The sequence below is a fragment of the Limnohabitans sp. genome (genome assembly GCF_046052825.1).
Taxonomy (GTDB): domain Bacteria; phylum Pseudomonadota; class Gammaproteobacteria; order Burkholderiales; family Burkholderiaceae_C; genus Limnohabitans.
Map to the genome: position 1 here is coordinate 56,079 of NZ_JAVLFP010000049.1, position 54,082 is coordinate 110,160.

Sequence of the window (54,082 nt, forward strand, 5' to 3'; positions counted from 1 at the left end):
GAGCCACGAGCCCCACCGTTGGGAGCCGTTGCTCAAGCACGCAGGCGCTATTTTCTTGGGCGCTTACACCAGCGAAAGCCTGGGCGACTACTGTGCCGGCCCGAACCACGTGTTGCCCACCAGTGGCACCGCGCGTTTCAGCTCGCCATTGGGTGTTTACGACTTTCAAAAGCGCAGCAGCCTGATTGAGGTGAGCGAGCAGGGTGCGCAGACGCTGGGCAAGATTGCCGCCGTGTTGGCCTATGGCGAAGGCTTGCAAGCCCACGCCATGGCCGCCGAGTTCCGTTTGAAGAAAGATTGCGCATGAGTACCCCCTTGCGTTTCATCCGCCCCGACGTCCAAGCCATGCATGCCTATGCCGTGCAGCATTCGGCGGGCATGGTCAAGCTCGACGCGATGGAAAACCCTTTCACCCTCTCGTCTGAATTGCAAGCGCAATTGGGTGCGCGTTTGGGTGCGGTTGAGGTCAACCGCTACCCCGGTTCGCGGATCGACGATTTGAAGAATGCGCTGGCCCGTTATGTCGAATTGCCGGCAGGGTCGACGCTGATGTTGGGCAATGGCTCCGACGAGTTGATTTCCTTGTTGTCGATGGCCTGCGCTGTCCCAGGCGCCAAAGTACTTGCGCCAGAACCCGGTTTTGTGATGTACGCCATGAGCGCGCAGTTGCAAGGATTGCCCTACATCGGCGTGCCTTTGACGGCCGACTTTGAGTTGGACGAGCCGGCCATGTCCGCTGCAATTGCACAGCACGAGCCGGCCATCGTGTACCTGGCCTACCCCAACAACCCCACGGCCAATTTGTGGGACGGGTCGGTGATTCGCCGCCTCATCGCCCAAGTCAGCGCGTACGGTGGCTTGGTGGTCATGGACGAGGCCTACCAACCCTTTTCGAGCCGCAGTTGGTTGGATGAAATTCGCCAGCACCCAGCAGCCAATGCGCATGTGTTGTTGATGCGCACCTTGTCCAAGTTTGGTTTGGCTGGGATTCGCTTGGGCTACATGGTGGGCCCCACGGCGCTGGTGCATGAAGTTGACAAACTGCGTCCGCCCTACAACGTGAGCGTGCTCAACGCCGAGTGCGCGTTGTTCGCCTTAGAGCACGCCGATGTGTTTGCCGTGCAGGCGGCCACCATCCGCGCTGAGCGCGAGGTGTTGTTCAAAGCGTTGCAGCAGTTGCCGGGTGTCACTCCCTATGCCAGCGATGCCAACATGATGCTGGTGCGCTTTGCAGCGCCACAGGGTGACACAGACAGCGCCGCCAGCCACGTGTTTGCCGCGCTCAAAGCGCGCCATGTGTTGGTGAAGAACGTTTCTAAAATGCATCCCTTGCTGGCCAACTGCCTGCGCTTGACGGTGGGAACACCGGATGAGAACGCACAATTGCTGGCGGCCTTGACCTCTGCTCTTTCTTGAAAGCCCCGCATGACCGCTCGTACCGCTGAAGTCAGCCGCAACACCGCCGAGACCCGCATCACCGTCAAGGTCAACCTCGATGGCACAGGTCAGTCCAAGCTGTCCACCGGCATTGGTTTTTTTGACCACATGCTGGACCAAATTGCGCGCCATGGCTTGATCGATTTGGACATCCATGCCGAAGGCGATTTGCACATCGATGGCCACCACACCGTCGAAGACGTGGGCATCACCTTGGGCCAAGCGTTTGCCAAAGCCGTGGGCGACAAAAAAGGCATTCGCCGCTATGGCCACGCCTACGTGCCCCTCGATGAAGCCCTGAGCCGCGTGGTGGTGGACTTTTCTGGCCGCCCTGGCTTGGTGATGCACGTGCCGTTCAAGAGCGGCATGATCGGCGAATTCGACAGCCAGTTGGCGTTTGAGTTTTTTCAGGGCTTTGTGAACCACGCGGGTGTGACACTGCACATCGACAACCTGCGCGGTGAGAACGCCCACCACCAGGCCGAAACCGTGTTCAAAGCGTTTGCTCGCGCCCTGCGTGCTGCGCTTGAGCTGGACCCACGCTCGGTGGGCATGATCCCCTCCACCAAGGGCAGTTTGTGATGCGCCTGCTCTCATGAACAACAAAGTCGCAGTTGTGGACTACGGCATGGGCAACCTGCGCTCGGTGGCGCAGGCCGTGATGCACGCCGCCTCGTTGGTGGACCATGCCGACGTGGTGGTCACATCTGACCCGCAGGTGGTGCGTGACGCACACCGCGTGGTCTTGCCTGGCCAAGGTGCCATGCCCGATTGCATGCGCGAGTTGCGCGAGTCGGGCTTGATGGACGCCGTGCTGGACGCCGCGCACAAAAAACCTTTGTTTGGCGTGTGCGTGGGCATGCAAATGCTGCTCGACCACAGCGCAGAGGGTGACACCCCGGGCTTGGGGTTGATTCCGGGTGAGGTGGTGAAGTTTGATTTGGCTGGGCGCACCCAGGCCGATGGCAGCCGCTTCAAAGTGCCCCAGATGGGCTGGAACCAAGTGCTGCAAACCCGAGCTCACGCCATGTGGCAAGACGTGCCTGACAACAGCTACTTTTATTTCGTGCACAGCTTTTATGCACGGCCCAAAGACTTGGCCCATTCTGCGGCGCAGACAGACTACGGTGGTTTGTTCACCTGCGCTGTGTCACGCGATAATATTTTTGCGACACAATTTCACCCAGAAAAAAGTGCAGCACATGGCCTAGCCCTGTACCGCAATTTTCTGCACTGGACACCCTGATCTTTCACCTCACCGGGCCTGCTTGAAGCCCTTTGCCACCATGCTACTTATTCCTGCGATTGACCTCAAAGACGGACATTGCGTGCGCCTCAAACAAGGCGACATGGACCAGGCCACCACGTTTGGCGAAGACCCCGCGCAAATGGCGTTGAACTGGGTCGCCAAAGGCGCGCGACGTTTGCACCTGGTGGACTTGAACGGCGCTTTCGCGGGCAAACCGCAAAACAACCTGGCCATCAAAGCCATTTTGAAAGCCGTGGGCCAGGACATTCCGGTGCAGCTCGGCGGTGGCATCCGTGACTTGGACACGATTGAGAAATACATCGACGCGGGTTTGCGCTACGTCATCATCGGCACGGCTGCGGTGAAAAACCCGGGCTTCTTGCGCGATGCCTGCAGTGCGTTTGGCGGCCACATCATCGTGGGGCTGGATGCCAAAGACGGCAAAGTGGCCACCGATGGCTGGAGCAAACTGACTGGCCACGAAGTGGCAGATCTGGGCAAGAAGTTTGAAGACTACGGTGTGGAGTCCATCATCTACACCGACATTGGGCGTGACGGCATGCTCAGCGGCATCAACATCGACGCCACCGTCAAACTGGCACAGGCCCTGACCATTCCGGTCATCGCCTCAGGCGGTTTGTCCAACATGGCCGACATCGACCAGTTGTGCGCCGTGGAAGACGAAGGCGTGGAAGGCGTGATTTGTGGCCGCGCCATTTACAGCGGCGATCTGGATTTTGAACAAGCCCAAGCCCGCGCCGATGAGCTCAATGGTTAATTCTTCACCCGCCGATCAGTCGGCCCGCGACTGAGGGTTGGAGCCATGCCCATGTTCACCACGGACGTTTTTCAAGGTCTGGCCTGCCATCGCCTGAGCTTGCCGTGCGGCGACACCGTGTTGGTGGCCCTGCAAGGTGCCCATGTGTTGTCATGGGCGAGCCAGGGCAGAGAACGTTTGTTTTTGAGCCCTGCCAATGTGTGGGATGGCCAGGCGGCCATCCGTGGCGGCGTGCCGGTGTGCTTTCCGCAATTCAACCAACGCGGCACCTTGCCCAAGCATGGCTTTGCCCGCAACGTGATGTGGTCTTTGGCTGATTCGTCAGCAGATGACGCGCAGGCCCACTTTGACTTCACACTGGCGTCGAATGCGCACACGCAAGCCATTTGGCCGCAGCAATTTGTGGCGCAACTGCGCGTGCAGTTGCAACCCGGCCAATTGACACTGAGCTTGTCTGTGCACAACACCGACACGCTGCCCTTGAGCTTCACCGGTGCCTTGCACACCTACCTGGCCGTGGATGACATTGATTTGACCGACGTGACCGGTTTGCAGGGGCAAGCCGAATGGGACGCCGTGGCCGATGTGCATGGTGTGGCCGACGACACCTTGTACTTTGATGGCGAGTTTGACCGTGTGTACGCTGCCGCGCCTGGTGCGCTGCGCGTACAAGATGGCAGCGGCGTGGTGTGTGTTGAGCAAAGCCCTTCTTGGGGCCAATCGGTGGTTTGGAACCCCGGCCCCGAGAAATGCGCCTCCTTGAAAGACATGCCCACCGATGGCTTTGCGCGCATGTTGTGCGTGGAGGCCGCTCAGGTGTACGAGCCGATCCATGTGCCAGCAGGTCAGCAATGGCTGGGCTGGCAACGTTTGACTGTCTCGTGAGAATTTATTTGCTGGAACTCTATGCTCGCTAAACGCATCATTCCTTGCCTTGACGTGACCGGTGGTCGCGTGGTCAAAGGCGTCAACTTTGTGGAACTGCGGGATGCGGGAGACCCGGTGGAAATTGCCGCTCGCTACAACGAGCAAGGCGCCGATGAGCTGACGTTTTTGGACATCACCGCCACCAGCGACGCGCGTGATGTGATCTTGCACATCATCGAAGCCGTGGCCAGCCAAGTGTTCATTCCGCTCACCGTGGGTGGGGGTGTGCGCACGGTGGACGATGTGCGCCGATTGCTCAACGCCGGTGCCGACAAAGTGAGCTTCAACTCGGCCGCCATTGCCAACCCCCAAGTGATTCGTGATGCCTCGGCCAAATACGGTGCCCAGTGCATCGTGGTGGCCATTGATGCCAAACGTCGTACCCCTGAAGAGGAACAACGCATGGGCGCCAACGGTCTGCCAACGGGCCCCGGTTGGGACGTGTTCAGCCATGGCGGGCGCAAAAACGTGGGCCTGGATGCGGTGGCTTGGGCCACCCAAATGGCCGAGCACGGGGCTGGCGAAATTTTGCTCACCAGCATGGACCGTGACGGCACCAAGTCAGGCTTTGACTTGGCTTTGACCCGTGCCGTGGCCGATGCTGTGTCGGTGCCTGTCATCGCCTCGGGGGGCGTGGGCAACCTGGACCACCTGGCCGACGGCGTGCAGCAAGGCGGCGCCGATGCGGTGCTGGCGGCCAGCATTTTTCACTACGGCGAATACACCGTGCAGCAAGCCAAGCAACGCATGCGTGAGCGCGGCGTACCTGTGCGCTTGTGAAGCGTTGACCACTTGCTCAAACGCTGAGCAAGGCATTCAAAGGGCTGGCCGTGTCGCTTGCCGACCCCATTTCCTTGGGCGGCCGCATGCTGGTTTTTTTGAATTCCAACGTGCAAAAAAACGTACCCTATATAGTTAATTAATTTGTTTTCTGAGGCTATAGTGATTGTAATGGATGCGTTCGCGCACCTGATCTAGCAAGCGCTGGGATGCCAAAGGGGGCGCGGCGACTTTCTCAGATTTGTTATGTCTTTACTTAAACACCACCAAAGGGTAAGCCAATGATGTCAAACGTTTTTTTGCAAACAGTCCGGCGTTGTTGTCCGACAAACTCTAGCCATGTTGGCTGATTTGTCTTCTACTTCAAAGTTAGTCGTCGCAAACACCCTATGTGCGCACTTCCCACTGATCAATCCGTCGTTGAGCTAGTCCGCTGGGGCTCAACCTTGGCGGTACAGGCGCTTGCAGGCCTCGTTGGTGTCATGATTGGCGCTTGGCTCACCTCGCGGCGTGAAGAACGGCAACGCCAACTCGCGTTCCTTGAGAAGCAACTTTCGCTCTTCTACTCACCCATGCTTGGCGTGCGCAACGAAATTCAGACGTACGGACAGTTACGCGTACGAGTGCAGAACGAGGCACAAGCGGCGTGGACCCAATTGTGCGCTGATACCGATGATCTTCCCGTTCATGAGCGTCGCAGGATCACAACGGAGAGATGGCCTGAGTTCAAGCGTCTCATTGAATTCGACAACGAGCGCCTTCACAAGGAACTCCTCCCCGTGTACCGGAAGATGGTCGCGCTCTTTCGTGAGAACTATTGGCTTTCCGAACCTGCGACCCGCGATTACTACGCTGACATGCTGGAGTTCGTCGATCTCTGGGAACGATGGATAGACAAGGCCTTGCCTGCGGAAGTACTCAAGAGACTCGAACACACGGAAGAGAATCTCAAGCCTTTCTACGAGCACCTCGCCAAAAAGCACGATGAAATTCGCGCCAAGCTCAAGTCTGGCACCGGCGACGCCTAACCCCTCGCTCAAACCGACCCGCTACAGCACCTGCCTCCGCGGACGTCTTAGCTTGAACGTTAGCGCATGCGTTTCGCAAGTCGGTCATTGAGTCTCCGCGCGTCCAAGCTTGTTTACGCCGCAGTTTTGCGGCGACATTTGCCGGTCTTGGCAAGCAACTGGCGTTTTCTGAACGTTGAACTCACCTCACCCGTGACCTTGAAAATAGAGAATCATTGTTGTTGCCACTCAACAGCGTCACGTTAAGTCAACCTCAACCTCGAAAGGAAAACGTATGAACAACCCCGTCGGCTGGTTTGAAATTTATGTGCAAGACATGTCACGCGCCAAAGCGTTTTACGAGGCGGTGTTTGACACCACGCTGTCTCAGCTCGACAACCCAGGTCTTGAGATGTGGGCTTTCCCCATGGACACGTCTACCTTCGGTGCCTCTGGCGCGCTGGTGTGCATGCCCGGTTTTCCATCGGGGGCCAACAGTGTGCTGGTGTATTTCAAGTGTGCAGATTGCGCCATAGAGGCAGACAAAGCCATCAAAGCGGGCGGCACAGTCCAAAAGCCCAAGATGTCCATTGGGCCTTACGGGCATATCGCGCTGGTCATGGATACCGAGGGCAACATGCTGGGACTTCACTCCATGCAGTGATTTTTTTGTGCTGCGCATGGCGTCAGTACATCCGCCATCGCAAAGGCCATCGCGGCCAATGTCCTAAGATCACACCTTATGAATTGGCTAGAAAAAATCAAATGGGACGACAAGGGCTTGGTGCCCGTCATCGCCCAAGAAAAAGACAGCGGCGATGTGCTGATGTTTGCCTGGATGAACCGCGAGGCCCTGCAAAAAACAGCAGAGCTCAAGCGTGCGGTGTACTTCAGCCGTTCGCGCAACAAGTTGTGGTTCAAAGGTGAAGAGTCGGGTCATGTGCAAACCGTGCACGACATTCGCCTGGACTGCGACAACGACGTGGTGTTGCTGCGTGTGACACAGCTGGGTCACACACCTGGCATAGCCTGCCATACTGGGCGACACAGTTGCTTTTTCCAACGCTTGGAAGGCGACGACTGGCAAGCCTGTGAGCCTGTGCTCAAAGACCCCGAATCGATTTACAAATGACCGCCATGAGTTCGACCGACGTCAACAATTTAGACACTTTGCAGCGCCTCGCGGCGGTGATTGAAAGCCGCAAGCCCGCGAACGGCGGTGACCCGGAGAAGAGCTACGTCTCGCGTTTGCTGCACAAAGGGCCAGATGCTTTTTTGAAAAAGATTGGCGAAGAAGCCACCGAAACCGTGATGGCCGCCAAAGATGTGGACCATGGCGGAGACCCCGCCAAACTGGTGTACGAAGTAGCTGATTTGTGGTTTCACAGCATGATTGCGCTGGCCCACTATGGCCTGACGCCTGCCGATGTGGTGAGTGAGTTGGCGCGCCGTGAAGGGCTGAGCGGTTTGGAAGAAAAAGCCCTGCGCAAGTCACAGGCCCGCGAACAGACGGGCGAATGACGCATCCTATGGCGCTGCCATCTCCTTCGACTGGACAACATGATGCCTTGCAAGCCGTCAGTTGGGTCAGCTATGTGCTGCACCTGATCGTGGCGGTGAGCGCCGTGATTCCGGGGGCACAAGTGGGCCCGGTTCTGTTGGTGGTGGCGCTGATTTTGGATTTGGTGAAACGAGAAGAAGCCCGTGGCACCTGGCAGGCTTCGCACTTTCGCTACCGCATCCGCACCGTGTTGTTGGCAGCCGTCTTGTATGTGGTGACTGCGCCTTTGTGGTTTTTGTTTCTGATTCCAGGCTGGATTGCCTGGATTTTGATTTCGATTTGGTTTCTGTACCGTATCGTGTTGGGCTTGGTTCGCATGAACAAGCAGCAACCCATGGACGACTTCGTTCTTCAAAGTGATCAGTATGACGAGTGACAACTGTATTTTTTGCAAAATCATTGCCGGGCAAATTCCTTCGCGCAAAGTCTACGAAGACGACGAGGTGTTTGCTTTTCATGACATCAACCCTTGGGCACCCATCCATTTTCTGATGATCCCCAAGTTGCATATTCCCTCGATGGCGCACGTCGGCCCTGAGCATGAAGGCTTATTGGGGCGCATGATGTTGCTCGCCCCTAAGTTGGCTTTGCAAGAAGGCGCACGACCTTACCCAGAGGGCGGCTTTCGCATTGTGACCAACACGGGTGCCGAGGGTGGACAAGAAGTCCACCATTTGCACTGGCATGTCATGGGTGGACCGCGCCCATGGTTGCGTGGCTGATTAGAATTCCCCGTATTCAAGGAGAAACACATGGGTTCGTTTTCAATTTGGCATTGGCTGATCGTTTTGTTGATCGTCATCATGGTGTTTGGCACCAAGAAGCTGAAAAACTTAGGCGGTGATTTGGGCGGGGCTGTGAAAGGCTTCAAAGATGGCATGAAAGAAGGTTCGACGCCTGAAGACAAGCCTGCTGCGCAAGTCAATGCGGCCACCGAAGCTGCCAAGACCACCATCGACGTTGAAGCCAAGCACAAGTCTTGATGCACATTGATCGTTTGCTGTGATTGATCTGGGTATTTCCAAAATTGCGCTGATTGGCGCCGTGGCGTTGATCGTCATTGGCCCCGAGAAGCTGCCACGTGTGGCCAGAACGGTGGGCGCATTGATTGGCAAGGCGCAACGCTATGTGTCTGACGTCAAAGCCGAGGTCAACCGGTCGATGGAGCTCGATGAGCTCAAAAAGATGAAAGACACGGTGGAAAGCGCGGCTCGCGATGTGGAGCATTCGGTGCAAACCGCCAGCAGTGATTTTGAAAAAGACTGGGCCGAGACCACCGCAGGCTTGACCGGTCACGAGTACACCCCACTCGAAACCCCACCCCTGAGCTACCAGCACCCCGGCAAGAAGTGGCGCCTCAAGCGCGGCAGCGTGCCCCAGTGGTACAAAGCCCGCCAAGGTGTGCGCACCAAGGCCTTGTCCAGCGCAGCCCGTGTGGCGCGTTTTCGTCCCGCTGTGAGGCCTGATGTCTGATACCCCATCCCATGACGAACTCTCTGGCACTGAGCAGCCGTTTGTTCAGCACCTGATTGAGTTGCGTGACCGTTTGGTCAAGGCCACCATTGCTGTGGCTGTGGCGGGCGCTGTGTTGGCGATCTTCCCCGGTCCTGCTGAGTTGTATGACTTGTTGGCCGCGCCCTTGGTGGCGCAGTTGCCCGCAGGTGCGACGTTGATTGCAACGTCGGTGATTTCACCGTTTTTGGTGCCACTCAAAATTTTGCTGATGGCCGCATTTTTGTTGGCCTTGCCGGTGGTGCTTTATCAGGTGTGGGCGTTTGTGGCGCCAGGCTTGTATTCGCATGAGAAAAAGCTGGTGTTGCCCCTGGTGGTGTCGAGCACTTTGCTGTTCATGATTGGGGTGGCTTTTTGCTACTTCTTTGTGTTTGGCCAGGTGTTCAAGTTCATCCAGAGCTTTGCGCCCAAAAGCATCACGGCCGCACCTGACATTGAGGCCTATTTGAGCTTTGTGATGACGATGTTCATTGCATTTGGCTTGGCGTTTGAGGTGCCCATTGTGGTGATCGTATTGGCCCGCATGAATGTGGTGAGCATTGAAAAACTCAAAGCTTTTCGCTCGTACTTTGTGGTGTTGGCCTTCATCGTGGCCGCCATCGTGACCCCGCCTGATGTGGTGTCGCAACTGGCTTTGGCCATTCCCATGTGCGTGTTGTACGAAATCGGCATTTGGGCTGCCCAGCTGTTCATCAAACATACCCAAGCGCCAGACGCTGAGTGAAACGGTTGAAAGCCCCATGAAACGTCATTGGTTGCTTTTTTCCCAACTGGTCACCGTGGCGGTGGCCCTGTGGTTTGTGGTGGCCACGCTCAAGCCGCAGTGGTTGAACCTGGCGCCCCGCATGTCTGGCCTGAGCTTGCAAGAGGCGCCGCCTATGGCCCCCGGGGCGGTGATGCCCGGCAGTTTGAGCCAGGCGGCCAAGCGGGCTGCTCCCGCAGTGGTCAGTATTGCCACCACGCAAGCGGCCAAGAAAACGCCTCAGTCGAACGATCCTTGGTTCCAGTTCTTTTACGGCGAGCGTGACAGCGATGCGCCTCAAGCGGGGTTGGGCAGTGGCGTGATCGTCAGCGCTGAGGGCTACATCCTGACCAACAACCACGTGATCGAGGGGGCCGACGAGATTGAGGTCACCTTGAGCGACAGCCGAAGGGCGCGTGCCACCGTGGTCGGTACCGACCCTGAGACAGACTTGGCCATTTTGCGCATTCAGCTGGATCGTTTGCCCGTGATCACGCTGGGAAATTCCGACACGGCGCAAGTGGGGGACAAAGTGCTGGCCATTGGTAACCCGTTTGGCGTGGGCCAAACCGTGACCAGTGGCATTGTGTCGGCCTTGGGGCGCAATCAATTGGGCATCAACACATTTGAGAATTTCATTCAAACCGATGCCGCCATCAACCCCGGCAATTCAGGCGGCGCCTTGGTGGATGTGAATGGCAGTTTGTTGGGCATCAACACGGCGATTTATTCCCGCTCAGGCGGCAACATGGGCATTGGCTTTGCCATTCCCGTCTCTACCGCGCGTCAAGTGCTGGAAGGCATCGTGCGGGATGGCCAAGTCACCCGGGGTTGGGTGGGCATTGAGCCCGATGAACTCACCCCTGAATTGGCGGAAACTTTTGGCTTGAAGGATGTCGAGGGCGTGCTCATCACCGGTGTGTTGCAAAACGCACCTGCTGCCAAAGCCGGTGTGCGCCCTGGCGATGTGTTGGTGCGGGTGGCTGGTGAGCCAGTGCGCCATGTGGGTGAGTTGCTGACGCGCATTGCGGCCCTGCCGCCAGGGGTGCCGGTCAAGTTGGATGTGGTGCGCCGCAACCAAGCCTTGAGCTTGGAGGTGACGCCTTCGCAGCGTGCCAAACACAAGGCGGCCCAGCGATGACTGAGCCACTGGGCGTGTCGCGCCATGTTCTGGTCGACACCTGCAACGCCTTGTTGCAGCCCGCGCGATTCAAAGACTATGGGCCCAATGGCTTGCAGGTGGAGGGCAAAGCGCATGTCCATCACATGGTGTCGGGTGTGACCGCCAGTCGGGCGCTGATTGAGGCCGCGATTGAAGCCAAAGCCGACGCGATCTTCGTGCACCACGGTCTGTTTTGGCGCGGGCAAGATGGCGCCGTGACGGGTTGGATGAAGCAACGACTGGCTTTGTTGTTGGCGCATGACATCAACTTGCTGGCGTATCACTTGCCATTGGACGCACACCCAGAGTTGGGTAACAACGCGCAGCTTGGGCTGCGTTTGGGTTTGACGGTGCAAGGCACGTTTGGCGATCAAAACTTGGGTTTGTGGGGAGAGCAATCCGAAGGCCAAGCCTTTCCAACCGTTGACATGTTGGCGCACACCTTGTCCCAGGTGTTGCAGCGCTCTCCCGTGGTCGTGCCAGGGGCAGGTCGGCCCATTCGGCGCATCGCTTGGTGCACGGGCGGAGCGCAAGGTTTTTTTGAAGCGGCCATTGCGGCGGGGGCGGATGCTTTCATTACCGGTGAAATTTCTGAACCTCAGGCGCATTTGGCGCGCGAGACCGGCGTGGCATTTTTAGCCTGTGGGCACCACGCCACTGAACGTTATGGGGCGCCTGCGGTGGCGGCGCATGTCGCTACTCAACTGGGGTTGACGCACCAGTTCATCGACATCGACAACCCGGCTTGACGATGGTGGCCGACTTCAAGCCCATTGCCCTGACTTTGGGAGATGCCGCGGGCATTGGCCCTGAAATAGTGGCAATGGCTTTTCGCGACTCTCCTGAATGTGTGCAGGGTTGCGTGGTGGTGGGGGATCTGGCTGTGATGCAACGTGCCGCAGATGTGTTGGCCGCAGCCCATCCAAGTGCTGCACGGCTGACGCTGTTGCCGCTGTCCCAGCTGTCTGAGCTTCCTCGTGATTTGCCCCGTATGGCCTTACCCGTTTTGCAAGTGGGCAAGCCTATGACCCGTGCGCAATTGCCCGTGTGGGGCCAAATCAGTGCAGCCGCCGGCGCATTGGCGGCTGATGCGGTGTTGTGGGCGGCACAAGCCGCCCTGCGAGGTGAGTTGTCATCGTTGGTGACGGCGCCTTTGCACAAAGAGGCCTTGTCTGCCGCCGGGGTGCCGTTTCCAGGGCACACCGAGATGCTGCAAGCCTGTGCAGCAGCCCACGTTGGGGTGCCAGTTGCACAGATGCCCGTGCGCATGATGCTGGCCAACCGTGAGCTGCGCACGGTGCTGGTGAGCATTCACGTGCCCTTGCGCCAAGCCATAGAGGCGGTGACGGTTGAGAATATTTTGCAAACCTTGCGCATCACGCATGCTGCCGAATTGGCGGCCACGGGGCGTGCGCCGCATATGGGCGTGGCGGGTTTGAATCCGCATGCGGGCGAGGGCGGGCTGTTAGGCCGCGAGGAGCTTGACATCATCGTGCCTGCGTTGCAGCAAGCGCGTGCAGAGGGGCTGCAGGTGAGCGGACCGTTTGCGCCTGACACCGTGTTCATGCGGGCACGTGCCAAAGACGGCAGCCCGGGTGAGTTCGATGTGGTGATCGCGATGTACCACGACCAAGGACTGATCCCCGTCAAGTATCTTGGCGTGGAGCAAGGGGTCAATGTGACCTTGGGTCTGCCCTTGGTTCGAACCAGTCCAGACCATGGAACGGCCTTTGATTTGGCGGGCACGGGCCGGGCCGATCCATCCAGCTTGCTGGAAGCGCTGGCCATGGCCCGACGCTTGTCTGGCGGGTGACCTTTTGCCTGCGGTGCACTCGAAGGCCGCATAGCTGTCAGCTACAATATGGGGTTAACCCAACCAGTGACAATTGTTTGAGGAATTCCATGAGTGACACCCCAGTAGACACCAGCAAACGCACGTGGCTGATTGCATCCACCTGCGCCGGTGCAGTTGGCGGCGCGGCAGTTGCTGTCCCCTTTGTGAGTACTTTCCAGCCTTCTGAAAAGGCCAAAGCCGCCGGAGCGGCAGTGGAAGTTGATATTTCAGCCCTCAAACCCGGTGAAAAAATGACCGTCGAATGGCGCGGCAAGCCCGTTTGGATTGTCAAGCGCACGCCTGAGCAATTGGAGACGCTCAACAAAACCGAGTCGCAGTTGGCTGATCCCAAGTCAGAGCGCAAGCCTGCCGAGTTCACGCCTGTGTATGCGCGTAACCAAGCGCGTTCCATCAAGCCTGAAATCTTCGTGGGTGTCGGCATTTGCACGCACTTGGGTTGCTCGCCCTCCGATAAATTCACCTTGGGTGCTCAGCCTTCTCTGCCAGACGATTGGCAAGGCGGCTTTCTGTGCCCTTGCCATGGATCTACCTTTGACATGGCTGGTCGTGTGTTCAAGAACAAACCTGCGCCAGACAATCTCGAAGTCCCGCCTCATATGTACCTCTCCGACACAAAGTTGTTGATCGGTGAAGACAAGAAAGCCTGATAGGACACACCATGGCTGAATTCAAAGAAATCTCTCCCAACGCCAGTGCTGGCGAAAAACTGCTCAACTGGGTGGACAACCGTTTCCCGGCGTCCAAGATGTACAAAGAGCACTTGTCTGAGTACTACGCCCCCAAGAACTTCAACTTCTTTTATTTCTTCGGCTCGCTCGCCCTCTTGGTGCTGGTGATCCAAATCGTGACCGGTATTTTCTTGGTCATGCACTACAAGCCCGATGCCGCTTTGGCTTTTGGTTCGGTCGAGTACATCATGCGTGATGTGCCCTGGGGTTGGTTGATTCGCTACATGCACTCCACCGGCGCTTCGGCGTTCTTCATCGTGGTCTACATGCACATGTACCGCGGCCTGATTTACGGTTCATACCGCAAGCCACGCGAGCTGGTGTGGGTGTTTGGTTGTGCTATCTTCTTGTGCTTGATGGCAGAAGCTTTCATGGGTTACTTGTTGCCGTGGGGCCAAATGTCCTACTGGGGCGCGCAAGTGATCGTGAACTTGTTTGCCGCTGTTCCTTTTGTGGGTCCCGACCTGGCCTTGTTGATTCGCGGCGACTATGTCGTCAGTGATGCGACCTTGAACCGTTTCTTCAGCTTCCACGTGATTGCTGTGCCTTTGGTTCTGTTGGGTTTGGTGGTGGCGCACATCATCGCCTTGCACGAGGTGGGTTCAAACAACCCTGATGGCGTTGAAATCAAGGGCCCGAATGCACCGAAAGATGCACAAGGTCATCCTTTGGACGGTATTCCATTCCACCCTTACTACACCGTGCACGACATCTTGGGTGTCAGCGGTTTCTTGTTGGTGTTCACGGCGATCATCTTCTTTGCGCCTGAATTCGGTGGCTACTTCCTCGAATACAACAACTTCATTCCAGCCGACCCGCTCAAGACGCCCCTGCACATTGCACCGGTTTGGTATTTCACGCCTTTCTACTCGATGCTGCGTGCCATCACGAGCGAGATGATGTATGCCTTGATCGCTTGTGTCTTGGCGGGCGCCATTTTGGGTGTGACCCGTACCAAGCTGTCAGGCTTGTTCAAAGGCGTGGTGATCGGTGGTGCAGTGGCATTGGTGTTGATGATGCTGTCGATTGATGCCAAGTTCTGGGGCGTGGTGGTGATGGGTGGCGCTGTGGTCATCCTGTTCTTCTTGCCTTGGTTGGACAACTGCGCTGTCAAGTCCATCCGTTACCGCCCCGATTGGCACAAGTACCTCTACGGTATCTTCGTCATCAACTTTGTGGTGCTGGCTTACTTGGGCGTCCAACCTCCTTCCGCGATTGGCGAACGCGTGTCCCAAGTGGGCACTCTGTTCTACTTCGGTTTCTTCTTCTTGATGCCTTGGTGGAGTCGCCTCGGCCAGACCAAGCCGGTTCCTGACCGTGTGACGTTTGCCCCTCACTGAGATTCACGGAGCTATTCACCATGAAAAAATTTATTCTCAGCTTGGCTCTGATTCTCGGTGCGGTTACTGGTGCTCAGGCGTCGGGTGGCGACACCATTGCTTGGGATAAAGCACCCAACAAAACCAATGATTTGGCGGCTTTGCAACACGGTGCCAAACTGTTTGTGAACCATTGCCTCAACTGTCACTCGGCAGCCTTCATGCGCTACAACCGCTTGACTGACATTGGTTTGACAGAGCAACAGATCAAAGACAACTTCTTGTTCACCACTGAAAAAGTGGGCGAGACCATGAAGGCCAACATTGATCCTAAGCAAGCCAAAGAGTGGTTCGGTGGTAACCCGCCCGACCTGACTGTGATTGCGCGTTCGCGCGCAGGCCATGGTGGCACGGGTGCCGATTACCTCTACACCTACATGCGCACGTTCTACCGCGACGAAACCAAAGCCACCGGTTGGAACAACCTGGTGTTCCCCAATGTGGGCATGCCCCATGTGTTGTGGGAAATGCAAGGGGTGCGTCGCCCCATCTACGAAGAGCACGAAGAACACGGACATACAGTTCATGCCTTCAAAGGTTGGGAGCAAGTCGCACCCGGCACCATGACGCCATTGCAATATGACGAAGCCATGGGTGACTTGGTGGGCTACTTGCAATGGATGGGGGAGCCTGCTCAAAACACACGCGTTCGCGTGGGTGTTTGGGTCTTGTTGTTCTTGCTCGGATTCATGGTCATCGCTTGGCGACTGAATGCTTCGTTCTGGAAAGACATCAAGTAAGCACAATACCTCGGTGATGGGTTGACGCCTGTCATCACCTCACGGAGTGACAGGCCGGCCTGTCACTCTTTTTGATTTTTAGGAGCCGCCCATCATGATGGTGCTTTACTCGGGAACCACGTGTCCCTTTTCCCACCGCTGCCGTTTTGTCCTGTTTGAAAAAGGCATGGACTTTGAGATTCGTGATGTGGATCTCTACAACAAGCCCGAAGACATCAACGTGATGAACCCCTATGGGCAAGTTCCCATTTTGGTGGAGCGTGATTTGATCTTGTACGAATCGAACATCATCAACGAATACATCGATGAGCGTTTCCCTCATCCCCAATTGATGCCCGGTGACCCTGTGGATCGCGCGCGTGTTCGTTTGTTCTTGTTGAACTTCGAAAAAGAACTGTTTGCCAATGTCTTGACCCTGGAGTCACGCGTGGCCAAAGCGAATGACAAAGCCTTGGAAAAAGCGCGCGCCCACATCCGTGACCGCCTGACCCAATTGGCTCCCGTGTTCTTGAAAAACAAGTTCATGTTGGGTGACAACTTCTCGATGCTCGACGTGGCCATTGCGCCTTTGTTGTGGCGCTTGGACCACTATGGGATTGAGTTGTCGAAGAATGCGGCGCCATTGTTGAAATATGCCGAGCGTATTTTTTCTCGCCCTGCCTACATTGAGGCGCTGACACCGTCTGAAAAAGTGATGCGCAAGTAATTGCCATGTTGAACACACCTGACGCCTCATCTACCCGACCTTACCTGCTGCGTGCCTTGCACGAGTGGTGCACGGACAACGGGTACACGCCTTATGTGGCTGTGTTGGTGGACGAAACGGTGCAAGTTCCGATGGAGTACGTCAAAAACGGTGAGGTGGTGTTGAATGTCAGTTTTGACGCCACCAGCAGCCTGAGCTTGGGCAATGAGTTCATTGAGTTCAAAGCCCGCTTTGCAGGCATTGCCCGTGAAATTGTGGTCCCAGTCAGTCGTGTGTTGGCGATTTACGCGCGTGAAAACGGGCAGGGCATGGCGTTTCCAATGCCTGTGCCCAACTCGCCCGGCGTAAGCACTCAAACCGCTGCATCGCGTGCTCGCCCTGGCTTGTCGGCGGTCGACACAGCGCATGTCGAGCTGTCCTCAGACAGCAGTGACGCGCCCCCACCCCCAACGTCGCCAGCAGGACGCCCCACACTCACACGCGTGAAATAAAAAAACGAGCTTCTTCAAGGCTAAAATAACACCCACGCCGATTTAGCTCAGTTGGTAGAGCACCCGCCTTGTAAGCGGTAGGTCGTCAGTTCGAATCCGACAATCGGCACCATTTGAAAGCCCGCTGCGCACAAGCCCAGCGGGCTTTTTCTGTTCAGGTGGGTGACTTTACTTTCACACGAATCGTCGTCACATTCCAACCTTTGGTGCGCAGGTGTGCACACAACGCAGGCAAGGTCTGACGCAGTTTGGCAGCGACGGCGCTGTTGGGGACCAGCAAGCACCACGTGTCACCTTCCACCGAACCAGATTGGACCAAAGTGCGCAAAGACATTGGCAGCAGAGGTGCAATGGCCCGCAACCTGTTTTGATTGTCCCGTGCGATGGCGGAGAGTTGCGCTAAGCCAGGTGCTGTGTCAACAACTTGCTCCAGTGTTTGAGCGCGACCTCTCAAGATGGTGCGAGTCTTGGGGGGTGTGCTGTAGCCCAGAGCACGGTAAGCCGCTAGGGTGTCAGGGTGGGCGGGTTCACGGGTGGCCATGGCTGAATTATGCGGCTGTGCACGGTTAAAATCCGCCGCTTCTATCCAGCCTTTCACAAAGGAACAAGTGGCGCTCTGATTTGCAAGAAACAGAGGTCACTGCAGCGCTCACATGGCTTTCAATTTTCTTACCCAAATTTTCGGTAGTCGCAATGAGCGCTTACTCAAGCAGTACCGTAAAACAGTCGCACAAATCAACGCCTTAGAGTCCGGCTTAGAGCAACTCAGCGATGTGGCATTGCAAGCCAAGACGGACGAATTCAAACAACGTGTTTTGGCCGGTGAAACGCTGGACGCGGTGCTTCCCGAGGCCTATGCCGTGGTGCGTGAAGCATCCAAACGTGTGATGAAAATGCGCCACTTTGATGTGCAGCTGATCGGGGGCATTGCCTTGCACCAAGGCAAGATTGCAGAGATGCGCACGGGTGAAGGCAAGACACTGACCGCCACGTTGCCGGTCTACCTCAATGCCTTGACAGGGCAAGGCGTGCATGTGGTGACGGTGAACGATTACTTGGCCAACCGTGATGCGCAATGGATGGCGCGTTTGTACAACTTCCTTGGCCTGTCGGTGGGCATCAACTTACCGCAAATGCCCCGGGTGGAAAAGCAAGCGGCCTATCGCGCTGACATCACCTACGGCACCAACAACGAATACGGCTTTGACTATTTGCGCGACAACATGGTGTACGAGCCAGTCGATCGCGTGCAGCGCGGTTTGAACTACGCCATCGTGGATGAGGTGGACTCGATCTTGATCGATGAAGCGCGTACGCCATTGATCATCAGTGGGCAAGCGGAGGACCACACCGAGCTGTATGTGGCGATCAACCAAGTGGTGCCACTGCTGACGCGCCAAATTGGCGAAGAAGATCCGCGCACCGGTGAGGGCATCATCACCCCAGGCGACTTCACCGTCGATGAGAAATCGCATCAAGTGTTCATGACCGAGCAGGGCCATGAAAATGCCGAGAGAATTTTGGCCAGCCGGGGGCTGTTGCCTGAAGGTGCGTCTTTGTATGACCCTGCCAATATCAGCCTAATGCACCACTTGTATGCGGCCTTGCGTGCCAACCACCTTTACCACCGCGATCAGCACTATGTGAACCAAGGTGGCGAAATTGTGATCGTTGATGAATTCACAGGACGTTTGATGTCAGGACGTCGCTGGAGCGAAGGCTTGCACCAAGCCGTTGAGGCCAAAGAGGGTGTTCAGATTCAAGCGGAAAACCAAACGCTGGCATCCATCACCTTCCAGAACTATTTCCGCCTTTACAACAAGTTGGGTGGGATGACCGGTACCGCCGACACCGAGGCCTATGAGTTCCAAGAAATTTATGGACTGGAAACTTTGGTGGTGCCACCTAACCGCATCAGCCGTCGTGATGATCAGCTGGACCGCGTTTACAAGACCACAGACGAGAAATACAAAGCTGCGATAGACGACATCCGTGATTGCTACGAGCGTGGGCAGCCCGTGTTGGTGGGGACCACATCGATCGAAAACTCCGAGCTGATTGCCAACATGTTGGAGCAGGCCAAGCTGCCCCATCAAGTGCTCAATGCCAAGCAGCATGCCCGCGAGGCGGACATCGTGGCTCAGGCTGGGCGCGCCAAGATGATCACCATTGCAACCAACATGGCGGGTCGCGGGACCGACATTGTGTTGGGCGGCAACGTGGAGAAACTGATTGCCGAGGTGGAGGCGGATGACAGCCTGGACGCCACAGCCAAGCAACAAAAAATTGACGCTTTGCGCGTGCAGTGGACCAAAGACCACGAGCAGGTGAAGTCGCTGGGTGGCCTGCGCATCATTGCCACGGAGCGCCATGAGTCACGTCGCATTGACAACCAACTGCGGGGCCGTTCTGGTCGACAGGGTGACCCAGGCTCATCGCGTTTTTACCTGAGTTTGGATGACGCCTTGATGCGCATCTTTGCGGGTGAACGTGTCAAGTCGATCATGGACCGCTTGAAGATGCCTGAAGGTGAAGCCATTGAGGCGGGCATTGTGACTCGAAGCATTGAGAGCGCGCAGCGCAAAGTTGAAGCACGCAACTTTGACATCCGCAAGCAGCTGTTGGAGTACGACGATGTGTCCAACGACCAACGCCGTGTGATTTATCAGCAGCGCAACGACATTTTGGATGCCAAAGATTTGACCGCTCAAATTGCAGGTTTGCGTGAGGGGTGTTTCGTCGATGTGGTGCGTCAATTTGTGCCCCATGAATCGGTCGAAGAGCAGTGGGACATCGCAGGTTTGCAGCGCGCCTTGTTGCAAGAGTGGCAACTGGATGTGTCTTTGGCGCAAGACATTGAACAAGCCACAGCCATCACCGATGAGGACATCGTGGCCCGGGTGGTCTCCGCTGCTCATGCTGCATTTCAAACCAAATTGGACCGCGTGGGCATAGAGCAGTTCACGTCTTTCATGCGCGTGGTCTTACTGCAAAACATTGACAGCCATTGGCGTGAACATTTGGCGGCGTTGGACTATTTGCGACAAGGCATTCATTTGCGTGGCTATGCTCAAAAGCAGCCCAAGCAAGAGTACAAGCGAGAAGCTTTCGAGCTGTTTGGTCAGTTGCTGGATGCCGTCAAAAACGAAGTCACCCGCGTGCTCGTGACCGTGAAGATCGAATCGACCGAGCAAATCGAACAAGCTGCCAGCGACCTCGAAGACCGTGCAGAAAGTTTGCATAACGTGACCTATACCGCGCCCAATGAATCTGGTCAGGCGGAAACCACGCCAGACCCGCTCACCTTTGCGGCACAGGTACCCGCGGTTGGACGCAACGAGCCTTGCCCTTGCGGCAGCGGTAAAAAATACAAACATTGCCATGGCCAATTGGCCTGATTGATATGTCCGTTCATTTGTTTCCTCCTGTGGCTTCTGATTTGCATCCCATCGCGGGCGTGCGCGTGGGAGTCACCCAAGCTGGTATTCGCAAAGCCGACCGCAAAGACTTGACCGTGGTGTTGATTGACGAAGGGGCTTCTGTCAGCGGCGTCTTCACCCAAAACCGTTTCTGCGCTGCGCCAGTTCAAGTCTGCCGCGAGCATTTGGCAGCAGCTCAGGGTATCCGTGCCATGCTGATCAACACAGGCAACGCCAACGCTGGCACAGGCCAGCCCGGCTTGTTACGTGCACGTGCCACCTGCGTGGCTTTGGCCAAAGCACTGGATATTGCACAAGAGCAGGTGTTGCCGTTCTCAACAGGTGTGATCATGGAGCCGCTGCCGCACGACCGCATCATGGCGGGTTTGCCCTCAGCCATTGCGGCCGCAGGTCACGCCACCAGCGCTCAGCAGTGGGTAGACGCCGCCGAGGGCATCATGACCACTGACACTGTGCCCAAAGCAGCCAGCACCCAGTTGCAGTTGGCCGGCACGACCGTCAGCATCACGGGCATCAGCAAGGGCGCTGGCATGATTCGTCCCAACATGGCTACCATGCTGGGCTTTGTGGCAACGGACGCATGTGTCGCTCCCGAGCTGATGAAAGCGCTGTCGTTGGCCTTGGCGGAAGGCTCGTTCAACCGTGTGACGGTGGATGGTGACACCTCGACCAATGACTCGTTTGTGGTGATTGCCACCAACAAAGCGGCACACGCGCCCATCACCAGCCTAGACAGTCCTGAGGGCCAGGCTTTGTTTCAGGCCATGTTGCAGGTGGCGCGCCAGTTGGCACAGGCCATCGTGCGCGATGGCGAAGGCGCCACGAAATTCATCACCATTCAGGTGGAAGGTGGCCGTGACGCCGCTGAATGCCGTCAAGTGGCGTATGCGATCGCACATTCACCGCTGGTGAAAACCGCTTTTTACGCCAGCGACCCGAATTTGGGGCGCATCTTGGCGGCTGTGGGCTACGCGGGCATTGCCGACCTCGACCAAACACGCATTGACTTGTACTTGGACGATGTGCACGTGGCCATCCAAGGTGGGCGCCATCCGAGTTACCGCGAAGAAGATGGTCAGCGTGTGATGAAACAAACCGAAATCACCGTGCGTGTGGTTTTAGGACGAGGCAACGCCACCGACACCGTGTGGACCTGCGACCTGAGCCATGAGTACGTGACCATCAATGCCGATTACCGTAGCTGACATGACAGATCTTTCACAACATCCCCTCGAACGCTTGGTGCAACGCGCCGAAGCCTTGATGGCACGCATCGAGTCCGTGCTGCCGCAACCTTTGTCTGCGCCTGATTGGTCTGCCAGCGTGGCGTACCGCTACCGCAAGCGCAGCAGTGGGCACGGCAACTTGGAGCCCGTGCGCCATGTGGCGACCTTGGGTCTGAAAGATCTGCAAGAGATCGATGGACAGAAGGAAAAAATTCAGCGCAACACCGAGCAATTTGTCACCGGCTTGCCTGCCAACAATGTGTTGTTGACGGGGGCGCGTGGCACAGGAAAGTCGTCGCTGATCAAAGCTTGTCTGAATGAGTACGCGCCGCGTGGTTTGCGACTGATCGAGGTGGACAAAGATGACTTGACGGATTTGCCCGACATCATCGATGTGGTGTCGACGCGTCCTGAGAAATTCATGATTTTTTGCGATGACCTGAGCTTTGAAGATGGCGAGCCAGGCTACAAAGCCCTTAAGTCCATCTTGGACGGATCGGTGGCAGCTGCTACACCCAATGTGCTGATTTATGCCACCAGCAACCGACGCCATTTGTTGCCAGAGTACATGAAAGAAAACCTCACCTACACCCACACCGAAGATGGGGAGGTGCATCCAGGTGAGGGCGTCGAAGAGAAAATTTCGCTGTCAGAGCGCTTTGGTTTGTGGGTCAGCTTCTATCCTTTCAGTCAGGACGAGTACCTCACCATCGTGGCCCAGTGGTTGTCTTCCTATGGTGTCCCTGCTGCGCAGATCGAGAGCGCAAGACCCGAGGCCTTGGTGTGGGCCTTGGAGCGCGCTTCCCGCAGCGGACGCGTGGCTTACCAGTTTGCCCGTGATTACGCGGGTAAACATGCCCAGGTTTGACGCAACACCATGACATCTCCGCTTGTGCGTGTGGTCGATGCGGACCAACCTCGTTCCCTAGAGCGTGGTTTGGTGCAAGTGGCGGTCGGCGTGTTGATTCGTGACGACCATGCGTTCTTGATGACCTCCCGCCCGTTGGGTAAGGCCTACGCTGGTTATTGGGAGTTTCCGGGTGGCAAGCTTGAAGCGGGTGAAACGGTGGCCGAGGCTTTGCGCCGTGAGCTGCAAGAAGAAATTGGCATCACCATCACCGACTGTCAACCATGGCAGACTGAAGTGATCGACTACCCGCATGCCTTGGTTCAGTTGAATTTTTGCAAAGTCACACAGTGGACGGGTGAGTTGCAAATGCGTGAAGCGCAAACCTTTGCTTGGCAGCAATTGCCTGTGCTGGTCGAGCCTGTGTTGCCGGGAACGGTGCCCGTGTTGCAGTGGTTTGCGACAGAAAGACAATTTGCAGGGGCAACCCACAAGTCTTAGCCAACGTGCTTACTGCAAGGGTGTGTTTTCAAAGTCCGTGTCGTCTTGCGGCGTTTGATCGGGCAAGCGGTGTTCTTCATTGGCCCAAGCGCCAAGGTCGATGTTGCGGCAGCGTTCGCTACAAAAAGGGCGGTAAACGTTGGCTGATTCGTAGCGGCTAGGACCGCTGCATTGCGGGCATTTGACGATGCGAACTTCCGTGCCCATGGCTCAAGCGCACAAAGCCATTTCAAACGGCACATCATCGGTGCTGACTTGCAATCGGCCATCACCATCTTGACGCATCATGCGCACCCAAATCATCAAGCGATTGCCGCTGATTTCAGGAATCAAACCTAAGGCAGGGTCAATCGCCACGCGCATGAGTTGAAATTTTCCTTGCGCCAAGGATTGCTGAAATTGACCACCCATGGCCATCATTTTTTGGGTGCTTCCTGTGTCACGCATCAAGGTGAGCAACAACTTGACAGAGGCATTCATGGGTTGAAAGCTCTCGGCCCAACGCAAGATGTCGAGGCGACGCACATCACCACTTTGTTGCTGCCACGCATGGTAGGCCGGCAGATCAAAGCAGCAGGTGCCGCCAGGAATTGCCACGCGGTTGCGCAGGGCGGCCAGCCATTCGTTGTCCGTCACAGACTGCCCGATTTTGCCAACGGCATTGTTCATGGCTTCAAAGCAACGTTCCAATTGGTAGAGCAACTGGTCCAAGGCCGCTTCAGACACCGATGGATTGCCACGCAGGCCATTGAACATTTGCTTGTGACGATCTAAGTCTTTGAGGATGTCAGACTTGAGGTCTGTACGCCCACCGGCTTCGACCAACTCGAACAGCGTGGTGAGCGCGAAGTGATTGTCCACAGGGTGGTTGCGTGTGGTCAATTCTTCGAAACGCTGAAACAGGTGTTCCAGGCGCAGGTAAGTGCGCACACGCTCGTTGAAGGGATGTTCGTACAGAATCACGCAGTAAAACGAATAGATCGGAGGCCGTTTTGGACAGCCTGAATCATACCCGGTGAAATCTCATTTTCTGGGCAGAATGTCTGGCGTTACAGGGGCAAACTGAGGACCTCTGCCTGCAACTGGGCTAAGCTGAGTTGCTCGTTGTAAATGACCCAATCTGCGGCAGCCAAGCGTTGAGGGCGACTTGCCTGCGCGTCGATGATGTTTTGCACCGTCTCAGCACCCAACCCACTTCGCGCATGGACGCGCTGAATTTGTGTTTCGACCCGACAGTCAACCACCAGTATTTTGTGGAGCATGTGACGCCAACGTCCAGACTCCACCAGGAGTGGTATGTCAAACACCACGGTGCGGTGTCCGGCCTGAATGGCTTCTTGAACCCGTCGTTGTGTTTCTTGTCCGACCAAGGGATGAACGATGGCTTCGAGGACTTTTTTGGCGGTGGGATCTCGAAAAACAAGGGCGCGCATCTGATCTCGGTCCAGCGAGCCTTCGGGCGTGATGAAATGCCCCCCCAATTGTTCGGCAATCAATGGGATAGCCAAGCCCTGAGGGGCTGTGAATTGGCGCGCAATGGCATCTGCATCAACCAAAGCGGCACCTCGCTCGACCAGCATGTGCGCCACCGTGCTTTTTCCGCTGCCAATCCCACCTGTGAGCCCCAAGTGAAATGTGCCAGAAGACGGGTAAGCGCTGGTCATGTGCATGAGTCTACGCAAACAAACTTACCAGCCCAGCCATTGGATGGCGGCATGGGGCCCGTACACAGCGAGTGAGGCTCCAGCCGCAGCCAAAAATGGACCAAATGGCACATAGCGACCTTCGTGCAGTTGGCCCCTTGCTTTTAAGGCCAAGCCAACCACTGCGCCTGCCATGCTGGCTAAAAATACCAAGGGGATCAGCGGCAAGGGGCCCAACCAGGCGCCCAAGGCAGCAAGCAGTTTGAAGTCGCCTGCGCCCATACCCTCTTGTTGCGTTATTTTTTCAAAAACAAAAGCAACCAACCACAAAGACGCATAGCCAACTGCTGCGCCCCAAACGGCTTCCTCAACTGGCAATGCAATCCAGTGCATGCTGCTGGCGATCAAGCCTGCCCACAGCAAGGTTTGCGTCAAAGCGTCCGGGAGCAGCGTGGTCTGCCAATCGATCACAGACAAGGCTAACAAACTGGTTGCAAAAAAGGCCCAGGACAAGGCGCTTGGCGTCAATCCCCAACGCCAAGCGCAGGCAAGCCACAGCAAGCTGGTCACGATTTCAATCAATGGGTAAATCGCGCCTATCGGATGCTGGCAAAAATTGCATCGTCCTTTGAGGCAGACATAACTTAAAAGAGGCACCAGGTGCCATGCGCGCAGTGGTGTGTGGCAATTGGGGCAATGCGAGGCAGGGTAGCAAATATCCCATCTTGTTGCTGAATGAGGCGATGGCTCTTGGGCTTGCATCACCATTCGCGGCAAGCGATGAATCAGCACATTGACAAAACTACCGACTACCAATCCGAAGGTCAGAGCCAAAAGAGCAAAGGACATACTCAACTCAGTCATACCACTTGTCCCAATTGAAAAATCGGCAAATACAAAGCCACCACCATGCCACCAATGAGAAGCCCTAAGGTCACCATGATGAAGGGTTCGAGCAAGGTGGACAAACGTTCAACGGCAGTTTCAACCTCTCGCTCATAGTGAGAGGCGGTGGCGTCTAACATTTTGTCGAGTGCGCCAGACTCTTCACCGATGGCACACATTTGGATTGCCATTGAAGAAAATAAACGACGGTGCGTGGCCATGGCTTCAGTCAAAGAGCTGCCTCGCATCAGTTGATCGCGAACGGATTGAGTGGCTCGCTCGTACTTTAAATTGCCGGTAACACCTTGAACGGCTTGCAGTGCGTCAGTGAGTGTGATGCCTGCCGCAAACAGCGTTGAGAGTGTACGCGCCCATCTCGCCAAGCAGGCATGTCGCACCACTGGGCCGGCCAGTGGTAAACGCAATACCAAACCGTGCCAGCGTTCTTTCAACATGTCGCTGCGATGGACTGCGTACAGCAAAGAACCCATGAGTGCGCAGGTGCTGATCAGTGCGGCCCAGCCATGTTGTTGCCAGCTTTGGCTCAGGCCAACCACCCAGCGTGTCAAAGCCGGCAACTCTGCATCGAATGAGGCAAAGATGTTTTCAAAAGCGGGCACAACAAAGGACAATAAAAAAATCATCACACTCAAGGCTATCACGAGGACGGCGCTCGGATAAATCAAGGCAGACCTCAGGGTGCTGCGTAAGGCTTCTGACTTTTCGCGGTGAATGGCGAGTCGATTCAACATGGTGTCCAGCATGCCTGCCATTTCGCCAGCAGCGACAAGGTTACAAAACAAAGCATCAAACGCAGCGTGGCGTCGAAGCGCTTGATGCAAGGGCATGCCTTCTTCGACCTGATGGCGCAGGTCTTGCACCAAGGCTTTGATGGCAGCTTGCCTCAGTCCGCGAGTGATGATGTCAAACGCTTGCAACAAGGGGACACCCGATAAAAGCAAAGTGGCCAATTGACGTGTCAGTCGCGTGATGTCTTTCGGTCGAACCCTGGCGGAGTTTTTCAACCAAGTGATGTAGTTGATTTGGCGCTGCACGCGTGTGGCACGAATGCGCTGCGCATGAAGTTGGGCCACCACGGCATCCTTTGTTGCGGCCTGCATGGTGCCTTGCACAAAGCGCGCCTCGCGGTCATGGCCATGCCATTTGAAAACGGGATCAGCCATGTTGCGTCAGCGCCATCACCTCTTGCGCAGAAGTGAGGCCGTGTAAGACCTTGAGTAACCCGGCTTCTCGTAAATTGCGCACCCCCTCAGAGCTTGCTTGTTTTGCCATGTCTTGCGCGCTGCAGTGGTTCAAGATCAGCGACTGCATGTTGTCGCTGATGGGAAGAACTTGAAAAATACCAAGGCGACCTTTGTAGCCTCCATCACACGCATGACACCCCACGGGTTTGAAGAGTGGGCGAGTTTGAATATCTTCAACGCTGAAGATGGTTTGTGGCGTCAATTCCAGCGCTGACCGTATCTCACGCGTTTGCGATTCATGCATCGGTGTTTTGCACCCATCACACAAACGCCTCACCAAGCGTTGCGCTGTGATCAACACCACGCTAGCCGCGACGTTGAATGGCTCCACACCCATGTGATGAAGCCGTGTCAACGTACTGGTCGCGTCGTTGGTGTGCAAAGTTGACAGGACCAAATGGCCTGTTTGGGAGGCTTGGATCGCAATCTGTGCGGTTTCTAGGTCCCTGATTTCACCCAACATGATCACGTCAGGGTCTTGCCTCAGCAATGCACGCAACGTGTTCGCAAAAGTCAAACCTGCACGTTCGTTGATGTTGACTTGATTGGCGCCCTCGAGTTGGATTTCGGAGGGGTCTTCGACCGTCGATAGATTGATTTCTGGACGGTTCAAAATGTCCAAGCAACTGTACAAAGAGAGCGTCTTGCCAGAGCCTGTGGGGCCTGTCATGAGCACCATGCCATGGGGACGTTCGATGGCTTCTACCAAGCGGGCTTGGTCGTCGGCTTCATATCCCAAACTGCTGAGGCTTGGGCGTGCTTGGCTGAACTTCAAGATGCGGATCACGACTTTTTCGCCGTGAACGGTGGGCAGTGAGCTCACCCGCAAGTCAACGCCTTGTCCTGCATGGGTGTATTGAATGCGGCCATCTTGTGGCAACCGCTTTTCAGCAATGTCCATGCGAGCCAACACTTTGATGCGAGACACCAATGCATCGCGAAGACTCATCGCTGGGGTGGCCGCCAACCGCAAGCGACCATCAATCCGAAAGCGTACCCGACAACTGTTGTCGCCGGTCTCGACATGTATGTCGGATGCGCCGTCCTGCAAGGCTTTGTGCAACAGTGAGTCCAAGACTTTGACTGCTGGACCTTCAGGTATTTGGGGTATCGATGGATGAAGGGAAGACATACGAATTCTGAACAGGGAATTCAGAATTCTTCAATCTACTCATCGCTTAAGGAGCGAGTCTTCATCACAAAAAAGCCCTGCATGACTTTGCAAACAGGGCGTTTAGCGTGCATCGCATGCTTGTGGTCGGGGTGAGAGGATTCGAACCTCCGGCCTCTACGTCCCGAACGTAGCGCTCTACCAGGCTAAGCTACACCCCGACGTGTTGCAGTCGTCGTGACTGCAGCTGTTAGCTTTTGCTATTTTAGCCAAACCGTTCTTGTGGGAGCTTTGACTTTTGTGTCAAAGCTCAATGCTTAACCCATAGAATCTAAATCAGGTCAATTGGCATTGAGGTATTCAAATGAAGCATATCGATCAAATCATCCGCTGGCTTTCTGTGCCTGGCATTCAAGTGGCTGCGCTGAGTTTTTTGCTTGGCGGCATTGCATATGCGGGCACTTTCCCCACCATTCCTTTGAGTGAGTTACCTGACCCTCTGCGGTCTGTTTGGAAAGAACTCAAGCCTGAAATGACGCCCATGAGCCATTGCGCGACTGCATTTGACAGCCACAGCGATGGAGACAAAATGGTTTTCAGATGCTCTATTCATATCAAGATGTCAGCAGAGGGGGAGCGTCGTGCCATGAAATATTGCGAAGAAAAACGAGAGGAAAAGAATATCAAAGCACCTTGTCGCTTGGTCGTTGAATAATTTGACGGTAAGGATAAAACCCCCCTACTAATTAACGATAGATAGCAACGTCTGATTTTCTGACCCTTATCAAAGCGAAGAAAATTTTCGATGATTAAGTCATACCGAATAAAAAATATACAAAAACGTAAATACTCCCTGTATATAATAAGTTTTTATTTAATTTAGTTGGAGATATTTATGGCTCGTACCACTGTGGCAGCGCAATTGGCTAAGTTGCGTAAAGATCGTGAAATATTGGAAAAGCGTGAAAAAGCATTGCTTGCCAAAACCAACGACAAAGTGCTGGGGCAAATTGTCGCTTTGGCCAAAGATGCCGGCATCACGGCCGCTGACATTGTCAAAGCCTTGGGCGCAGCAAAGCCTACCAAAGCTAAAGCACCCCGTGCAGCTAAAAAAGGTGCTTTGGCGGGTAAAAAAGTGGCAGCCAAATACCGCAACCCAGTCAATCCAGAGCAAACTTGGACAGGTCGAGGTGTTTCTCCTGCTTGGGTACAAGCCTTGAAGACGGCGGGCACCTTGGATACAGCTTTGATTGCTGCGCCTGTGGCTGCGCAAGCCTAATCAGTTACGGCGGTCCAGCAATTGGGCCGCCAATTCGTGCAGCGCCTCTTGATAAGGCCCTTTGGGTAGTTTGATAAGTGCCGCAATGGCACGTTCAGCTTCTGCACTTGCGGCAGAGCGCGTTGCTTCTAGTGCGCCAGTGCGGCGAACAATTTGAATAATCTCATCTAAGCCGTCCATTTCACCATTTTCAATGGCTCTTTGGATGGTGTCTTTTTCATGCGCTGTTCCGCGTTGCATGGCAATGATCAATGGGAGGGTATTTTTTCCCTCACGCAAATCATCACCTAAATTTTTACCTAATTCTTGGGCATCGCCATCGTAGTCAAGCACATCGTCAATCACTTGAAATGCCGTCCCCAAGGCTTGGCCATACTCAGCGCATGCCATCTCTACCTCTGGCGTGCTGCCCGCAATGACAGCGGCCAATCGCGTGCTTGCCTCAAATAGTTTGGCCGTTTTGGAGCGAATGACCCGTAAATAACCAGCTTCATCCAGCGAAGCGTCGTGCATATTCATCAGTTGCAATACTTCGCCTTCAGCGATCACATTGGTGGCATCGGCCAATATTTCCATGACCCGCATTTCTCCGGAATCAACCATCATCTGAAATGCGCGTGAATATAAAAAGTCACCGACCAAAACACTGGCTGGATTACCAAAGGATTCATTGGCAGTGGGTCTTCCCCGGCGCAAAGTTGATTCGTCCACTACGTCATCGTGCAATAAGGTGGCCGTATGAATAAACTCAACCACTGCGGCCAAGTTATGGCGTTGTGGGCCTTTGTAGCCTATTGCCCCAGCCATGAGCAGCAGCAAGGCAGGTCGAATTCGTTTGCCGCCTGCTGAAATGATGTACTGAGACACTTGCCCAACCAAGGGCACACCTGAATCCAACCGCTGGGCGATGACGCGGTCGACCTCGGCCATGTCGGCAGAGATCAGTTGCAAAGCGGAGGAGGGTGCGGTCGACAAGATAAGCCTTAAACCAATGGAAAGCCCACTGATTATAGGGACGCCGGTGGGGCGTAAATGAAAAAGCCACAGGCAAGTCTTGGAACTGCTATAATTTTTGGCTCTGCGGAAATCCGTCCGTAGAGTTCACTCAGATTTTATCTAGAGGTCTTACATGTACGCGGTCATAAAAACCGGTGGCAAACAGTATCGTGTTGCTGCTGGCGAAAAAATTAAAGTAGAACAGATTGCTGCGGACGTTGGCCAAGAGATTGTGATCGATCAAGTGTTGGCAGTCGGTAACGGCGCTGAACTCAAGATCGGCACACCCTTGGTGTCCGGCGCAACTGTCACAGTCACAGTCTTGTCTCACGGTAAGCACGACAAAGTTCGCATTTTCAAAATGCGTCGTCGTAAACACTACCAAAAGCGCCAAGGGCATCGTCAGCAGTTCACTGAATTGCAGATTGCTTCCATCAACGGTTAAGGAGCACTGACATGGCACAGAAAAAAGGCGGCGGCTCTACGCGAAACGGGCGCGATTCCAAGCCCAAAATGCTCGGTGTCAAAGCGTTCGGTGGTGAGTTGATCACTGCTGGCGCCATCATCGTGCGTCAACGTGGTACCAAGTTTCATCCCGGCACCAATGTCGGCGTGGGCAAAGACCACACCTTGTTCGCTTTGGTAGACGGCCACGTGTCGTTCGGCGTCAAGGGTGCTTTGAACAAGCACATGGTCAACATCACACCTGTTTGATTCCATCGAACTGATGTGTGACAAAGCCCCGACTTGTCGGGGCTTTACTTTTTAAACCAGACCCATGAAATTCGTAGACGAAGCCTATATCGACATTGCCGCTGGCGATGGGGGGAACGGCTGTGTCTCGTTTCGCCATGAGAAATACAAAGAATTTGGCGGCCCCAACGGCGGCGACGGTGGCCGAGGGGGGCATGTGTTCGCAGTGGCGGACCCCAACCTCAACACGCTGGTGGACTTTCGCTTTTCGCGCCGCCACGAAGCCAAGCGGGGTCAACACGGCATGGGCTCCGACATGTTTGGCCATGCGGGGGATGACATCACCCTCAAAATGCCGGTGGGCACCATCATCACCGACGCAGAAACCGGTGACGTGTTGTACGAGTTGCTCATTCCTGGCGAGGTGATCACCATCGCCAAAGGGGGTGATGGTGGCTTTGGCAACATGCGTTTCAAGAGCGCCATCAACCGTGCGCCGCGTCAGAAAACACCCGGCTGGCCTGGCGAGAAAAAAGAGCTCAAGCTCGAGCTCAAAGTGTTGGCCGATGTGGGCTTGCTGGGCATGCCCAATGCGGGTAAGTCCACGCTGATTACAGCCATTTCAAATGCGCGTCCAAAAATTGCCGATTACCCCTTCACCACCTTGCACCCCAATTTGGGGGTGGTCCGTGTAGGGCCAGAGCAAAGCTTTGTGGTGGCGGACGTACCCGGTTTGATCGAGGGCGCATCTGACGGTGCCGGATTGGGCCATCAGTTTTTGAGGCACCTACAACGCACACGGTTGTTGCTGCATCTTGTGGACATTGCCCCGTTTGACGAAGGTGTCGATCCGGTCAAACAAGCCAAAGCCATCGTGGCTGAGCTCAAAAAATACGACAAAGCCTTGTATGACAAGCCGCGTTGGTTGGTTTTGAACAAGCTCGACATGGTGCCCAAGGACGAGCGTGAAGCCGTGGTGGCTGACTTTGTCAAACGGTTCAAGTACAAAGGCCCTGTATTCCAGATCTCTGCGCTCACGCGCGAGGGTTGTGAGCCCTTGATCAAAGACATTTTCAAACACATCAAAGCGCAACAAGTGGCTGAGCAGCCGCCTGAATACGTGGATCCTCGCTTTGTAGACGATGCCCCTGACTCCGCCCCATGACACAGACTTCTACCCACTTGTTGCGCGACGCGCGTCGCATCGTGGTCAAGGTCGGGTCTAGCCTGGTGACCAACGAAGGCCGAGGCTTGGATGACCAAGCCATCGGCGAGTGGTGTCGGCAATTGGGTGTCTTGGTTCGGGATGGGCGAGAAGTCATCATGGTGTCTAGCGGCGCCATTGCCGAAGGCATGAAGCGTTTGGGCTGGACCACCCGTCCGCACGAACTGCATGAGTTGCAAGCTGCAGCGGCTGTGGGTCAAATGGGCTTGGCGCAGATGTACGAAACCAAGTTGCGCGAAAACGGCTTGGGTTCAGCCCAAGTCCTGCTCACCCATGCAGATTTAGCTGACCGCGAACGCTACCTCAACGCGCGCTCGACCTTGTTGACCTTGCTCGCGCATGGCGTGCTGCCCGTCATCAACGAGAACGACACCGTCGTCAACGATGAAATCAAATTCGGTGACAACGACACCTTGGGTGCCTTGGTGGCCAATTTGGTGGAGGCCGATGCCTTGGTCATCTTGACCGATCAACAAGGTCTCTACACCGCCGATCCGCGACGCGACCCCACTGCCACGTTTGTGCACGAGGCGCGAGCAGGAGACGCGGCATTGGAAGACATGGCAGGCGGCGCAGGCTCCAGCCTCGGCAAAGGCGGCATGATCACCAAAATCTTGGCAGCCAAGCGCGCGGCAGGATCTGGCGCGTCGACCGTCATCGCTTGGGGCCGTGAGCCCGATGCCTTGGTGCGCTTGACCCAGGGCGAAGCCATTGGCACTTTGCTGGTGGCGCAGACTCAAAAGCAACAAGCCCGCAAGCAATGGATGGCAGACCATCTGCAGTTGCGTGGTTCGGTCACCATTGACGATGGCGCCGTCGTCAAATTGCTGCATGAAGGCAAAAGCTTGCTGCCGATTGGCATGACGGGCGTGGATGGCGATTTTTCTCGCGGTGAAGTCATTGCCATCTTGGACCTCAAGGGGCAGGAGGTGGCCCGTGGACTGGCCAATTACGCTGCGGCAGAGGCCCGCTTGTTATGCCGCAAACCTTCTGGCGATGTCGAGCAACTGCTGGGTTATGTGGCCGAGCCCGAGATGGTCCATCGTGACAACTTGGTACTCACGCAACTCTCCTGAGTTTGGACCGCACGCAGCCCCTCAGGACTTCGCACAGTTCAATCACCTTGTTTGAGCGCAGATTGCGGGTCTGGATCAAAACTCGCCCCTGGCGGTAACTCCATGCCCATGCTGATGGACATGCCAAAGTGCTTGGTGGTCACAGTCATTTCCCCTTGAACCTGACCCATGCCGCGCAAGTAGCGGTTGCGACCTTCTTGCCGTGGCAAATAACGTGACAACTCGGTCAGCGCCATTTCATACACACCGCGTTTGAACTCCACCACCACATCCAATGGCACCCAGTAATCGTTCCATCGCCACGCGTCGAACTCGGGATGGTTGGTGGCGCGCAAATTCAACGAATGGTCGGGCGCCATCAGTTGCAACAAAAACCAAATTTGCTTTTGGCCTTTGTAGAAGCCTCGCGCGTCACGTCGGATGAACCGGTCTGGCACCTCATAGCGCAACCAGTCTCGGGTACGGGCCACGATGCGCACATGCTCTTGTTTGAGCCCCACTTCTTCGTGCAATTCGCGGAACATGGCCTGTTCGGGAGTCTCTCCTCGATCGATGCCGCCCTGCGGAAATTGCCAACTGTGGGTGCGGATGCGCTTGCCCCAAAACACCTGATTTTTCTGGTTGAGCAAGATGATGCCGACATTGGGTCTGAACCCTTCTCGGTCAAGCATAATCAAACCTCAAATTTTTTAAACTGAGTCCATTATGCACAGAGCTGCTGTGCTCACCTCAGGACTCACCCTGATTCCCCTCTGACATTTCGTTTTTTGTGCCGCCATGAAAGCCTCCCAGTTCCTCATCTCTACCCTCAAAGAAGCCCCTGCCGACGCCGAAGTGGTGAGCCACAAACTCATGATGCGCGCGGGCTTGATCAAGAAACTGGGCGCCGGTATTTACAACTACATGCCCATGGGCTTGCGCGTCATTCGCAAGGTCGAAGCCATCGTGCGCGAAGAAATGAACCGCGCAGGTGCAGTAGAACTCAGCATGCCGGTGGTGCAGCCCTCTGAGCTGTGGCAAGAAACCGGACGCTTCGAAAAAATGGGCCCCGAGTTGCTGCGCATCAAAGACCGCCATGGTCGCGACTTTGTGGTTCAACCCACCAGCGAAGAAGTGGTGACTGACATTGCTCGCCAAGAATTGCGCAGCTACAAACAGTTGCCCAAAAACTTCTACCAAATCCAAACCAAATTTCGCGATGAACGTCGCCCCCGTTTTGGCTTGATGCGTGGGCGTGAGTTCATCATGAAAGACGCCTACAGTTTTGACCGCAACCCAACCGCTGCCAAAGCCAGCTACCAAGTCATGGCTCAGGCCTACCGTCAAATCTTTGACCGCTTTGGCTTGCAATACCGTGCTGTGGCCGCTGACAGCGGCGCCATTGGTGGGGACTTGAGCGAAGAGTTTCAGGTGATCGCCGCGACGGGCGAAGACGCCATCGTCTACTGCCCCACCAGCAGCTATGCCGCCAACATGGAAAAAGCCGAGGCCTTGGCCCCTGTGCAAGCCCGTGGTGCGGCTACGCAAGCGCTGACACAAACTGCCACCCCAGGCAAAAGCACCTGCGAAGACGTGGCGGCATTGTTGAATGTGCCCTTGAACTCCACTGTCAAATCGCTGGTGTTGGCCACAGACACGCTCAACGACACAGGCGAAGTCGTCAAGTCGCAAGTGTGGCTTTTGCTTTTGCGCGGCGACCACGACATGAACGAAGTCAAAGTAGGCAAGCTGCCGGGCTTTGAGGGTGGTTTCCGTTTTGCAACCGCTGGCGAAATTGACAGCCACTTTGGTTGTAAGCCGGGCTACTTAGGCCCCGTCAACTTGAAGCAGCCTCTCCAAGTGGTGGCTGACCGCGATGTTGCTGTGATGAGCAACTGGGTGTGCGGCGCCAACGAGGTGGACTTTCACAACACTGGCGTCAACTGGGGGCGTGACCTGCCCGAACCCGACCTCGTGGCCGACCTGCGCAACGTGGTGGCCGGTGATGCTTCCCCCGACGGGCAAGGCGTGTTGGCCATCGAGCGTGGCATTGAAGTGGGCCATGTGTTTTACCTCGGCACCAAGTACAGCCAAGCCATGAACGCCACTTTCCTGGATGAAAACGGCAAACCCCAATTCATGGAAATGGGCTGCTACGGCATTGGCATCACCCGCTTGCCAGCGGCGGCCATTGAGCAGAACCATGACGCCAAAGGCATCATCTGGCCCGACGCCATTGCCCCCTTCTCCTTGGTCATTTGTCCGATTGGCATGGACCGCAGTGCTGAAGTCAAAACGGCGGCAGAGCAGCTCTATGCAGACCTGATGGCTGCTGGCGTGGACGTGATCTTGGACGACCGCGGCGAGCGCCCTGGCGCCATGTTTGCCGATTGGGAGCTCATTGGCGTGCCGCACCGCGTGACCATTGGCGACAAAGGCCTCAAAGACGGCTTGGTGGAATACCAAAATCGCCGTGACCCTGAGGCCACCAAAGTGCCTGCTGCTGACGTGTTGGCGTTTGTGAAAGCCAAACTCAGCGTCTGACAAGCATGTGCTTCTCCGATATTGCGCAATAGCTCATCGGTGCGATGCTGGTCGCTTGGGGAGATCAAAAGCTTTTGGCTGGGATAGCTCCAAACTGGTCAGCGTATGCAAGAACGCCACCAAGTCATCCATCTCCTGCGTGTTCAAGTGCAGGGGTTTGAGCAATGCTTCTCCATCTTGGTGTAGGCGCTCTTCGTTCAGCGCCGAGTAGTGCCTCACCACGTCCTGCAAAGTGGCCAAACTGCCGTTGTGCATATAGGGTGCCGTGAGCGCCACATTGCGCAGCGACGGCACTTTGAACTGACCAAATTGACTGTGATGCTCCGTCAAGTGCCGGGTTCGCGCTCCTGAAGCGCGCGTGGCGTCATCAGACCAGATGCCCAGACGGTTGTGCGCGTCCTCGCGTACCAAGCGAACACCTGCGTGGCGACCTGCATCCACCTGTCCGTGTGCCACAAAAAATGGCACCCCAATGTCATGAAACTCGCCATTCGAAAACATGGGTCCCACATGGCACACACTGCACCTGCCCTTGCCCATGAAGATCGATAAACCCCGTCTCGCTGCTGGTGGGTAACGCGCTGCGGCTTGTGCGTCATTGCGCGCCAGTGCATCACGCAACACATCAAAGCTGCTTTTGCCTGACCGCAAGGTTTCCATATACGCCGCCAGGGCCTTGGCAGCATTCACCAGCCGGGCCTCATCAGCATCATGGGGCGGTGCATGCGCTTGACGTGATACGCCAAATGCCCGTTGATACTTGCGGGCCAAAGCGGCATCACTTCTCAGCAGGCCAGCCACATGCGTCGCAGTGGCACCCATCTCTTGGGGGCTCAACAAAGGCCGAAGCGCGAACGACCACAGGCTGTCCGAGCCGCCGTCCCAGCCTAGCCAGTATGTGTGCGCCACATTCCACAGGCTTGGCGTATTTCGCACCAGTGGGGCTTGGCCGATGGCGCCTTTGGCCAGTGGCAAACCATCCGTCAAGCCTTGGGCGGGTTGGTGACAACTGGCACATGACATGTCCGCTCTTGGCGACAGGCGTGCCTCAAAAAAAAGTGCGCGGCCCAGTGCCATCGCTGCTGGTTGGCCCGAGACGTGGTTGGACACATCGTTTTCGCGCTTCAAAGGCCAGGGACCGTGCGACAAGATGGCCTGCCGCTCCTCCTGCGTGAAGGCTGGCGTGGCCTGCGTCGCAGGTACCCACGCCACCATTAGCCATGCCCACCACAAGCCGTTCATTCGCGCCAAGAAACCATGGCTCATGATGGCTTCACCGCAGGTTGTCATCCAAGCGCAGCGTCTCTTGTCCTTTGGACGTTTGCACCTCAAACACATATTGCCAGCGCCCTGGCATGTGAAACAACAAACCCGTGACTTGAAACTGATTCCCACTGTTGCGCGATACCTGGGGCCGGTAGTTCATGCCATGCTTGTGCGCCGGCATCAGCGCATCCACTTTCAGGTCAGACACCGTAACGCCAGGTGGCGCACACACCTCGGCCACCAGCCCAAAGGGTTGCCCCACTTTCACGGGAGCAGGGGTGGTGCGAAACGCCACTTGCCATTCACCCGATTGGGCCACCTGTCGGTCTGGACCCTTCTCGCACCCTGCATACGTTGTATTGGCCCAGCACAGCAGTACCAAGCCAAGTGTTGCAACCGCACCATGCGATGGGGCGCTCATGGCTTGACCATCTGGCCAAACAAGGCTTCACCATTTTTGTAGGCAATGCGCTCTGCCACTGGCAGTGGCAGGTCTTGTAACCACTGGCGTGACCAACGCGCATGCTCAGGCACATAAAACCATCGCTCCGGGGTGTAGGTGTCCGTGCCCAACAAAAACCGATCAGGAAACTCCATGAACGCTGCACGCCACTCGGGGTCTACCTTGCCCCCGTTGCCCTGATCGCTGCGAAACGCCAAATCCGCCCACAGGTGTTTGTGCTTGCGCAGCATCTCGCGTACCTTGGCGGGCGTATCAAAACCCGAATGCGCCCACAGCACCCGCGCATCGGGGTCTTGCTGAAAAATACGTGTGACAGCCTCTGCATCTGAATGCGCATGCAAGAACAACTGGTGTTCCTTGGCCAACTGCACCATGCGGCGGGGAATGGGCAAATCCATGTCGGCGCCATAAATATGAAACTCACCGATGGCGGCGTACTTGTATCGCTTGAGCCTGTCCTCTAGGTGCGCCACCAGGGTGTCACTGCGAAACCAAGTGCTGGTTTCGCCGCGATGGCGGTAGGGCCGCAGCGAGGGGATGACCAAGTCAGGGGCCTGTGCATACAGCTTTTGCGTGCCCTCATCGCCTGAACTCGACACCATGGCACGGCGCACCCCGCTTTTGCGCAGCATGGTCACGACTTCTTCAGGCGAAATCCGCTCCCACGCATCGTGGCTGTAGTGCAGGTGCGCGTCAAAAATAGGCAACCCATCGTTGGCATGTGCCGAATTGAGGGTCAGCATTAGACAGACAGCAAATCCAATTCGACGCATAAGCAGCCCTTATTTATTGAATACGAAGTAGTTAATGTAACGTGATGCGGCTTGAGCTGGTGTGGAACGGGTCTTAAGCCCCTCAACACCGGTGCTGCTCGATCGCAAGGGCAAGATGCGGGCTGTGGGTCGTATTACGATGTCACAGCCTTTCGGATGAAAGTGTCTGCTGCCTGCGTCAAATTCACTCACGGCTGACCAGTCAGCGCGAACAGTCGCAGTTGGTGGCTTTGAACTACCAAAAGCCTGCCTGCATCGGTTTTCCCAAACAAAGTTGTGATGGTGAAGAAGTGAAATTCCAGAAACTTGTGTTGCCATTCCTCTTTGGGGCCTTGTTTGCCTTGAACTCCAAAGCCGGTGCCCAGCGCGAAGAGCCACTGGCTGACGCTGTCCGCACTGCCTTGAGCGCTGCCGTGGCGCAGCAGGGCCCGCCAGAGTTGGTGCATGCCGACGTGCAGTCTGAGCAAGTCTTTGCAGCTTGGCTGTCGCACACACAAAGCTTGCTGCGACAGCGCCTTGGCCCAACAGGCCAGCCCACGACGACAGCAGACGCAGGGCAAAGCCCGCTTGCGCCCAGACACGAACTCGATGCCGACACGATGCAGCGCGAGTTTTTGCACACCGTGTGGTACGAAAGCCAGCGCGCTGGCCTTGACCCAGCCTGGGTGCTGGGGTTGATTCAGGTGGAAAGCGGATTTCGTAAATTCGCCATCAGTCGCGCAGGCGCCCGTGGGTACATGCAGGTGATGCCGTTTTGGACACGGGTGTTGTCTGAGGGTGACGCCAGCCAGCTGTTCCATGCGCAGGCCAATGTGCGATTTGGTTGCGTGATTTTGCGTCACTACCTCAACCTGGAACGCGGCAACTTGGTGCTGGCGCTGGGCCGCTACAACGGCAGCCGCGAGCAAAGCGCTTACCCTAGGGCGGTGTTGTCAGCCAGCAAGGCCTGGCGACCTCGCGAGCTCTGAGGTTCAAGCGTTCAAGGCCTTGAGCAGCTCACCCGATTCGTACATCTCCATCATGATGTCTGAGCCGCCGATGAACTCGCCTTTGACATACAGCTGAGGAATGGTGGGCCAGTTGCTGTATTCCTTGATGCCTTGACGGATCTCGGCGTCGTCCAGCACGTTCACCGTTTTGATGGCTTTAGGCTCGACGCCGCAAGCTTTCAAAACTTGAATGGCACGGCCCGAGAAACCGCACATGGGAAAGCTTGCGCTGCCCTTCATGAACAGCAGAACCTCGTTGCTCTTGACCAGATCGTCAATGCGTTGTTGCACATCACTCATCGTCACTCTCCAAACTAAAACCAGATTATTTCATTGTCGGCCAACGCCCGCCACTGCATCGCAAGATGCCCGCAAGGTCAGGGCGGCTTTGTACCTGTTCAAACCCGGCGTTCATCAACATATCATGCACCGCCAGAGCTTGGTCAAAGCCGTGTTCCAGCAGCAACCAGCCGCCCGGTCGCAGATGCGCACCCGCTTGTTGAACGATCTGTCGAATGTCGTCCAAGCCGTCGTGACCTGAAGCCAAGGCCCTCAAGGGTTCATGCCGCAAGGTTTGCAAATGGGGGTCGTGGTCGGCCACATACGGTGGGTTGGACACGATGGCGTCAAACTGCGCATCGCCCAACGCAGCACACCAACTGCCTTGGCGCCAGGTGATGGGCAGGGCTAACCGGTGGGCGTTGGCTTGTGCCACCGCCAGAGCATCTGCACTCAGGTCGACCGCCCACACGTCGGCTTGAGGGCGGCTGTGTTTCAGGGCCAGGGCAATGGCGCCGCTGCCGGTGCCCAAGTCCACCACGTGGGGTGCTGGTACATCGGCCAAACAGCTCAGCGCCCATTCCACCAACACCTCGGTGTCCGCGCGCGGGTCGAGCACCCGTGCATCGACATGCAGTGGCAAGTCAAAAAACTCTTTCTGCCCTGTGATGTAGGCCACAGGTTCGTGCGACACGCGACGCGCCACTTGGTTCTGAAATGTCTGGTGCACCGTGGGAGCTAAGGTGTCGGGGCCATGGCTGAGCAACCAAGCACGGTCATGCAGGCCTTGCCCCGCACTGTGCAGCAACAGCACTTGGGCTTCCAGTCGGGTCACGCCTTGCTGCTGTGCCCAGGCCAGGGCGGCTTGCACGGTGAAGGCGTGTTCGGCGTTGGGTCGTGGATGCGCCGAGGTCATGACGTGCCAGGGTCGAGGGCTTGCAATTGCTCGGCTTCATGGGCGTGGCGCAAGGCCAGCAGGGGCTCGCTCAAGTCACCCTCCATGATCAGGTTGAGCTTGTAAAGCGTCAGGTTGATGCGGTGGTCGCTCCAGCGGCCCTGCGGAAAGTTGTAGGTGCGAATGCGGTCGCTGCGGTCGCCGCTGCCAATCAAGCCTTTGCGCAAGGCGGCGTCTTTGGCGGCACGCTCGCTGCGGTCTTTTTCTTGGATGCGCGCGGTCAACACCCGCAGCGCTTGGGCTTTGTTGCTGTGCTGGCTGCGGCCGTCTTGGCATTCGGCCACGATGCCCGTGGGCAAGTGGGTGATGCGCACCGCCGAATCGGTCTTGTTGATGTGTTGGCCGCCGGCACCACTGGCGCGGTACGTGTCGATGCGCAGGTCGGCCGGGTTGATTTTGACCGCTTGCGCCTCATCGGGCTCGGGCATCACAGCCACGGTGCAAGCGCTGGTGTGGATGCGCCCCTGGGTTTCGGTGGCGGGCACACGCTGCACGCGGTGACCACCCGATTCAAATTTGAGCTGGCCATACACACCGTCTGTGCCGCTGGGGCTTTCGAGCCGAAGCACCACTTCTTTGTAGCCGCCCAAGTCGCTGGCCGATTCGCTGACCAACTCGGTTCGCCAGCCCTGACGTTCAGCGTAGCGGGTGTACATGCGCAGCAAATCGGCTGCAAACAAGGCCGACTCATCGCCGCCTGTGCCGGCGCGAATTTCCAAAAACGCGGGCCGCGCATCATCGGGGTCTTTGGGCAACAGCATGCGCTGCAACTCGGTTTCAAGTTGCGCCAACTCGGCTTGGGCCTGAGTGATTTCCTCCTCTGCCATGCCCCGCATGTCGGGGTCATCGCCGCTTTCTTGAAGCATGAGCTGCGCCGCTTGCAAGTCAGACTCACGTTGCTGGTAGCGCGCATAACGCCCGGCGGTTGCGGTCACATCGGTGTGCTCGCGTGACAAGGCCAAGAACTGCGTCATGTCCTTCATGATGTCTTCACGCGACAACAAAAAGTCCAGTTCTGCCAAACGTTGGGCGTAACGCTCCAGTTGAGCGCGCAAAAAGGCTTTCATGGCATCAGGCCGCTGTGACCCAAGCCCAAGGCAACGGGGGGCACGTGAAATGAAAAAGCCGTTTCATGACTTGCTGCGTAAAAAGAACCGCTCAATTGCGTGGCGGGCGTGTTCGCGAGACGCGACATCGCCAGCGTGCAACTCAGCCATGGCGCCGTGCAGCATTTTTTGAGTCAAGCCGCGCGACAGGGCTTCGAGGACAGCGTCCACGTCATCCCCTTTGGCCAGCAATTTGCGGGCACGAGCCAGCTCGGCATCTCGCCATTCGTCGGTTTGGGCGTTGAGTTGCTGAATCAGCGGCACGTTGCTGCGTTGTTCCAGCCAGTGGGCAAAGTTTTGCACCCCCACATCGATGATGGCTTCGGCCTGCGCCACCGCAGCTTGGCGGTTGGCTTGGCCGGTTTGCACCACCTGTGACAAATCGTCCACGGTGTAAAGGTAGATATCCTCCAGCGACTTCACCTCGGGCTCAATGTCGCGGGGCACGGCTAAATCGACCATGAACATGGGGCGGTGCTTGCGCTGTTTCAGGGCCCGCTCCACAGCGCCTAGGCCAATCAAGGGCAATGTGCTGGCGGTGCAACTGATGACGATGTCAAACTCGTGCAGCCGCTGGGGAAGGTCTGACAAGCGCATCACGTCGCCACCAAATTGCAGGGCCAGTTTTTCACCACGCTCCAAGGTGCGGTTGGCAATGGCCAAGGATTTGGGCTGTTTCGCTGCGAAATGGGTGGCGCACAGCTCAATCATTTCACCGGCGCCCACAAACAAGACCTTGGTTTGTGCCAGTTCCTCAAAAAGCTGGCCCGCCAAACGCACAGCGGCGGCAGCCATGCTGATGGAGTGGGCGCCAATTTCGGTGGAGCTGCGCACTTCTTTGGCCACCGCAAAAGAGCGCTGAAACAACTGGTTCAAGGTGGTGCCCAAAGCCCCAGCTTCAGAGGCGGCACGCACCGCGTCTTTCATTTGCCCCAGGATCTGTGGCTCTCCCAAGACCATCGAGTCCAGGCCGCTGGCCACCCTAAATGCGTGGCGTGCAGCCTCGCTCTCGGTCAGCTCATAGGTGTGTCCTTGCAGGGCGTCCATAGGCACGCCGCCAGACTGGGCCAGCCAGGCCAAGGTTTGTTGCATTTGGTTGTGCGTGCCAGCCCCGTAAATCTCGGTTCGGTTGCAGGTGGACAAGATCGCCACCTCGCTGTCGCCGGTGAACGTGTTGCGCAGGGTGGTCAGGCTGGGCCCCATTTGTTCGACTGCAAAGGCGAAGCGACCCCGCAGATCGAGCGGGGCTGTGTTGTGATTGAGGCCAAGAGCCCAGACTGCCATAGGTGTAGATTATAAAATTTACCAATGGGCCCTTATGAACAGCTGATTCACCTGTTGAATTTCATGGCACCTGCGTGGTGTCTGGGTCTGCTGTGCGCGCTTGCTGCACGTGGCATGGCCAGACTGGGCCTGCCCCGGTCGGTTTGGCGCCTGCGCACCCAGGTTGGGGTCCATGGTGTGTTGGGTATGGCCGTGATGTTGGGCGGGCTGGCGCTGTGGGGGGTGGATGGCAAGATGGCCACCTGGGGCGCCCTTGTGTTGGTGGCCGCCAGTGCCCAATGGACGATGTGCCAAGCCTGGCGCCGCTGAATGGCGCACAACACGTAGGGCTGTGGTGCCCTGCGGTAACATTCAAACCCCTCTCGCGCACCCTCCACAATGAACGCACCCACCTCGCTCCATCACCTGCTGTCCATGGCTGAAGAGAGCCCACGGCTGCGCGAAATCCCCTACAACTACACCTCGTTTTCTGACCGAGAAATCGTGTTGCGCTTGCTCGGTGCCCAAGCCTGGGAATTGCTGTTGCGCTTGCGCCAAGAACGCCGCACGGGTCGCTCAGCCCGCATGCTGTACGAGGTGCTGGGCGACATCTGGGTGGTGCAACGCAACCCTTATTTGCAAGACGACTTGCTGGATAACCCCAAGCGTCGCCGCCAGTTGGTGGACGCCTTGCATCACCGTTTGGGTGAGGTCGAGCGCCGCCGTACCCCCAAAGAAGACGCAGAACGCGACAGCTTGGTGGGGCAGTTGTTGGCCGCAGCCTCGCTGGCCATAGAAAGCTTCAACGCCCAGTTTGAAGCGATTGCCGCTTTGCGTAAAAAAACCGAGCGCTTGCTCAAAAAGCACACTGCCGCGGACAACATCAAATTCGACGGCTTGTCGAGGGTGTCCCATGTGACCGACGCGACCGACTGGCGGGTGGAATACCCCTTCGTGGTGCTGACCCCTGACACCGAGGTCGAAATGGCCAAGATGGTCAAAGACTGTATTGATTTAGGGCTCACCATCGTTCCGCGTGGCGGCGGCACGGGCTACACCGGTGGCGCGATTCCCCTGACGTGGAAGAGCGCGGTCATCAACACCGAAAAACTCGAAGCCATGTCACAGGTGGATGTACGCCCCTTACCGGGTGTGGACCATCCGGTCCCCACCATCTGGACCGAAGCCGGTGTGGTCACGCAGCGCGTGGCCGATGCGGCTGAGCGTGCCGGCTTTGTGTTTGCCGTAGACCCTACCTCCGCAGAAGCCTCGTGCATTGGCGGCAATATCGCCATGAACGCCGGGGGCAAAAAGGCTGTGCTGTGGGGCACCGCGCTCGACAACTTGGCCAGCTGGCGCATGGTCACTCCGGACGCGCAGTGGCTCGAGGTCACCCGCGTCGGCCATAACCTGGGCAAGATCCACGACGCTGACATTGCCAGCTTTGACTTGCAGTATTTCGAGGCCGATGGCAAAACCCCGGTTCGCCAAGAGCGTCTGGACATTCCTGGCCCGTCCTTTCGCAAAGAAGGTCTGGGCAAAGACGTCACTGACAAGTTTTTGAGCGGCTTGCCTGGCATCCAAAAAGAAGGCTGTGACGGCTTGATCACCAGCGCCCGTTGGATCTTGCACCGCATGCCCCAGCACACCCGCACGGTGTGCATGGAGTTCTTTGGCAACGCCAAAGATGCGGTGCCCAGCATCGTGGACATCAAAGATTTCATGTTTGCTGAGCAAAAGCGCAGCGGCGTGTTGTTGGCGGGCTTGGAGCATTTGGACGACCGTTACCTGCGTGCGGTGGGCTATGCCACCAAGAGCAAACGCGGTGGCTTGCCCAAAATGGTGTTGATTGGCGACATCGCGGGTGACGACGCCGACGACGTGGCGCGCGTGACCTCTGAAGTGGTGCGCTTGGCCAACTCGCGCAGTGGCGAAGGCTTTGTGGCCATCAGCCCTGAAGCGCGTAAAAAGTTCTGGCTCGACCGCAAACGCACAGCCGCCATCAGCCGCCACACCAACGCTTTCAAGATCAACGAAGACGTGGTCATTCCGCTGCCCCGGATGGCCGAATACACCGACGGCATCGAGCGCATCAACATCGAACTGTCGCTGCGCAACAAAATTGCCCTGTGCGATGCCTTGGACGATTTTTTCGCGTCTGGCAACCTGCCCTTGGGTAAGTCGGACGACGCAGCTGACATTGCCTCGCCCGAGTTGCTGGAAGACCGTGTCACGCAAGCGCGCTCGCTGATTGCCGAGGTGCGGGGACTGTGGCAGCAGTGGCTGCACGATTGCGACGCGTTGTTCGTGCCCTTGCAAGACCACAGCTTGCGCGCCAGTTGGAAGACCCAGATTCGCGCCGTGTTGCAAAACATCTTCACGGGGGCGGCTTTCTTGCCGATCCTGGAAGAATGCAACGCCATTCACCAACGCGTGCTCAAAGGGCGCGTGTGGGTGGCCCTGCACATGCACGCCGGTGACGGCAATGTGCACACCAACATCCCCGTCAACAGCGACGACTACGCCATGCTGCAAACCGCACATGAAGCCGTGGCGCGCATCATGACCTTGGCCCGTTCGCTCAACGGCGTGATTTCAGGCGAACACGGCATTGGCATCACCAAGCTGGCGTTTTTGACCGATGCCGAGTTGCAACCTTTTGCCGACTACAAAGCCCGTGTCGACCCCGAAGGACGCTTCAACAAAGGCAAACTGCTGCGCAACAACGATGTCGACGCCAATCTGCGTCACGCTGATTTGAGCCAGGCTTACACCCCAAGCTTTGGCTTGATGGGCCATGAGTCCCTGATCATGCAGCAGTCTGACATTGGGGCCATTGCGGCCAGCGTCAAAGACTGCTTGCGCTGCGGCAAGTGCAAGCCGGTGTGTGCCACCCATGTGCCACGCGCCAATTTGCTCTACAGCCCGCGCAACAAAATCTTGGCCACCTCGTTGTTGGCAGAAGCCTTCTTGTACGAAGAGCAAACCCGTCGTGGTGTGTCTATCAAACACTGGCAAGAGTTTGAAGACGTGGCCGACCACTGCACCGTGTGTCACAAGTGCTTGACGCCTTGCCCGGTCAATATTGACTTTGGTGACGTGTCCATGAACATGCGCAACTTGTTGCGCAAGATGGGGCAAAAAACTTTCCGACCGGGCAATGCGGCTGCCATGTTGATGCTCAACGCCACCAACCCGGAAACCATCAAGTTGGTCCGTGCCGGTATGGTGGGTGTGGGCATGAAGTTACAGCGCATGGCCCATGACGTCTTGAAGTTGGTGGCCCGCAAGCAAACCAATTCGCCTCCGGCCTCGGTCGGTGCTGCGCCCATCAAAGAGCAGGTGATTCACTTCATCAACAAAAAAATGCCAGGTGGCTTGCCCAAGAAAACCGCCCGCGCTTTGTTGGACATCGAAGACAAAGATTACGTGCCCATCATCCGCAACCCCAAGACCACCACCTCCGACACCGAGGCTGTGTTCTATTTCCCAGGTTGTGGCTCAGAGCGCTTGTTCAGCCAAGTCGGCTTGGCGACCCAAGCCATGCTGTGGCATGCCGGTGTGCAAACCGTGTTGCCGCCTGGCTATTTGTGCTGCGGTTATCCGCAGCGCGGCAGCGGGCAGTTTGACAAGGCTGAAAAAATCATCACCGACAACCGTGTGCTGTTCCACCGGGTGGCCAACACGCTCAACTACCTCGACATCAAGACCGTGGTGGTGAGCTGTGGCACTTGTTATGACCAATTGCAGGGCTACGAGTTCGACAAAATCTTCCCAGGCTGTCGCATCGTTGACATCCACGAGTACTTGTTAGAGAAGAACATCACACTCGACACCAGCCAGCAAGGCGCCTACCTGTACCACGACCCCTGCCACAGCCCCATGAAGCAGCAAGAGCCGATGAAAACGGTCAGGTCCTTGGTGGGGGACACCGTCCTCAAGAGCGATCGTTGTTGTGGTGAGTCCGGCACCTTGGGTGTGACACGCCCAGACATTGCCACTCAGGTGCGCTTTCGCAAGGAAGAAGAAATCCGCAAAGATGAAACCGCACTGCGTGCCATCACTGGCGAAGCAACGGGCAACGTCAAAATCTTGACCAGCTGCCCCAGCTGTTTGCAAGGCCTGACCCGTTATGGCGACGACTTGCAAAACGGTTTGCTCGAAGCCGACTACATCGTGGTTGAGATGGCGCGCAAAATTTTGGGTGAACAGTGGATGCCCACCTATGTGGCCCAAGCCAATGCCGGTGGCATTGAGCGCGTGTTGGTCTGAGGCGGGAGCACAAGCATGGCTGGTTTAGACAAAAACACCCCCACCCCGCAAGACATCACGGTGCACGGGGCCACCCGCGCGCTGGAGGTCAGCTTTTCGGATGGTGCCTCGTTCCGCATCCCGTTTGAACTCATGCGCATCTACAGCCCATCGGCTGAAGTGCAGGGGCACGGGCAAGGTCAAGAAGTGTTGCAAACCGGCAAACGCGAGGTCACCCTGACGGAGCTGGCCCCGGTTGGCAACTACGCCGTGCAACCCACCTTCAGCGATGGCCACGACACGGGCATCTTTTCGTGGGAGTACCTCTATTTTCTGGGTGCGCAGCAAGACCAACTGTGGGCGGATTACGAGCGCCGCTTGACAGAAGCCGGCGTCATACGCGATGCACCCATGCCCGAGGCAGCGGGTTCGAGTTGCGGCCATTCGCACTGATACCATCCAGCTTCATGAGCAGCACACACTTCGGTTTCAAAACGGTTGACGAGTCAGACAAAGCCCGCCATGTGCGTGGCGTGTTTGATTCAGTGGCATCCAAGTACGACGTCATGAATGACCTCATGTCCATGGGCTTGCACCGTGTCTGGAAGCGTTACACCGTGAGGGTGGCTGACCTGCGCGAGGGCTACCAAGTGCTCGACATCGCAGGCGGCACCGGCGACTTGGCCATGGCCTTTGCCAAAGAGGTGGGTCACACAGGACGCGTGGTGCACACCGACATCAACGAAGCCATGCTGAGCACCGGGCGTGATCGCTTGCTCGACCATGGCGTGGTCTTGCCCACCCTGGTGTGCGATGCCGAAAAACTGCCTTTCCCAGACAACCACTTTGATGTGGTCAGCGTGGCCTTTGGCTTGCGCAACATGACCCACAAAGACGCGGCACTTCAAGAGATGTGCCGTGTGCTCAAACCCAACGGTAAATTGCTGGTGTTGGAATTCTCCAAAGTGGCCAAGCCCCTGGAAAAGGCCTACGACTGGTACTCCTTTAACGTTCTCCCTAAACTGGGCAAGATGGTTGCAGGTGACGACGCCAGTTACCGTTATTTGGCCGAATCCATCCGCATGCACCCCAGTCAAGAAGACTTGAAAGCGTTGATGAAAACCTGCGGCTTTGGCCATGTGGACTTTCACAATCTGAGCGCTGGCGTGGTGGCCTTGCATGTGGGCATCAAGTGTTGAATTTGTGCTGGTTTTTGGAGACAAGAAAATGAAAATTTGGTCCGCTCTGTTGGTCATCGCGATGGCCTTGACAAGTTTGCATGCCGACGCTGCCAAGCGTTTGGGGGGGGGTAAATCGGTGGGGCAGCAGTCCAACCAGGTCACCCAGCGTGAAACCGCCAAGCCTGCCCCTGCCCCTGCTGCTGCGCCCAGCGTCGCACCAGCAGCGCCTGCTGCCCCGGCAGCCGCGCCCAGCCGTTTTGGTGGCATGGGCGGCATGCTCGGTGGTTTGGCTGCTGGCTTAGGCTTGGCTTGGCTAGCCCACTCGATGGGCTTTGGCGCTGAGTTCGGTCAGTTCTTGATGTTTGGTTTGATCGCTTTGGTGGTCATGATGGTCATTGGCATGGTCATGCGCCGTCGCCAACCCGCTGTTGCCAACAACAGCCCTTACGCTTTCGAAGGGGCTGGCGCGCCGGTAGAGCCGCGCAGCATGCCGCAATACAACCCACACAACGTGGGCAACGATGCTTCTGCTCGACCGGTAGACACCGACCCACGCTTTTCCTCCGATGTGTCTGCCTCTCAAGGGGCCGTCATTGGTTCTGGCTTGGCGGGCACTCAAACATGGGGTATTCCGGCCGGCTTTGACACGGAAGGTTTTGTCAATGCAGCCAAACAAAACTTCCACACCTTGCAACAAGCTTGGGACAAGTCGGATGTGTCTACGCTGCGCTCGATGATGACCGACACCATGGTGGAAGAAATCAAAGCCCAATTGGCCGAGCGTGAAACCACAGCGGGTGGTCAACCCAACCACACCGAGGTGGTGATGCTCAACGCCCAACTCCTGGGCATCGAAGAGGCAGGTGCTTTTTACATGGCCAGCATCGAGTTCTCGGGCCTCATCCGTGAAGAGCCCTCTGCCGGCCCCACACCCTTCCGCGAGGTTTGGAACATGACCAAACCCAAAGATGGCAGCTTGGGCTGGTTGGTGGCAGGCGTGCAAGCCCTGCAGTAAGCCAGCTTGAAAAGCCATGCCGTCTGAGTGACGTGCAAATACAAGGAATAATTGGGGACTATGGCCACACAGTCCCCTTTTTCTTGGTTGAGTGACGCTGCAAACAAGTTGCGCGCCAACCTGCCCGCCGATTTACCTCAAGCTTTGATGCCCCCGCCCTGGGCGGTCCAAGAGCTGCAGCAGCGCGTGGTGTTGTTTCTCAACCATGTGTTGCTGCAAGAACCTGCTGCGCGCGATCGCTTGCAACGCCAACGTGGCCGAAGCGTGCAACTCCATTGGCGCGATCAAGTGTTTCAATGCCAGTTCACCCCCGCAGGCTTGTTGGAGCTGTTGCCTGTTGGTCAGCCTGTCCACACACCCGACTTGGTGTTGCGCGTCAGCGAGTCTTCACCCGTGGCTTTGGCTCGTTCGGTGTTGCAAGGCAACAAACCTGCGATTCGCATCGAGGGCGACGTGCAATTGGCCGCCGAAGTGAACTGGTTGATCGACCACGTGCGCTGGGACCCCGAGGAAGACTTGGCGCGCGTCATCGGTGATGCCCCTGCACACACACTGGCCCAAATTGCTCAGCGTGTCGTCGCTGCCCTGAGAGATTTTGTGAAGCCTCTCTCGACACCGAAGGCGCCGTCATGACACGCTTGTACCGCGGTGTGTACATCGTTTTCATTGTGTTGCGCTATGGCTTAGATGAGTTGGTGCTGACCAGTTTTCAAAAGCCAGGCTTGCGTTTGTTGGCACGCATCGTGTCGGTGGGGCGCGACCTGCGCGCACCACGTGGTCAGCGACTGCGTGAAGCGCTCGAGCATCTGGGGCCGATCTTTGTCAAGTTTGGCCAGGTGCTGTCGACTCGGCGCGATCTGCTGCCGCCCGATATCGCAGACGAGCTCGCGCTGTTGCAAGACCGGGTGCCACCATTCCCCTCCAGCGTGGCTGTTGCCACCATTGAGCGCGCATTTGGCCGTCCCTTGGCAGACGTGTTTGTGGAGTTCACCCACCAGCCCGTGGCCAGCGCCTCCATTGCCCAGGTGCACTTTGCTGTAGCCAAAGACCGCAACGGTCAATTGCGTGACGTGGCGGTCAAAGTGCTGCGACCCGGCATGCTGAACGTGATCGACAAAGACCTGAGCCTCATGCGCATGATGGCGGGTTGGGTCGACCTGTTGTCGGTCGACGGCAAACGCTTGAAGCCGCGCGAGGTGGTGGCTGAGTTTGACAAGTACCTGCACGACGAGTTGGATTTGGTGCGTGAAGCCGCCAATGCCGCACAGTTGCGCCGCAACATGGAAGGCCTCAACTTGGTGTTGATCCCAGAGATGCTCTGGGACTATTGCCACACCGAGGTGATCGTGATGGAGCGCATGAACGGCGTGCCCATCAGCCAGGTGGATCGTTTGCGTGAAGCAGGGGTGGATATTCCGAAGTTGGCCCGCGATGGCGTCACGATTTTTTTCACCCAGGTCTTTCGCGATGGTTTTTTCCATGCCGACATGCACCCCGGCAACATTCAGGTCAGTTTGGATCCAGCCACTTTTGGGCGCTATGTGTCGCTTGACTTTGGCATCGTGGGCACGCTGACCGAATTTGACAAAGAGTATCTGGCGCAAAACTTCACCGCCTTCTTTCGCCGTGACTACAAGCGCGTGGCCGAGTTGCATGTCGAGTCGGGTTGGGTGCCTGCCGACACCCGCGTGGATGAGTTGGAGTCGGCCATCCGTGCGGTGTGCGAGCCCTACTTTGATCGCCCACTCAAAGAAATTTCCTTAGGCCTGGTCTTGATGCGTTTGTTCCAGACCTCGCGCCGTTTCAATGTTGAGATCCAGCCGCAACTGGTGTTGCTGCAAAAAACCTTGCTCAACATCGAAGGCTTGGGGCGACAACTCGATCCTGAATTGGACTTGTGGAGCACGGCCAAACCCTTCTTGGAAAAGTGGATGCTGGACCAAGTGGGCCCCAAAAAACTGTGGGACCAATTGGTGGCCGAGGCGCCCCGTTATGCCAAGTTGCTGCCCGAGTTGCCGCGCTTGGTGCATGATTTTTTAAAGCACCGTCAAGGTGAGGACAACCCACAATTGCAAACCCTGATCCAAGAGCAGCGCCGCACCAACCGCCTGTTACAGCGCTTGATGTGGTGTGGTGTGGGCTTTGTGGCGGGTTTGTTGGTGATGCAATTTTTGGTCCGCTTGCACCCGCATTTCTGAGTTTTTGTAAGGAGTTTGACCCGTGCTGCTCACACTTGTCATGGTCTATTTGTTGGTCACCATTGCCATTGGGTTGATGGCTGCCAAGCGGGTCCAAAACTCGGCCGACTTTGCCATTGCGGGCCGGCATTTGCCCTTGGCGATGATTGTCACCACCACCTTTGCCACCTGGTTCGGATCGGAAACCGTGTTGGGCATTCCGGCCAAATTTGTCAACGGCGGCTTGCACGGTGTGGTCGAAGACCCTTTCGGCGCAGGGTTTTGTTTGATCTTGGTTGGGCTGTTTTTTGCGGGCAAGCTCTACCGCATGACGCTGCTCACCATCAGCGACTACTACCGTGAGCGTTATGGGCGCACCGTCGAAGTGGTGTGCTCGTTGATCATCATGGTCAGCTACTTGGGTTGGGTGTCGGCGCAGGTGACGGCCCTGGGGCTCGTCTTCAACGTGTTGTCCAACGAGGTCATCAGCGTGCCCCTCGGCATGGTGATCGGCGTGGTGTCGATCTTGGCGTACACCTTGTTTGGTGGCATGTGGTCGGTGGCCATCACCGACTTCATCCAGATGATCATCTTGGTGGTGGGCTTGTCCATCTTGGCCGTGTTTGCGGCCGACCAAGCAGGTGGCGCGGACAAAGTGGTGGCTTTGGCCATCAGCCAAGACATGTTCAAGTTTTGGCCAGAACCCAACTTCAAGGACATGGTGTTTTTCTTTGCCGCCGCGATCACCATCATGTTTGGATCGATTCCGCAACAAGATGTGTTCCAGCGCGTGATGTCCGCCAACAGCGTCAAGGCTGCCACGCACGGCCCGGTGATTGGTGGCATTTGTTACATCTTGTTTGCCTTTGTGCCGATGTTCTTGGTGGTCAGCGCCATGCTCATCATGCCGGAGAAGGCCGCCGCCTTGATCGCCGAAGACCCGCAAAAAGTGTTGCCTACTTTGGTGATGGAACACATGCCTTTTGCCATGCAGGTGCTCTTTTTCGGAGCTTTGCTATCTGCCATCAAGTCGTGTGCCTCGGCCACCTTGCTCGCGCCCAGTGTGACCTTCACCGAAAACATTTGGCGTCAGTTCCATCCTCACCAAAGCGACAAGCAAGAGTTGCGTGCCATGCGGATCACCGTGCTGGTCTTCAGTTCGCTGGTGCTGTGCTACGCCATTGCCATGCAAGGCACCTCTATCTATGAAATGGTCTCTGGCGCTTACCAAGTGCCTCTGGTCGGCGCTTTCGTGCCTTTGGTTTTTGGCTTGTATTGGCCAAGAGCCACCACACAGGGCGCCATTTTTGCCATCGCCTTCGGTTTGCTGATTTGGGGCTTGTTCATGTTCACCCCTGCAGGCGAGGAATTCCCAGCGCAATTGGCGGGTGTGTTGGCCAGTTTGGTCGGGATGTGTGGTGGGTCATTGGCCCCCCAGGCCATCCGCAATACCCATGCCGGCCACCACCCACTGGCGACCACCTGAGCCGGTTGAAACAGGCTTGACGGCCCTGGAAAGAGGGCCTTGAAGATGGGCCCACCGCCTATAATTGCAGGTTTTACCCATCCTTCAGCCATGCCTATCTACGCCTACAAATGCGGGTCCTGCGGCCATGCCAAGGACGTTTTGCAAAAAATCTCAGATGCACCTCTGACCGATTGCCCAGAGTGCGGCAAACCCACGTTCACCAAACAGCTCACGGCCGCTGGTTTTCAGCTCAAAGGCTCGGGTTGGTACGCCACCGACTTCAAGGGCGGCTCGGGTGGCACCTCGGCGCCTCCGGTTGCACCCGCTGCTGGCACTGATGCGGCAGCCCCTGCCGCTGCACCCAGTGGAGGCGATGCGCCAGCTGCATCGACTTCAGCGGCTGCGGGCGGCTGTGGCACCTCATGCGCTTGTCATTGAACCCCATGTCTTTTTCACTCAGCTCACACCATGCCTCTTAAAAAATACCTGCTGGCCGGCCTTTTGGTCTGGACGCCTTTGGCCATCACGGTCTGGGTCCTGACTTGGTTGGTCGCCGTGATGGACGGCATGTTCATCAACACCGTTTCTTCCGTTGTATCGCATGAGACCTTGGTGGAGCTGCGTGACATCACAGGCTTGGGCATGGTGTTGGTCTTCTTGGGGCTGCTGATCACGGGCGCCTTGGTGTCCAACGTGGCCGGGCGCTGGTGGGTCAAACAATGGGACAAGTTGTTCACCCACATCCCGATCGTCAAGTCCATTTACACCAGCGTCAAAAAGGTATCTGACACCTTGTTTTCCAGCAACGGCAATGCATTTCGCCAAGCTTTGCTGGTGCAGTACCCGCGCGAGGGTGTGTGGACGATTGCATTTCAAACTGGCACGCCCACAGGCGAGATTGCAGAAAAATTACCCGGTGACTATGTCAGTGTCTACGTCCCCACCACGCCCAACCCCACCAGTGGCTTCTTTTTGGTGGTGCCGCGCTCGGAGGTCAAAGAGCTTGACCTGAGCGTGGACGAAGCCCTGACTTATGTGATCTCGATGGGCGCGGTGTCGCCTGGTACCCCTGAAATTCAAACAAAGAGTAATTGAACATGGCAATGCGTTCCCACTATTGCGGTCTGGTGAC

Annotated in this window: 63 protein-coding genes and 2 tRNA genes (2 of these 65 only partly in view); 48 read left to right on the plus strand and 17 right to left on the minus strand. The window is 56.7% G+C overall.

Features of this window, described 5'->3' with window-relative positions:
• The 25 genes from hisD to ACKWJN_RS07995 all read left to right on the plus strand — a co-directional run.
• Window positions 1-307: the end of a histidinol dehydrogenase gene (hisD, locus tag ACKWJN_RS07875; RefSeq protein ID WP_408595787.1), read on the plus strand. Its footprint begins 1,043 nt before the window's first position; the window shows 307 of its 1,350 coding nt (coding positions 1,044-1,350); the start codon falls outside the window, past its left edge; the stop codon is at window positions 305-307.
• A complete protein-coding gene (gene hisC / locus ACKWJN_RS07880; RefSeq protein WP_408595788.1) occupies window positions 304-1,416 on the plus strand; it encodes a histidinol-phosphate transaminase in 1,113 nt (370 codons plus the stop codon). The genes hisD and hisC overlap by 4 nt, the downstream gene beginning before the upstream one ends.
• A 9-nt stretch (window positions 1,417-1,425) precedes the next feature.
• On the plus strand, window positions 1,426-2,019 hold the full coding sequence (gene hisB / locus ACKWJN_RS07885; RefSeq protein ID WP_408595789.1) for an imidazoleglycerol-phosphate dehydratase HisB: 594 nt from the start codon (window positions 1,426-1,428) through the stop codon (window positions 2,017-2,019).
• Between the two features lie 13 nt (window positions 2,020-2,032).
• The gene (gene hisH / locus ACKWJN_RS07890) at window positions 2,033-2,683 is read left to right on the plus strand and encodes an imidazole glycerol phosphate synthase subunit HisH (RefSeq protein ID WP_408595790.1); all 651 of its coding nucleotides are present in this window, start codon (window positions 2,033-2,035) and stop codon (window positions 2,681-2,683) included.
• A gap of 40 nt (window positions 2,684-2,723) precedes the next feature.
• The gene (hisA, locus tag ACKWJN_RS07895; protein WP_408595791.1) at window positions 2,724-3,464 is read left to right on the plus strand and encodes a 1-(5-phosphoribosyl)-5-[(5-phosphoribosylamino)methylideneamino]imidazole-4-carboxamide isomerase; all 741 of its coding nucleotides are present in this window, start codon (window positions 2,724-2,726) and stop codon (window positions 3,462-3,464) included.
• A gap of 51 nt (window positions 3,465-3,515) precedes the next feature.
• Window positions 3,516-4,349 carry a D-hexose-6-phosphate mutarotase gene (locus tag ACKWJN_RS07900; RefSeq protein WP_408595792.1) on the plus strand — a complete coding sequence of 278 codons (834 nt, stop codon included), beginning with the start codon at window positions 3,516-3,518 and terminating at the stop codon, window positions 4,347-4,349.
• A 21-nt stretch (window positions 4,350-4,370) separates the two neighbouring features.
• Window positions 4,371-5,171 carry an imidazole glycerol phosphate synthase subunit HisF gene (hisF, locus tag ACKWJN_RS07905; protein WP_408595793.1) on the plus strand — a complete coding sequence of 267 codons (801 nt, stop codon included), beginning with the start codon at window positions 4,371-4,373 and terminating at the stop codon, window positions 5,169-5,171.
• 389 nt (window positions 5,172-5,560) lie between these two features.
• On the plus strand, window positions 5,561-6,199 hold the full coding sequence (locus ACKWJN_RS07910; RefSeq protein ID WP_408595794.1) for a hypothetical protein: 639 nt from the start codon (window positions 5,561-5,563) through the stop codon (window positions 6,197-6,199).
• A gap of 274 nt (window positions 6,200-6,473) precedes the next feature.
• On the plus strand, window positions 6,474-6,842 hold the full coding sequence (locus tag ACKWJN_RS07915) for a VOC family protein (RefSeq protein WP_408595795.1): 369 nt from the start codon (window positions 6,474-6,476) through the stop codon (window positions 6,840-6,842).
• A 78-nt stretch (window positions 6,843-6,920) separates the two neighbouring features.
• Entirely contained in the window at window positions 6,921-7,310 is a 390-nt protein-coding gene (gene hisI / locus ACKWJN_RS07920; RefSeq protein ID WP_408595796.1) for a phosphoribosyl-AMP cyclohydrolase, read from the plus strand.
• A complete protein-coding gene (locus ACKWJN_RS07925) occupies window positions 7,307-7,699 on the plus strand; it encodes a phosphoribosyl-ATP diphosphatase (RefSeq protein ID WP_408595797.1) in 393 nt (130 codons plus the stop codon). The genes hisI and ACKWJN_RS07925 overlap by 4 nt, the downstream gene beginning before the upstream one ends.
• Window positions 7,696-8,115: a DUF4870 family protein gene (locus tag ACKWJN_RS07930; protein WP_408595798.1), complete on the plus strand. Its 420-nt coding sequence runs from the start codon at window positions 7,696-7,698 to the stop codon at window positions 8,113-8,115. The genes ACKWJN_RS07925 and ACKWJN_RS07930 overlap by 4 nt, the downstream gene beginning before the upstream one ends.
• On the plus strand, window positions 8,105-8,461 hold the full coding sequence (locus ACKWJN_RS07935) for a histidine triad nucleotide-binding protein (RefSeq protein ID WP_100146481.1): 357 nt from the start codon (window positions 8,105-8,107) through the stop codon (window positions 8,459-8,461). The genes ACKWJN_RS07930 and ACKWJN_RS07935 overlap by 11 nt, the downstream gene beginning before the upstream one ends.
• Before the next feature lie 30 nt (window positions 8,462-8,491).
• Window positions 8,492-8,722, plus strand: a complete 231-nt coding sequence (gene tatA, locus ACKWJN_RS07940; RefSeq protein WP_408595799.1) for a Sec-independent protein translocase subunit TatA — start codon at window positions 8,492-8,494, stop codon at window positions 8,720-8,722.
• A gap of 19 nt (window positions 8,723-8,741) precedes the next feature.
• On the plus strand, window positions 8,742-9,212 hold the full coding sequence (tatB, locus tag ACKWJN_RS07945; protein WP_408595800.1) for a Sec-independent protein translocase protein TatB: 471 nt from the start codon (window positions 8,742-8,744) through the stop codon (window positions 9,210-9,212).
• Entirely contained in the window at window positions 9,205-9,975 is a 771-nt protein-coding gene (tatC, locus tag ACKWJN_RS07950; protein WP_408595801.1) for a twin-arginine translocase subunit TatC, read from the plus strand. The genes tatB and tatC overlap by 8 nt, the downstream gene beginning before the upstream one ends.
• 16 nt (window positions 9,976-9,991) lie before the next feature.
• Window positions 9,992-11,134: a trypsin-like peptidase domain-containing protein gene (locus ACKWJN_RS07955; RefSeq protein WP_408595802.1), complete on the plus strand. Its 1,143-nt coding sequence runs from the start codon at window positions 9,992-9,994 to the stop codon at window positions 11,132-11,134.
• Window positions 11,131-11,904: a Nif3-like dinuclear metal center hexameric protein gene (locus tag ACKWJN_RS07960; protein WP_408595803.1), complete on the plus strand. Its 774-nt coding sequence runs from the start codon at window positions 11,131-11,133 to the stop codon at window positions 11,902-11,904. Before ACKWJN_RS07955 ends, ACKWJN_RS07960 begins: the two co-directional genes overlap by 4 nt.
• A 2-nt stretch (window positions 11,905-11,906) precedes the next feature.
• Window positions 11,907-12,968, plus strand: coding sequence for a 4-hydroxythreonine-4-phosphate dehydrogenase PdxA (pdxA, locus tag ACKWJN_RS07965; RefSeq protein ID WP_408595918.1), 1,062 nt, complete (start codon window positions 11,907-11,909; stop codon window positions 12,966-12,968).
• 89 nt (window positions 12,969-13,057) lie between these two features.
• On the plus strand, window positions 13,058-13,657 hold the full coding sequence (gene petA, locus ACKWJN_RS07970) for a ubiquinol-cytochrome c reductase iron-sulfur subunit (RefSeq protein ID WP_408595804.1): 600 nt from the start codon (window positions 13,058-13,060) through the stop codon (window positions 13,655-13,657).
• Between the two features lie 11 nt (window positions 13,658-13,668).
• Window positions 13,669-15,078 carry a cytochrome bc complex cytochrome b subunit gene (locus ACKWJN_RS07975; RefSeq protein WP_408595805.1) on the plus strand — a complete coding sequence of 470 codons (1,410 nt, stop codon included), beginning with the start codon at window positions 13,669-13,671 and terminating at the stop codon, window positions 15,076-15,078.
• Window positions 15,079-15,098: 20 nt separating this feature from the next.
• On the plus strand, window positions 15,099-15,857 hold the full coding sequence (locus ACKWJN_RS07980; protein WP_408595806.1) for a cytochrome c1: 759 nt from the start codon (window positions 15,099-15,101) through the stop codon (window positions 15,855-15,857).
• Window positions 15,858-15,951: 94 nt separating this feature from the next.
• Complete coding sequence (locus ACKWJN_RS07985; RefSeq protein WP_408595807.1) at window positions 15,952-16,563, plus strand: glutathione S-transferase N-terminal domain-containing protein; 612 nt, start codon at window positions 15,952-15,954, stop codon at window positions 16,561-16,563.
• Window positions 16,564-16,568: 5 nt separating this feature from the next.
• Window positions 16,569-17,054: a ClpXP protease specificity-enhancing factor gene (locus tag ACKWJN_RS07990; RefSeq protein WP_408595808.1), complete on the plus strand. Its 486-nt coding sequence runs from the start codon at window positions 16,569-16,571 to the stop codon at window positions 17,052-17,054.
• A 36-nt stretch (window positions 17,055-17,090) separates the two neighbouring features.
• A tRNA-Thr gene (locus ACKWJN_RS07995) sits at window positions 17,091-17,166 on the plus strand.
• 42 nt (window positions 17,167-17,208) lie between these two features.
• Here the strand turns inward: ACKWJN_RS07995 and ACKWJN_RS08000 are convergent.
• Window positions 17,209-17,595: a hypothetical protein gene (locus ACKWJN_RS08000; RefSeq protein ID WP_408595809.1), complete on the minus strand. Its 387-nt coding sequence runs from the start codon at window positions 17,593-17,595 to the stop codon at window positions 17,209-17,211.
• 112 nt (window positions 17,596-17,707) lie between these two features.
• Between ACKWJN_RS08000 and secA the strand changes: the two genes are divergently transcribed.
• From secA to ACKWJN_RS08020, 4 genes are read left to right on the plus strand one after another with little or no spacing between them, the layout of a single operon-like run.
• Complete coding sequence (secA, locus tag ACKWJN_RS08005; protein ID WP_408595810.1) at window positions 17,708-20,452, plus strand: preprotein translocase subunit SecA; 2,745 nt, start codon at window positions 17,708-17,710, stop codon at window positions 20,450-20,452.
• Window positions 20,453-20,457: 5 nt separating this feature from the next.
• Window positions 20,458-21,699, plus strand: a complete 1,242-nt coding sequence (gene argJ, locus ACKWJN_RS08010) for a bifunctional glutamate N-acetyltransferase/amino-acid acetyltransferase ArgJ (RefSeq protein WP_408595811.1) — start codon at window positions 20,458-20,460, stop codon at window positions 21,697-21,699.
• Between the two features lies 1 nt (window position 21,700).
• Window positions 21,701-22,588, plus strand: coding sequence for an ATP-binding protein (locus ACKWJN_RS08015; protein WP_408595812.1), 888 nt, complete (start codon window positions 21,701-21,703; stop codon window positions 22,586-22,588).
• Window positions 22,589-22,597: 9 nt separating this feature from the next.
• On the plus strand, window positions 22,598-23,068 hold the full coding sequence (locus ACKWJN_RS08020; RefSeq protein ID WP_408595813.1) for an NUDIX domain-containing protein: 471 nt from the start codon (window positions 22,598-22,600) through the stop codon (window positions 23,066-23,068).
• Window positions 23,069-23,077: 9 nt separating this feature from the next.
• Here the strand turns inward: ACKWJN_RS08020 and ACKWJN_RS08025 are convergent, their stop codons facing one another.
• From ACKWJN_RS08025 to ACKWJN_RS08055, 7 genes are all read right to left on the minus strand, one after another.
• Window positions 23,078-23,275, minus strand: coding sequence for a DNA gyrase inhibitor YacG (locus tag ACKWJN_RS08025; RefSeq protein ID WP_408595814.1), 198 nt, complete (start codon window positions 23,273-23,275; stop codon window positions 23,078-23,080).
• Between the two features lie 3 nt (window positions 23,276-23,278).
• Window positions 23,279-24,031, minus strand: a complete 753-nt coding sequence (gene zapD / locus ACKWJN_RS08030) for a cell division protein ZapD (RefSeq protein ID WP_408595815.1) — start codon at window positions 24,029-24,031, stop codon at window positions 23,279-23,281.
• A gap of 86 nt (window positions 24,032-24,117) precedes the next feature.
• Window positions 24,118-24,732, minus strand: coding sequence for a dephospho-CoA kinase (gene coaE, locus ACKWJN_RS08035; protein ID WP_408595816.1), 615 nt, complete (start codon window positions 24,730-24,732; stop codon window positions 24,118-24,120).
• Between the two features lie 24 nt (window positions 24,733-24,756).
• On the minus strand, window positions 24,757-25,575 hold the full coding sequence (locus tag ACKWJN_RS08040; protein ID WP_408595817.1) for a prepilin peptidase: 819 nt from the start codon (window positions 25,573-25,575) through the stop codon (window positions 24,757-24,759).
• Complete coding sequence (locus tag ACKWJN_RS08045; RefSeq protein ID WP_408595818.1) at window positions 25,572-26,780, minus strand: type II secretion system F family protein; 1,209 nt, start codon at window positions 26,778-26,780, stop codon at window positions 25,572-25,574. The genes ACKWJN_RS08040 and ACKWJN_RS08045 overlap by 4 nt, the downstream gene beginning before the upstream one ends.
• Window positions 26,773-27,936, minus strand: coding sequence for a GspE/PulE family protein (locus tag ACKWJN_RS08050; protein ID WP_408595819.1), 1,164 nt, complete (start codon window positions 27,934-27,936; stop codon window positions 26,773-26,775). The genes ACKWJN_RS08045 and ACKWJN_RS08050 overlap by 8 nt, the downstream gene beginning before the upstream one ends.
• A gap of 180 nt (window positions 27,937-28,116) precedes the next feature.
• A tRNA-Pro gene (locus ACKWJN_RS08055) sits at window positions 28,117-28,193 on the minus strand.
• Between the two features lie 143 nt (window positions 28,194-28,336).
• Here ACKWJN_RS08055 and ACKWJN_RS08060 point away from each other — a divergent pair.
• Both ACKWJN_RS08060 and ACKWJN_RS08065 read left to right on the plus strand, forming a co-directional pair.
• The gene (locus tag ACKWJN_RS08060) at window positions 28,337-28,687 is read left to right on the plus strand and encodes a hypothetical protein (RefSeq protein ID WP_408595820.1); all 351 of its coding nucleotides are present in this window, start codon (window positions 28,337-28,339) and stop codon (window positions 28,685-28,687) included.
• Window positions 28,688-28,867: 180 nt separating this feature from the next.
• The gene (locus tag ACKWJN_RS08065; RefSeq protein WP_408595821.1) at window positions 28,868-29,251 is read left to right on the plus strand and encodes an H-NS family nucleoid-associated regulatory protein; all 384 of its coding nucleotides are present in this window, start codon (window positions 28,868-28,870) and stop codon (window positions 29,249-29,251) included.
• Here the strand turns inward: ACKWJN_RS08065 and ACKWJN_RS08070 are convergent, their stop codons facing one another.
• Window positions 29,252-30,181 carry a polyprenyl synthetase family protein gene (locus ACKWJN_RS08070; RefSeq protein WP_408595920.1) on the minus strand — a complete coding sequence of 310 codons (930 nt, stop codon included), beginning with the start codon at window positions 30,179-30,181 and terminating at the stop codon, window positions 29,252-29,254. It abuts the gene before it with no gap.
• A gap of 199 nt (window positions 30,182-30,380) precedes the next feature.
• Here ACKWJN_RS08070 and rplU point away from each other — a divergent pair, with 199 nt between their 5' ends.
• From rplU to proB, 4 genes are all read left to right on the plus strand, one after another.
• The gene (gene rplU / locus ACKWJN_RS08075) at window positions 30,381-30,692 is read left to right on the plus strand and encodes a 50S ribosomal protein L21 (RefSeq protein WP_100131651.1); all 312 of its coding nucleotides are present in this window, start codon (window positions 30,381-30,383) and stop codon (window positions 30,690-30,692) included.
• 11 nt (window positions 30,693-30,703) lie between these two features.
• Window positions 30,704-30,961 carry a 50S ribosomal protein L27 gene (gene rpmA, locus ACKWJN_RS08080; protein ID WP_100146283.1) on the plus strand — a complete coding sequence of 86 codons (258 nt, stop codon included), beginning with the start codon at window positions 30,704-30,706 and terminating at the stop codon, window positions 30,959-30,961.
• A 64-nt stretch (window positions 30,962-31,025) separates the two neighbouring features.
• Window positions 31,026-32,105 carry an Obg family GTPase CgtA gene (gene cgtA, locus ACKWJN_RS08085; RefSeq protein ID WP_408595822.1) on the plus strand — a complete coding sequence of 360 codons (1,080 nt, stop codon included), beginning with the start codon at window positions 31,026-31,028 and terminating at the stop codon, window positions 32,103-32,105.
• Window positions 32,102-33,241: a glutamate 5-kinase gene (gene proB, locus ACKWJN_RS08090; protein WP_408595823.1), complete on the plus strand. Its 1,140-nt coding sequence runs from the start codon at window positions 32,102-32,104 to the stop codon at window positions 33,239-33,241. The genes cgtA and proB overlap by 4 nt, the downstream gene beginning before the upstream one ends.
• Window positions 33,242-33,279: 38 nt before the next feature.
• Here proB and ACKWJN_RS08095 read toward each other — a convergent pair whose 3' ends face one another.
• A complete protein-coding gene (locus ACKWJN_RS08095) occupies window positions 33,280-33,912 on the minus strand; it encodes an RNA pyrophosphohydrolase (protein ID WP_408595824.1) in 633 nt (210 codons plus the stop codon).
• A gap of 106 nt (window positions 33,913-34,018) precedes the next feature.
• Here ACKWJN_RS08095 and ACKWJN_RS08100 point away from each other — a divergent pair, with 106 nt between their 5' ends.
• Window positions 34,019-35,764, plus strand: a complete 1,746-nt coding sequence (locus tag ACKWJN_RS08100) for a proline--tRNA ligase (RefSeq protein WP_408595825.1) — start codon at window positions 34,019-34,021, stop codon at window positions 35,762-35,764.
• Between the two features lie 33 nt (window positions 35,765-35,797).
• Here the strand turns inward: ACKWJN_RS08100 and ACKWJN_RS08105 are convergent, their stop codons facing one another.
• The 3 genes from ACKWJN_RS08105 to ACKWJN_RS08115 are packed head-to-tail and all read right to left on the minus strand — an operon-like array spanning window position 35,798 to window position 38,236.
• Window positions 35,798-37,030 carry a cytochrome-c peroxidase gene (locus ACKWJN_RS08105; protein WP_408595826.1) on the minus strand — a complete coding sequence of 411 codons (1,233 nt, stop codon included), beginning with the start codon at window positions 37,028-37,030 and terminating at the stop codon, window positions 35,798-35,800.
• Window positions 37,031-37,037: 7 nt separating this feature from the next.
• The gene (locus ACKWJN_RS08110) at window positions 37,038-37,451 is read right to left on the minus strand and encodes a FixH family protein (protein ID WP_408595827.1); all 414 of its coding nucleotides are present in this window, start codon (window positions 37,449-37,451) and stop codon (window positions 37,038-37,040) included.
• Window positions 37,448-38,236, minus strand: coding sequence for an amidohydrolase family protein (locus ACKWJN_RS08115; RefSeq protein WP_408595828.1), 789 nt, complete (start codon window positions 38,234-38,236; stop codon window positions 37,448-37,450). The genes ACKWJN_RS08110 and ACKWJN_RS08115 overlap by 4 nt, the downstream gene beginning before the upstream one ends.
• A 341-nt stretch (window positions 38,237-38,577) precedes the next feature.
• Here ACKWJN_RS08115 and ACKWJN_RS08120 point away from each other — a divergent pair, with 341 nt between their 5' ends.
• Window positions 38,578-39,234 carry a lytic transglycosylase domain-containing protein gene (locus ACKWJN_RS08120; RefSeq protein ID WP_408595829.1) on the plus strand — a complete coding sequence of 219 codons (657 nt, stop codon included), beginning with the start codon at window positions 38,578-38,580 and terminating at the stop codon, window positions 39,232-39,234.
• A 3-nt stretch (window positions 39,235-39,237) separates the two neighbouring features.
• Here the strand turns inward: ACKWJN_RS08120 and grxD are convergent, their stop codons facing one another.
• The 4 genes from grxD to hemA form a co-directional block, all read right to left on the minus strand.
• Entirely contained in the window at window positions 39,238-39,555 is a 318-nt protein-coding gene (gene grxD, locus ACKWJN_RS08125; protein ID WP_408595830.1) for a Grx4 family monothiol glutaredoxin, read from the minus strand.
• Between the two features lie 25 nt (window positions 39,556-39,580).
• On the minus strand, window positions 39,581-40,450 hold the full coding sequence (gene prmC, locus ACKWJN_RS08130) for a peptide chain release factor N(5)-glutamine methyltransferase (protein WP_408595831.1): 870 nt from the start codon (window positions 40,448-40,450) through the stop codon (window positions 39,581-39,583).
• Window positions 40,447-41,556 carry a peptide chain release factor 1 gene (gene prfA, locus ACKWJN_RS08135; RefSeq protein WP_408595832.1) on the minus strand — a complete coding sequence of 370 codons (1,110 nt, stop codon included), beginning with the start codon at window positions 41,554-41,556 and terminating at the stop codon, window positions 40,447-40,449. Before prfA ends, prmC begins: the two co-directional genes overlap by 4 nt.
• 63 nt (window positions 41,557-41,619) lie before the next feature.
• Complete coding sequence (gene hemA, locus ACKWJN_RS08140; RefSeq protein WP_408595833.1) at window positions 41,620-42,879, minus strand: glutamyl-tRNA reductase; 1,260 nt, start codon at window positions 42,877-42,879, stop codon at window positions 41,620-41,622.
• Between the two features lie 24 nt (window positions 42,880-42,903).
• On the opposite strand from hemA, the gene ACKWJN_RS08145 reads away from it, so the two are divergent.
• The 11 genes from ACKWJN_RS08145 to aspS all read left to right on the plus strand — a co-directional run.
• Complete coding sequence (locus ACKWJN_RS08145) at window positions 42,904-43,188, plus strand: hypothetical protein (protein ID WP_408595834.1); 285 nt, start codon at window positions 42,904-42,906, stop codon at window positions 43,186-43,188.
• A gap of 69 nt (window positions 43,189-43,257) precedes the next feature.
• Window positions 43,258-47,130: a DUF3683 domain-containing protein gene (locus ACKWJN_RS08150; protein ID WP_408595835.1), complete on the plus strand. Its 3,873-nt coding sequence runs from the start codon at window positions 43,258-43,260 to the stop codon at window positions 47,128-47,130.
• A 15-nt stretch (window positions 47,131-47,145) separates the two neighbouring features.
• Entirely contained in the window at window positions 47,146-47,562 is a 417-nt protein-coding gene (locus ACKWJN_RS08155) for a gamma-butyrobetaine hydroxylase-like domain-containing protein (RefSeq protein WP_408595836.1), read from the plus strand.
• A 14-nt stretch (window positions 47,563-47,576) separates the two neighbouring features.
• Entirely contained in the window at window positions 47,577-48,308 is a 732-nt protein-coding gene (gene ubiE, locus ACKWJN_RS08160) for a bifunctional demethylmenaquinone methyltransferase/2-methoxy-6-polyprenyl-1,4-benzoquinol methylase UbiE (protein ID WP_408595837.1), read from the plus strand.
• 28 nt (window positions 48,309-48,336) lie between these two features.
• Window positions 48,337-49,305 (plus strand): Tim44 domain-containing protein, encoded by a 969-nt coding sequence (locus ACKWJN_RS08165; protein ID WP_408595838.1) that lies wholly within the window; start codon window positions 48,337-48,339, stop codon window positions 49,303-49,305.
• A 60-nt stretch (window positions 49,306-49,365) separates the two neighbouring features.
• A complete protein-coding gene (locus ACKWJN_RS08170; protein ID WP_408595839.1) occupies window positions 49,366-49,938 on the plus strand; it encodes a hypothetical protein in 573 nt (190 codons plus the stop codon).
• Window positions 49,935-51,503: a ubiquinone biosynthesis regulatory protein kinase UbiB gene (ubiB, locus tag ACKWJN_RS08175; protein WP_408595840.1), complete on the plus strand. Its 1,569-nt coding sequence runs from the start codon at window positions 49,935-49,937 to the stop codon at window positions 51,501-51,503. Before ACKWJN_RS08170 ends, ubiB begins: the two co-directional genes overlap by 4 nt.
• A gap of 22 nt (window positions 51,504-51,525) precedes the next feature.
• Window positions 51,526-52,968 (plus strand): sodium:solute symporter family protein, encoded by a 1,443-nt coding sequence (locus ACKWJN_RS08180; RefSeq protein WP_408595841.1) that lies wholly within the window; start codon window positions 51,526-51,528, stop codon window positions 52,966-52,968.
• Between the two features lie 90 nt (window positions 52,969-53,058).
• On the plus strand, window positions 53,059-53,388 hold the full coding sequence (locus ACKWJN_RS08185; protein ID WP_408595842.1) for an FmdB family zinc ribbon protein: 330 nt from the start codon (window positions 53,059-53,061) through the stop codon (window positions 53,386-53,388).
• Window positions 53,389-53,418: 30 nt separating this feature from the next.
• Entirely contained in the window at window positions 53,419-54,045 is a 627-nt protein-coding gene (locus tag ACKWJN_RS08190) for a DUF502 domain-containing protein (RefSeq protein WP_408595843.1), read from the plus strand.
• 2 nt (window positions 54,046-54,047) lie between these two features.
• Window positions 54,048-54,082 carry the start of an aspartate--tRNA ligase gene (gene aspS / locus ACKWJN_RS08195; RefSeq protein WP_408595845.1) on the plus strand. It continues 1,777 nt past the right edge of the window, so 35 of the gene's 1,812 nt are visible here — the first part of the coding sequence; the start codon lies at window positions 54,048-54,050; its stop codon lies beyond the right edge, outside the window.

Excerpts from the sequence above, each read along its gene's own strand:
- hisC (WP_408595788.1), top strand. The coding sequence starts at position 304 with ATGAGTACCCCCTTGCGTTTCATCCGCCCCGACGTCCAAGCCATGCAT.
- hisB (WP_408595789.1), top strand. The coding sequence starts at position 1,426 with ATGACCGCTCGTACCGCTGAAGTCAGCCGCAACACCGCCGAGACCCGC.
- hisH (WP_408595790.1), top strand. The coding sequence starts at position 2,033 with ATGAACAACAAAGTCGCAGTTGTGGACTACGGCATGGGCAACCTGCGC.
- hisA (WP_408595791.1), top strand. The coding sequence starts at position 2,724 with ATGCTACTTATTCCTGCGATTGACCTCAAAGACGGACATTGCGTGCGC.
- ACKWJN_RS07900 (WP_408595792.1), top strand. The coding sequence starts at position 3,516 with ATGTTCACCACGGACGTTTTTCAAGGTCTGGCCTGCCATCGCCTGAGC.
- hisF (WP_408595793.1), top strand. The coding sequence starts at position 4,371 with ATGCTCGCTAAACGCATCATTCCTTGCCTTGACGTGACCGGTGGTCGC.
- ACKWJN_RS07910 (WP_408595794.1), top strand. The coding sequence starts at position 5,561 with ATGTGCGCACTTCCCACTGATCAATCCGTCGTTGAGCTAGTCCGCTGG.
- ACKWJN_RS07915 (WP_408595795.1), top strand. The coding sequence starts at position 6,474 with ATGAACAACCCCGTCGGCTGGTTTGAAATTTATGTGCAAGACATGTCA.
- hisI (WP_408595796.1), top strand. The coding sequence starts at position 6,921 with ATGAATTGGCTAGAAAAAATCAAATGGGACGACAAGGGCTTGGTGCCC.
- ACKWJN_RS07925 (WP_408595797.1), top strand. The coding sequence starts at position 7,307 with ATGACCGCCATGAGTTCGACCGACGTCAACAATTTAGACACTTTGCAG.
- ACKWJN_RS07930 (WP_408595798.1), top strand. The coding sequence starts at position 7,696 with ATGACGCATCCTATGGCGCTGCCATCTCCTTCGACTGGACAACATGAT.
- ACKWJN_RS07935 (WP_100146481.1), top strand. The coding sequence starts at position 8,105 with ATGACGAGTGACAACTGTATTTTTTGCAAAATCATTGCCGGGCAAATT.
- tatA (WP_408595799.1), top strand. The coding sequence starts at position 8,492 with ATGGGTTCGTTTTCAATTTGGCATTGGCTGATCGTTTTGTTGATCGTC.
- tatC (WP_408595801.1), top strand. The coding sequence starts at position 9,205 with ATGTCTGATACCCCATCCCATGACGAACTCTCTGGCACTGAGCAGCCG.
- ACKWJN_RS07955 (WP_408595802.1), top strand. The coding sequence starts at position 9,992 with ATGAAACGTCATTGGTTGCTTTTTTCCCAACTGGTCACCGTGGCGGTG.
- ACKWJN_RS07960 (WP_408595803.1), top strand. The coding sequence starts at position 11,131 with ATGACTGAGCCACTGGGCGTGTCGCGCCATGTTCTGGTCGACACCTGC.
- pdxA (WP_408595918.1), top strand. The coding sequence starts at position 11,907 with ATGGTGGCCGACTTCAAGCCCATTGCCCTGACTTTGGGAGATGCCGCG.
- petA (WP_408595804.1), top strand. The coding sequence starts at position 13,058 with ATGAGTGACACCCCAGTAGACACCAGCAAACGCACGTGGCTGATTGCA.
- ACKWJN_RS07975 (WP_408595805.1), top strand. The coding sequence starts at position 13,669 with ATGGCTGAATTCAAAGAAATCTCTCCCAACGCCAGTGCTGGCGAAAAA.
- ACKWJN_RS07980 (WP_408595806.1), top strand. The coding sequence starts at position 15,099 with ATGAAAAAATTTATTCTCAGCTTGGCTCTGATTCTCGGTGCGGTTACT.
- ACKWJN_RS07985 (WP_408595807.1), top strand. The coding sequence starts at position 15,952 with ATGATGGTGCTTTACTCGGGAACCACGTGTCCCTTTTCCCACCGCTGC.
- ACKWJN_RS07990 (WP_408595808.1), top strand. The coding sequence starts at position 16,569 with ATGTTGAACACACCTGACGCCTCATCTACCCGACCTTACCTGCTGCGT.
- ACKWJN_RS08000 (WP_408595809.1), bottom strand. The coding sequence starts at position 17,595 with ATGGCCACCCGTGAACCCGCCCACCCTGACACCCTAGCGGCTTACCGT.
- secA (WP_408595810.1), top strand. The coding sequence starts at position 17,708 with ATGGCTTTCAATTTTCTTACCCAAATTTTCGGTAGTCGCAATGAGCGC.
- argJ (WP_408595811.1), top strand. The coding sequence starts at position 20,458 with ATGTCCGTTCATTTGTTTCCTCCTGTGGCTTCTGATTTGCATCCCATC.
- ACKWJN_RS08015 (WP_408595812.1), top strand. The coding sequence starts at position 21,701 with ATGACAGATCTTTCACAACATCCCCTCGAACGCTTGGTGCAACGCGCC.
- ACKWJN_RS08020 (WP_408595813.1), top strand. The coding sequence starts at position 22,598 with ATGACATCTCCGCTTGTGCGTGTGGTCGATGCGGACCAACCTCGTTCC.
- ACKWJN_RS08025 (WP_408595814.1), bottom strand. The coding sequence starts at position 23,275 with ATGGGCACGGAAGTTCGCATCGTCAAATGCCCGCAATGCAGCGGTCCT.
- coaE (WP_408595816.1), bottom strand. The coding sequence starts at position 24,732 with ATGACCAGCGCTTACCCGTCTTCTGGCACATTTCACTTGGGGCTCACA.
- ACKWJN_RS08040 (WP_408595817.1), bottom strand. The coding sequence starts at position 25,575 with ATGACTGAGTTGAGTATGTCCTTTGCTCTTTTGGCTCTGACCTTCGGA.
- ACKWJN_RS08045 (WP_408595818.1), bottom strand. The coding sequence starts at position 26,780 with ATGGCTGATCCCGTTTTCAAATGGCATGGCCATGACCGCGAGGCGCGC.
- ACKWJN_RS08060 (WP_408595820.1), top strand. The coding sequence starts at position 28,337 with ATGAAGCATATCGATCAAATCATCCGCTGGCTTTCTGTGCCTGGCATT.
- ACKWJN_RS08065 (WP_408595821.1), top strand. The coding sequence starts at position 28,868 with ATGGCTCGTACCACTGTGGCAGCGCAATTGGCTAAGTTGCGTAAAGAT.
- ACKWJN_RS08070 (WP_408595920.1), bottom strand. The coding sequence starts at position 30,181 with ATGGCCGAGGTCGACCGCGTCATCGCCCAGCGGTTGGATTCAGGTGTG.
- rplU (WP_100131651.1), top strand. The coding sequence starts at position 30,381 with ATGTACGCGGTCATAAAAACCGGTGGCAAACAGTATCGTGTTGCTGCT.
- rpmA (WP_100146283.1), top strand. The coding sequence starts at position 30,704 with ATGGCACAGAAAAAAGGCGGCGGCTCTACGCGAAACGGGCGCGATTCC.
- cgtA (WP_408595822.1), top strand. The coding sequence starts at position 31,026 with ATGAAATTCGTAGACGAAGCCTATATCGACATTGCCGCTGGCGATGGG.
- proB (WP_408595823.1), top strand. The coding sequence starts at position 32,102 with ATGACACAGACTTCTACCCACTTGTTGCGCGACGCGCGTCGCATCGTG.
- ACKWJN_RS08095 (WP_408595824.1), bottom strand. The coding sequence starts at position 33,912 with ATGCTTGACCGAGAAGGGTTCAGACCCAATGTCGGCATCATCTTGCTC.
- ACKWJN_RS08100 (WP_408595825.1), top strand. The coding sequence starts at position 34,019 with ATGAAAGCCTCCCAGTTCCTCATCTCTACCCTCAAAGAAGCCCCTGCC.
- ACKWJN_RS08105 (WP_408595826.1), bottom strand. The coding sequence starts at position 37,030 with ATGAGCCATGGTTTCTTGGCGCGAATGAACGGCTTGTGGTGGGCATGG.
- ACKWJN_RS08110 (WP_408595827.1), bottom strand. The coding sequence starts at position 37,451 with ATGAGCGCCCCATCGCATGGTGCGGTTGCAACACTTGGCTTGGTACTG.
- ACKWJN_RS08115 (WP_408595828.1), bottom strand. The coding sequence starts at position 38,236 with ATGCTGACCCTCAATTCGGCACATGCCAACGATGGGTTGCCTATTTTT.
- grxD (WP_408595830.1), bottom strand. The coding sequence starts at position 39,555 with ATGAGTGATGTGCAACAACGCATTGACGATCTGGTCAAGAGCAACGAG.
- prmC (WP_408595831.1), bottom strand. The coding sequence starts at position 40,450 with ATGACCTCGGCGCATCCACGACCCAACGCCGAACACGCCTTCACCGTG.
- prfA (WP_408595832.1), bottom strand. The coding sequence starts at position 41,556 with ATGAAAGCCTTTTTGCGCGCTCAACTGGAGCGTTACGCCCAACGTTTG.
- hemA (WP_408595833.1), bottom strand. The coding sequence starts at position 42,879 with ATGGCAGTCTGGGCTCTTGGCCTCAATCACAACACAGCCCCGCTCGAT.
- ACKWJN_RS08145 (WP_408595834.1), top strand. The coding sequence starts at position 42,904 with ATGGGCCCTTATGAACAGCTGATTCACCTGTTGAATTTCATGGCACCT.
- ACKWJN_RS08150 (WP_408595835.1), top strand. The coding sequence starts at position 43,258 with ATGAACGCACCCACCTCGCTCCATCACCTGCTGTCCATGGCTGAAGAG.
- ACKWJN_RS08155 (WP_408595836.1), top strand. The coding sequence starts at position 47,146 with ATGGCTGGTTTAGACAAAAACACCCCCACCCCGCAAGACATCACGGTG.
- ubiE (WP_408595837.1), top strand. The coding sequence starts at position 47,577 with ATGAGCAGCACACACTTCGGTTTCAAAACGGTTGACGAGTCAGACAAA.
- ACKWJN_RS08165 (WP_408595838.1), top strand. The coding sequence starts at position 48,337 with ATGAAAATTTGGTCCGCTCTGTTGGTCATCGCGATGGCCTTGACAAGT.
- ACKWJN_RS08170 (WP_408595839.1), top strand. The coding sequence starts at position 49,366 with ATGGCCACACAGTCCCCTTTTTCTTGGTTGAGTGACGCTGCAAACAAG.
- ubiB (WP_408595840.1), top strand. The coding sequence starts at position 49,935 with ATGACACGCTTGTACCGCGGTGTGTACATCGTTTTCATTGTGTTGCGC.
- ACKWJN_RS08185 (WP_408595842.1), top strand. The coding sequence starts at position 53,059 with ATGCCTATCTACGCCTACAAATGCGGGTCCTGCGGCCATGCCAAGGAC.
- ACKWJN_RS08190 (WP_408595843.1), top strand. The coding sequence starts at position 53,419 with ATGCCTCTTAAAAAATACCTGCTGGCCGGCCTTTTGGTCTGGACGCCT.